Genomic DNA, 57483 nt, shown 5'->3' on the forward strand with positions numbered 1-57483 from the left:
CATGGCTCGGACCGTCCCGGTTCCACGCGCGAAGAACCGTCCGGACAAGGCTAGTTGACCCAGCGTCAGTGTCCAATCACAGGAGCGACAGGGACCTATCGACATATTTATAGTTGTACCCGGGCGGGGATGCCTTCGACGCAGCCAGACAGGAGGGCACGGCCATGGACCTCGCCCTGCTCCGCACCTTCGTCACCGTGCACCGGGCCGGATCGTTCACCCGGGCCGCAGCGCTCCTCGGTCTCTCCCAGCCCGCGGTGACCAGCCAGATCCGCACCCTGGAACGGCAGTTGGGCCGCCCACTGTTCCTGCGACGGGCCCGCGGGGTCACCCCGACCACCATCGGTGACGAACTCGCCCACCGCGCCGCTCCGCACCTGGACGCCCTCGTCGAGATCACCGGGACCGGCCTCGACGAAGAGGCGGGCCCGCGCACCCTGCATCTCGCGGGGCCTCCCGAATTCGTCGCGCTGCGCGCTCTGCCCGCGCTCACGCCTCTCGTTCCGCAGGGCATCGCCTTGCGGGCCTCTTTCGGCCATGCCGAAGAGACGCTGGACGGGCTGGCCGCCGGACACCACGATCTGGCGGTCACCACGGTCCGGCCACGCGGCGGGCTGCTCACCGCGACCGCCCTCTGCGACGAGGAGCACGTCCTGGTCGCCTCGCCCCGCTGGGCCGCCCGCATCGGCCCCGGCACACTGCTGCGCGAGGGACCCTCCGTACTCGAAGACCTGCCGGTGGTGGACGTCCACGAGTCGCTGCCTCTCGTCTCCCGTTACTGGGCCGCCGTGTTCGATACCCGCCCGGCTGCCACGGGGGCCGTCGTCACACCCGACCTGCGCGCTGTCCTGCAGGCCGTCGCCGCAGACGCCGGGCTGGCCGTACTGCCGCGATATCTGTGCGAGGAGGCCCTGGAACGGGGCGGGTTGACGGCTCTGCTCAGCCCTCCGGTGCCGCCGCTGCGCACCTACTTCCTCACCGTGCGCACCGGCACTCTGGCCCTCCCGCACCTGGCCCGTGCCCATGAATGGCTGTTACGGGCTGCCGCCGACTGGTCCTGAAGGGACCTCCTGCTGTGGGAGATGCGTTTCAGAGGGGTGTCCGCGGGCCAATCTCCTTCCATGACCGAACGTCCAGTGGTCAAGCGCACCGCCCGCGCCGTCCTCCTCGACGGCGACCATCTGATCCTGATCAAGCGGACCAAGCCCGGCGTGGACCCGTACTGGGTGACCCCCGGCGGCGGGGTCGAGGCCGAGGACTCCACCGTCGTCGAAGCCCTGCACCGCGAGGTCGACGAGGAACTCGGCGCCAAAATCGTCGATGTGGTTCCCTGCTTCGTCGACACCGTCGAGCACGTCCCCGACGACGGCGGAGTGGCGGGCGTGAAGGTCCAGCACTTCTTCGTCTGCCGCCTGGCATCGATGGACCTGGCTCTGCGGCACGGGCCGGAGATCGAGAAGCCCTGCGGCGACTACGAAATCGTCCGGGTCCCCTTCAGCCGGGTCGGCATCGCCGCCGTCCATCTCGTACCGCTCTCGCTCCGGCACTACCTCGACGGCAACATCGAAGGCGTACGGGCGCTGCAGGCACCCGACCTGGGCTGAGGCAGTCGGCGCCCGCCGCCCGCTCGCTGTCGCGGGTGAGGTCGTCAGCCCTCGGCCAGCAGCCCGTACGCCTCGCGCAGATCTCCGCCCGCGTAGCGGTGCGTGGCCAGCCCCGCCAGCCGGCCGTCCGCGTTCACCGCGACCGCCTCCGGCACCGCGGCGAAGAGCTCCACGTCGGACATCGAGTCCCCGTACGCGACGCAGTCCGCCCGCCCGACGCCGAACTCCGTACAGAGCCGGTCCGCGATCCGTACCTTCGCCGCCGCGCTGAGAATCCCCGCCGGGTCCACCGGCTGTGTGAACGGCACGTCCGGGAAGCGCGAGCCGTGTGCCGCGTGCGCGCCCCAGCCGAGCAGCCGCTCCACGAAGAACGACGGCGAGAGCGAAATGACGGCGCAGTAGTCGCCGCGCTCCCGGATCTCCCGCCAGACCTCCCGGATCCCGGCGAGCCACGGCGCGGCCTCGAAGGCAGCCGTCACGTGGTCCACGGTCAGCCCCGACCACAGGGCATGGACCCGCACCGCGTACTGCGGCGGGCCGATCCGGCCCGAGACGAACTCCCTTTCCAGCACGCCGATCTCGTCCAGCAGCCCCAGCTGCCGGGAGATCTCCACCGGCGCGGCCGAACCGCGTATGAGCGTTCCGTCGAGGTCGAAGAGATGCAGACGTGTCATGTACGCCGAGGCTAGTACAGCCGGTTACTCCCCCTGTCGGACGCCGGAACGGCCGAAGCACGACACCGTGTTTCACGTGAAACCTCTGACCCGTCCCGTACGCCGGGGCGCCCTCGTGATCCATGTCGCCGTCTCGGTGGGTTGGCTGGGCCTCACCGTGGGGCTGCTCGCGCTCGGCATCACGGCGTACACCTGCGACAGCGCGGCCATGACGCAGGCTGCGTACCGCTCCATGAAGGTCTTCGGTGACTGGCTGGTCGTCCCCATCGCCCTGCTCACCCTCATCTCCGGTGTGGTTCTCTCCCTCGGTACGCGCTGGGGCCTGGCCCGCTACCACTGGGTCTGGATCAAGTTCTGGCTGACCCTCGTCACGGTCACTGCCTCGACCTTCGCCCTCCGCCCCACCATCGACGCGGCAGCCGCCTCCGGAATCCCCCACCACAGCCTGGTCGCCGCCCCCGTCGTCGCCTCCACCGCGTACTTCTTCATGACGGCGATCTCCGTGCTGAAGCCGTGGGGCCTGACCCGGTGGGGGGAGAAGAGGCGTGGGGAGAAGAACCGTCAAACATCACGGAAAACGGTGGACGGAGCACCCGCACATCAGCGAGCCTGACCCCCATGCCCTCACCCCTCGACGCGTTGCCCATCCGCCGTCTGACCACCCACGACCTCGTCTCCTGCGCGGACCTCTCCGAGAACCGTGGTTGGCCGCGCGAGGAGCACAAGTGGGGCCTGTTGCTCACGGCGGGAACGGGCTACGGCATCGACGCGCCGGGCGGCAACGGGCTCGCGGGCGCGTGTGTGGTCACCTCCTACGGCCCCGGACTCGCCGCCATCGGCATGCTCCTGGTCGCCAAGGAGTACGTCCGGCAAGGCGTCGGGCGGCGTATGATGCAGCACACGATCGCTGAATTCCAGGACACCGCACTCACCTTGTACGCCACCGAGTCCGGACAGCCGCTGTACGAACAGCTCGGCTTCAAGACCACCGGCAAGGCCACGCGGGTCCTTGGCCGCTTCCAGCCGCACGGGCTGGCGCCGACGGTGGCCACCCGGCCGGCCACGGCGAGCGACCTGCCCGTGATCGTGCGCCTGGACAGTGAGGTGTTCGGCGAGGACCGCACCCACATGATCACGCGGCTGCCCGCCTTCGCCGACCAGCTCCGGGTCGCCGAGGACGCCCACGGCATCACCGGTTACGCGGCGGCCTGGCCCAACATGGACACCCATGTGGTCGGCCCGCTGATCGCCCGCGACACAGCGACGGCGAAGGCTCTGATCGCCTCACTCGCTGCGGGCACCGAGCGCCCGCTGCGTTCCGACATCGACGTCCGTCACGACGAACTCCTCGACTGGCTCAAGAACAGCGGCCTGGAGCCCGTGGGCTCCACCGCAGTGATGGTGCACAAGATCCGCGACCTTCCTGGCGACTGGACCCGGCGCTTCGCACCCCTGACCGTGGCCGCCGGGTAGCCGGGAGCCGGACCGGTCGGCAGGTCAGTGGTGCGCGGGTACCGCGGGCCGCTGCTCGGTCTGCCCGGCCGGCTCGACCTGCTCGGTCAGCGGTGACTGCTCGGCCGCCGTCTCCGTACCGGAAGGGTGCGTGGAACGGCTCCGTCGCTCCAGTGCGCCGGAGACGAGCGCGAGGACCAGTGCCGATCCGGCGAGTACCGCACCGACCCAGTTGGGGGCGGTGTAGCCGAGTCCGGCCGCGATGACGATCCCGCCGAGCCAGGCGGACAGCGCGTTGCCGAGGTTGAAGGCACCGATGTTCAGGGCGGAGGCCAGGGTCGGTGCGCCCGCCGCTCGGTCCAGCACCCGCTTCTGCAGCGGCGGGACGGTCGCGAACCCGAGCCCGCCGATCAGGAAGATCGTGACGGCCGACGCGATCCTGTCGTGCGCGGTGAGCGTGAACAGGGCCAGCACCAGCGCCAGTCCGCCCAGTGACACGTAGAGCATCGGCATCAGCGCCCGGTCCGCGAACCTGCCGCCGATCAGATTGCCGCCGACCATTCCGAGACCGAAGAGCACCAGCAGCCACGTGACGCCCGATTCCGAGAACCCCGCGACCGTGGTCATCATCGGGGAGATGTAAGTGATCGCCGCGAACACCCCGCCGAACCCGAGAACCGTCATCGCCATCGCGAGCAGCACCTGCACATCACGCAAGGCGGCGATCTCGTGGCGCAGCCGTACGCCCTCCGGCCTGGGCTGCTCCGGTACGAGCCTGGCAACGCCGACCAGCCCCAGGACACCGAGCCCGGCGACGAGCAGGAACGTCAGCCGCCAGCCGATGTCCTGGCCGATGAGCGTGCCCAGCGGTACACCGATGACATTGGCCAGGGTCAGCCCGGTGAACATCATCGCGATGGCGCCCGCCTTCTTGTGCGGTGCGACCAGGCCCGCGGCGACGACCGAGCCGATGCCGAAGAACGCCCCGTGCGCGAGCGAGGCGACGATCCGCCCGGCCAGCATCACGCCGAAGACCGGCGCGGTCGCGGAGACGACATTCCCGACGATGAACAGGCCCATCAGCAGCATCAGCATGTTCTTGCGGGAGATGCGGGTGCCCAGCACGGTCATCAGCGGGGCACCGACGACGACCCCGAGGGCGTACCCGGTGACGAGGAACCCGGCCGTGGGGATCGATACCTGGAAGGAGGCCGCGACCTGAGGCAGCAGCCCCATGATCACGAACTCCGTGGTTCCGATACCGAACGCCCCGATGGCCAGGGCGAGGAGCGCGAGTGGCATGGGGTCTTCACCTTCAGAGGAAGCACAGCTTGATTGATTGCAGAAGCGCTTTACTTGCGCAGACAATACTTGCAGGCGCCGATTAATTGCAAGCGCCGACTATCGCGGTTATGTCCTATCCTGGATCTCAGCCGCGCCGGGGCGCAGGACGACGGAGGAGAACACCCATGCCAGCGACCGACCCCGCACTCACCGCCCTCGCCCACGGCTGGTGCGCCCTCTCCCTGCTGCACGGCCGCATCGAGGCCCACACCGAGAAGGCCCTCCAGCGCGGCCACGGGCTCAGCGTGCGCGAGTACTCCCTCCTCGACGTGCTCAGCCGCCAGCACGACGGGCCGGGCGGCCACCTCCAGATGAAGCAGGTCGCCGACGCCGTGGTGCTCAGCCAGAGCGCCACCACCCGGCTGGTCACCCGGCTGGAGGACCGCGGGCTGCTCACCCGCTACCTCTGCGACACCGACCGGCGCGGCATCTACACGGACGTCACCGAGGCCGGACTCGCTCTCCTCGGCGAGGCCCGCCCCACCCACACCGCCGCACTGGGCGAAGCCCTCACCGAGGCCGCCCGGAACCCCGAACTCGCCCCGCTGGTCAGGGCCGTCGAAGAACTCAGGCCGACCGCCCGACCCGTGCGGACGCACCCCACGCACGAGTAGCCTCCGCACCATGAGCGACCTGGAGATCCGCCGCGCGGACGAGAACGACATCCCGGCCATCGTGGCGATGCTCGCCGACGACCCCCTCGGCGCCCGGCGCGAATCCCCGGACGACCTCACCCCGTACACCGCGGCCCACCGACGGATCGCCGCCGACCCCCACCAGCACCTCGTCGTCGCCGTACGCGATGGGCGCGTCGTCGGCACCCTTCAGCTCACCGTCATCCCCGGCCTCTCGCGCCGGGGCGCCACCCGCGCCCTCATCGAAGGCGTACGCGTCCATGCCGACGAACGCGGCAGCGGTCTCGGCACCCGGCTCATCGAGTGGGCTGTCGACACCTCCCGCAGCCAGAACTGCCGGCTGGTCCAGCTGACCTCCGACACCACCCGCACCGATGCCCACCGCTTCTACGAACGGCTCGGCTTCACCGCCACGCACCTCGGCTTCAAACTCCAGCTCTGAGCCGGACCGGCGAAGGCCGGCGGGCTGCGGCCCGGCCCGTGGCACCGGCCCACCGAACCACGGACGCACATCGGCCGGCCGCACACCCACACAGCCGCACCACCGAAGACCGCACCCACGGAACGGACGACCAGGGCCCATGCACCGGATCAGCAACGAACAGCGCCGCACCCGTCTGGGCCGCCGTCACCGCCTCGTCCCCTCCGCACGGGCCACCACCCCCGTCGAAGCCGCGGACGCCGTCGTCGCCCTGCACGCCACCGACGCCGCGACCCTCTACCTCTCCGTCTGCGCACGGCTGACCGACGCCGACTCCGCCACCGTCGAGCGGGCCCTGTACGACGACGTCGCCCTCGTCCGGCTCCTCTCGCTGCGCAACACGCTCTTCGCCATGTCGCGAGAGGTCGCCCCGCACGTCGACGCGTCCACCGCACGCGCCATCGCGGCCAAGGAGCGCAGAACGTTCCTCAAACACCTCGCGGACGACAGCGGGGACCTCGACGAACGTTGGCTCGCCGAGACCGAGGCCGCGACACTCGCCGCGCTCACCACCCGCGGCGCCGCCACCGGGAGTGAACTCTCCGCTGCCGTCCCCGCGCTGCGCACGAAGATCACGGTCTTCCCCGGCAAGAAATGGCAGGCTGAACAGGGCGTCGCGTCCCGTGTCATCCGCCTCCTCGCCGCCGACGGCCACATCCGTCGCGACCGCCCCCGCGGCTCCTGGACATCGAGCCAGTTCCGCTGGACGGCCGCCACCCCCTGGCCCGCCGTCCCGGTCCCCGAGGCCAAGGCGGAAGTGGCCCGCCGCTGGCTCCACTCGTACGGACCGGCCACCGAGGCGGACCTCGCCTGGTGGACGGGGTGGACCCTGACGGACAGCCGCAGAGCGCTCGCGGTGATCGACGCGGAGGAAGTCCAACTCGACGACGGGGTAAGCGGATTCGTCGTCCCCGGCGACACCGCTCCCGAACCGCCTGTCGAACCCTGGGCCGCCCTGCTGCCCGCCCTCGACCCCAGCGCCATGGGCTGGGCGGACCGCACGTTCCACCTCGACGCGGAGCACCGCTCGGCCCTCTTCGACCGCGCGGGCAACATCGGCCCGACCGTGTGGTGGAACGGCAAGATCATCGGCGGGTGGGCACAGCGCGCCGACGGCGAAGTGGTGTGGCGCCTGCTGACGGATCCGGGCCAGGAGGCCGTGGCGGCGATCGGAGTGGAGGCGGCGCGGCTGTCGGAGTGGGTGGGGGACACCCGGATCACGCCGCGGTTCCGGACTCCGCTGGAACGGGAACTGACGAGCTGACCTGTTGGACGCACAGCGCCCAGGACGCCGGATCGCGGGCCGGCCGACCGGGCCCGGATCCGCACATCGAGAGCGCTGATCCGGGCCCTTGCCGCAGCCTTTGCCGCAGCCCTTGTCGCACTACCGGGGAAGGCCGCGCCAGCCTCCCTCGTCGACGCCGCCCGGCACCACCGACGCGGGCTCGTACGGCTGCCGGGTGAACACGAAGGAACCCAGATCCAGATGGCTCACCTTGCCGTCCCGCCGTACGACGCGCAGCGTCTCCCCCGCGTAGTAGCCGTCGAGCCCCGTCCAGGTCCCGTCCTTCTCCGCACGGAAGCTGGAACTCCGCCCGCCGCCCGCCAGCGGGCCGAACTCCACCCCGCCGTCCGCCACCAGCCGCAGACCGGCCACCGTCGTCCCCCAGTACCAGGGCCCGGCCAGCTCCAGCAGCTCCGCGTCCATCTCCGGGAGCGGGCGCCACGGTTGCGGCAGTCCCGGTTCCGCGTCCGCGACGATCCGAACGAGATCAGCGGCCACCGACGGGGTATCGGCCCCCGATGTGGCATTCGCCAGCGCCACCCCGGCCACACCGTCCTCGACGCACACCCACAGCCCGGCGGTGAACCCGGGCAGCGAGCCCGTGTGCCCGACGAGTGTCCGGCCGTCACGGCGGACGAGCTGCACCCCCAAGCCGTAGCCGCCGTCCCACTGACCGGCCTCCGGCGCAGCCGCCGGCGCGCGCATCTCCCGTACGGATTCCGCGCTCAGCACCCGGTCGTCGCCCTGGGCCAGGAACGCGGCGAACCGGCACAGATCCGCGGCCGTCGACCACAACTGCCCCGCGGCTGCCATCAGCCCCAGGTCCTCCGACGGCTCGGGCAGCATCACATCCGCCCACGGATGCACCGCCCATCCCCCGGCATGCGGTGCCTGCGGCTGCGCAGTCGTACGGTCCATCCCCAGCGGTACGCAGATCTCCCGCCGCACCACCTCCGCCCAGGTCTCACCGCGCAGCGCCTCCACCACCGCGCCGAGCAGCGTGTATCCGGGGTTGGAGTAGTGATGGCGCCGCCCCGCCGGATGCAGCGGCGGACCCTCACCGAGCACATCCGCCAGCTCCGGCCGCAGCTCGCTCGACGAACGCTCCCACCACTCGCCCGGCGTCTCGGCCGCCAGACCGGCGGTGTGACCGAGGAGTTGAGCGATCGTCACCGCGCCCACACCGGTGCCCGGGAGGTGCTTCTCCAGCGGGTCCGCGAGATCGAGCAGCCCCTCGTCGCGCAACCGCATCACCGCCACGGCCGTGAACGGCTTGGTGATCGAGCCGATCCGGTACTGCGTGTCCGCGTCCGGCGCGTGCCCGTCCACGCAGCTGCGCGCCCCCGACCACACCAACTGTCCGTCCCGCATCACCGCCCCCACCAGCGACGGCGCACGCCCCTTGGACTGAGCCGTGGCAACCCGGTGCAGGAGAGCCCGCCGGGTACCGGGGAGGAGATCTGTAAAGGAATCCGAAGATGTCATGGTCGAGACCTACCCGATGATCCGGTCCCGGTCGACCCCGTACCCGGCAGGCAGCCCGCACACCGACAAGTCTCGACGGCGCACCACCGGACCGGACCTGATCTCGCGGGCGATGCTCGCAGAGTGGTAGGTCAGGTGACTTCCCAGGCCGCCTCGACCATCTGGAAGATCTCGTCCACCGCGGCCTGCGGATCGTCCGCCTCACGGGCCAGCGAATAGGCGTCGATCACGAACCTCGCGATGGTCCGGCAGGCCGTCGTGGTCTGTGACAGGCCGGGATCGGCAGCGATGGCCGTTGCCAGCGCCTCCGCATGACGCAGCCGCATCGACTCCTCGTACTCCCGCAGGGCACGTGACTCGTCGATCATGCGGTAGATCGGGACGGTGCCGTCCGCCGTGCAGTGCCGGACCATCTCCTGGATCTCGCGGCGCAGCACGGGAATGAGCGGTTCGTGCGGCGCGCGGGTGGTGACCGCCTGCGTGAGGCGTTGCTCGAAGTTGTCGTCCTGCTCGAACACCAGGGCCTCTTTCGAGGCGAAGTGGGAGAAGAGCGTGGTGACGGCCACGTCGGCCTCGGCGGCCACATCGCGGATGCCCACCGCGTCGTACCCGCGATCCAGGAAGAGCCGCAGGGCGGTGTCGGCGATCTTCTGCCGGGTCGCGGCCTTCTTGCGCTCACGGCGTCCGGGCGGCTCGGTCATGCCGCTGACACTATCAAATCCAAAGGAGTAACCGTTTCTAAACAATAACCGTTAGTGCTACGGTCGACCGCATGAAGAGAGTGAGCTTCGCCGAGTTCGGCGGTCCCGACGTTCTCCGCCTCGAAGGCGCCGAGGAGCCCCACGCGGGCCCCGGCCAGATACGCGTCGCCGTGCGGGCGGCGGGCGTGAACCCCGTCGACTGGAGAATCCGTGAAGGCCAGTTCCAGAAGGTCCGCCCGGTCGTCCTGCCCGCCGGAGTCGGGCAGGACGCCTCCGGGGTGGTGGACGAGGCCGGCGAGGGCGTCGAAGGAGTCGAGGTCGGCGACCACGTGTTCGGGCGAGGCTCAAGCACCTATGCCGAGTTCGCCGTGCTGTCGGCCTGGGCCCGGATGCCCGAGGGGCTGACCTTCGAAGAGGCGGCCGGATACCCCTCCGTGGTGGAGACCGCGCTGCGCATCATCCGCCAGGCAGGTGTGCGGCCCGGCCAGACGCTGCTGGTCAGCGGAGCGTCCGGGGGCGTCGGATCGGCAGTACTGCAGATCGCCCGCGACCGCGGCATCACGGTGATCGGCACGGCCGGAGCCGCGAACCAGGACTACCTGCGCAGCCTGGGTGCCCTCGCCACGACGTACGGCGAGGGCTGGTTCGAGCGGGTGCGGCAGCTCGGCCGTGTCGACGCAGCGCTCGATCTGACCGGCTCCGGCGTGATCCGCGAACTCGTCGGACTGACCGGGGACCCGCGGAAGGTGATCTCCATCGCCGATCTCGGCGCGCCGGAGCACGGTGTCCGGTACTCCGGCGTGACCGGGAACGTACCGGAAGCCCTCGCCGAGGCCGTCGGCCTCATCGCACGGGGAAAGCTCCACATCCCGGTCGAGAAGTCGTACACGCTCGCCGAGGCCGCGGCCGCGCACATCGACAGCCGGGCCGGTCACACACGCGGGCGCCGGGTGATCGTCGTCTGAGCCGTTTCCTGCCCGAGGGCACAGCCCGGCAAGCCGCCTTCCTTCCAGCGATCCTGCCCGGACCCACCCGGCGGACGGACGACACGCAAGGAGCTTCATGCACACTCCTGTCACGATCATCGGCGCCGGACTCGGCGGCCTCGTCCTGGCCCGCGTCCTGCACCTCCACGGCATCCCCGTCACGGTCCACGAGGCGGAGTCCTCCCCGACGGCGCGTTCGCAGGGCGGGATGCTCGACATCCACGACCGCAACGGCCAACTCGCCCTCAAGGCTGCCGGTCTGACGGACGAGTTCCGCGGCATCGTCCTGGAGGGCCGCCAAGCTATACGGATCCTCGGCCGAGACGGGACCGTCCTGTTCGACAAGGCCGACGACGGCACGGGCGGAAGTCCCGAGGTACAGCGCGGCGAACTGCGACAGATCCTGCTCGACTCACTCCCCGCCGGCACCGTCCGATGGGGCCACGCGGCCACCGGCGTCCGTGCCCTCACCCAAGGCCGTCACGAGGTGACCTTCGCAGGCGGCACCGCCGTCGTCACGAGCCTGCTGGTCGGCGCGGACGGTGCATGGTCACGAGTGCGACCGCTGCTCTCCGACACCACGCCCGCATACGTGGGCCGGTCCTTCGTCGAGTCAACACTGCACGACGCCGACACCCGACACCCGGCCACCGCGAAGGCGGTCGGCGACGGGACGCTTGTCGCGCTCGACCTGGACGGGAACGGGAAGTGGTTCGTGGCGCACAGGGAGAGGGGCGGGACCCTCCACACCTACATCACGCTGACCAAGCCACAGGACTGGTTCGAGACCATCGATTTCACCGATGCCGCCGCAGCCGCCGCGCGGATCGCGGAGGAGTACGACGGCTGGGCACCGGAACTCACCGCCCTGATCACCGCCGGCGATACCGCGCCGGTCCTGCGCCCCCTGCACGCCCTGCCGATCGGGCAGCGCTGGGACCGGGTGCCGGGAGTGACCCTGCTCGGCGATGCCGCCCACCTCTCGACCCCCAACGGCGAGGGCGCCAGCCTGGCCATGCAGGACGGCGCCGAACTCGGCGAGGCCCTCGCCGCACACCCCGATGACATCGAAACCGCCCTCACCGAGTACGAACGAGGGCTGTTCCCCCGCAGCGCCGCGGCCACGGCCGCGGTCGCCCACAACCCCACGCCCCAGGAGGTGATCAAGTTCTTCACCGGACGAGAAGCAGCGGGAATCTGACAGTGCCGCAGAGGTGAGCGACTTCAAGCTCTCCCGCTGAACGACTCGCCACGTATGCGGAGTTAGCCCGTGTTCACGGCCATGCGGGTACTGGAGGCCCTGGAACCACTGCTTCCTCGACCAACTCGGCGTCGCACCGGTCGCCTACGGGAGGGTCGATCGCCTTGCCCCACTGGTTCCGACGCGGCGTCGACGTGGTTCTGGACGCGGCCGGGAAGGGCTCTCTGGCCGAACTGGTGGCCATCGCCGGCGATCCGCATCGCGTGTGACCATCGCGGACTTCTACGCCGCCCGACACGGAGCGCGGTTCTCCCGCTCCGAAGCAGGGGAGTCGCCGGGCTGGGCAGGGCTGCCACTGGCATCAGATCTCGCCGGCCAAGGCCGCCTCACCGTCCCGCTGCACGCCGTGTTCCCGCTGAAGGAGACCGCCGCGGCTCACGACGTCAGCGCCACCGGCCATGCGCGCGGGCAAGATCGTCATCATCGTGCCCTGACAGCCGTGGGCATGGTCGGGCTCACCGCCTACCGCCCCTTTCCGTCAGTACCTGGAAGAGGAGCTCAGCGCCCCGGCGATCAAGCCGGGGCGGGCCCGGTAGTCGCGGCTTCCTCGGTCAGCGACAGGAGAGGCACAGTTCTCCCCTCCAGGTCCTAATGGACACCCGGTGGACATCCCGGACGAGAAAAGAAAACGGATCCGAGAACCTGCAGCAACAGCGGGTCACGTCTGCGCCATGTCCACGAACCGCGAGTAATGGCCCTGGAACGCCACCGTGATCGTCGCCGTCGGGCCATTACGGTGCTTGGCCACGATCAGGTCCGCCTCGCCCGCTCGCGGCGACTCCTTCTCGTACGCGTCCTCACGGTGCAGCAGGATCACCATGTCCGCGTCCTGCTCGATCGAACCCGATTCACGCAGGTCGGACACCATGGGCTTCTTGTCCGTACGCTGCTCGGGGCCACGGTTCAGCTGCGAGAGCGCGATGACCGGAACTTCGAGTTCCTTCGCCAGCAGCTTCAGGTTTCGCGACATGTCCGAGACCTCTTGCTGGCGGCTCTCGGGGCGCCGTGACCCACCGGACTGCATCAGCTGCAGGTAGTCGATCACGACCAGTTTCAGATCCTGCCGCTGCTTGAGCCGTCGGCACTTCGCCCTGATCTCCATCATCGACAGGTTCGGCGAATCGTCGATGAACAGCGGCGCGGCGGTGACGTCCGGCATCCGCCGCGCCAGCCTCGTCCAGTCCTCGTCCGTCATCGAGCCCGACCGCATGTGGTGCAGCGCCACTCGCGCCTCCGCCGACAGCAGACGCATCGCGATCTCGTTGCGCCCCATTTCGAGGGAGAAGATCACACTCGGCAGTCCGGACTTGATCGAACAGGCCCGCGCGAAGTCCAGTGCCAGCGTCGACTTACCCATGGCGGGGCGCGCCGCGATGACGATCATCTGGCCCGGGTGCAGTCCGTTCGTCAGCGCGTCCAGGTCCGTGAAACCGGTCGGCACCCCGGACATCTGGCCGCTGCGCGAACCGATCGCCTCGATCTCGTCGAGTGCCCCTTCCATGATGTCGCCGAGCGGCAGATAGTCCTCCGAGGTCCGCTGCTCGGTGACGGCGTAGATCTCGGCCTGGGCGGAGTTGACGATCTCGTCGACATCCCCGTCGGCCGCGTATCCCATCTGCGTGATCTTGGTACCGGCCTCGACGAGCCTGCGCAGGACCGCCCGCTCATGGACGATCTCGGCGTAGTACTCGGCGTTGGCGGCCGTCGGAACCGACTGGACGAGGGTGTGCAGATACGGCGCCCCGCCGACCTTCTTGATCTCGCCACGCTTGACCAGTTCCGCGGCGACCGTGATCGGGTCGGCCGGTTCGCCCTTCGCGTAGAGGTCAAGAATGGCCTGGTAGACGGTCTCGTGCGCGGGACGGTAGAAATCCTGGCCCTTGATGACCTCGACGACATCGGCGATGGCGTCCTTGGAGAGCAGCATGCCGCCGAGCACGGACTGCTCGGCGTCGATGTCCTGCGGGGGCACCCGCTCGAACGCGGGAGAGCCCCCCTCCCAGGAACCGCCTTCACGGTCCCGGTCGTGCTGTTCACGTCCGCCACCGCCGTCACCACGACGCTGCCGGGAGACGGGCAGACGATCACCCGGACTGGTCTCAGCCCAGGGGTCGTCCAAGGGCTCGGGAATGCTCACCGGGCCGCCTCCTCCCGTCCGCTCCGCGGACCTAGCCATGCCACTCTTTCTTACGGCACGGCACCGACAAACAAGGGGCCCGACTCCGCGAACGGCGCGTCGGGCGCCGGTCCACGTTAGGCCCGCAGACACCGTCAGCCAATCTTGTTATCCACAGGGCCTGTGGATGAAGGACCACATGCTGTGGGTAACTCGCCGAAACCTGTGCACGGCTCGGGGGACAGCGCTGTGGACAAAGTCATAGCACCACCCTCACCACCACCCTGACCTGCACTTTCATCGTCCACTGGCTGTGGGAGAGAAAAACTTTCCCGACTGGACCAAGATCACGACAAACAGCGCACGACAAGAGCCGAAGCGGGATCTTCAGTAAGGGTTGCAGACACATTGCATCTCTTACCTGTGGAAGATTAGATTGACCCCCATGACACTGGCCCCCACGGCGTCCAAGCCGAGCCGACGACGACACGACCGCGAGATCATCTCGCTCGCCGTCCCCGCCTTCGGCGCTCTTGTCGCCGAGCCGCTCTTCGTCATGGTCGACAGTGCCATCGTCGGCCACCTCGGCACCCCCCAACTGGCGGGCCTCGGCGTCGCGGCAGCCCTGCTGAGCACCGCCGTGAGCATCTTCGTCTTCCTGGCCTACGCCACTACGGCGGCCGTCGCCCGACGGGTCGGAGCCGGAGACCTCCAGGCCGCCATCCGCCAGGGCATGGACGGCATCTGGCTGGCCCTGCTGCTCGGCGCCCTTGTCATCGCCGTGGTCATGCCCACCGCGCCCTGGCTGGTGGGCCTCTTCGGAACCTCGGCCGACGCGTCCCCCTACGCGGTCACCTACCTCCGCATCTCCAGCCTCGGCATCCCCGCGATGCTGGTGGTCCTGGCAGCAACCGGGGTTCTTCGCGGCCTCCAGGACACCCGGACTCCGCTGTACGTCGCGATCGGCGGCTTCGCCGCCAACGCCGCACTCAATGCAGCACTCGTCTACGGAGCCGGTCTGGGCATCGCGGGATCCGCCTGGGGCACGGTGATCGCCCAGTTCGCCATGGTCGCGGTCTATCTGATGGTGGTCGTACGAGGGGCGAGAAAGCACGGTGCCTCGCTGCGGCCGGACACTGCCGGGATACGGGCCTGCGCCCAGGCCGGAGTGCCTCTGCTGGTCCGCACGCTCTCGCTGCGCGCCGTCCTGATGACCGCCACCGGCGTGGCGGCCCACCTCGGTGACACCGATGTGGCGGCGCACCAGATCGTCCTCTCGCTCTGGAGTCTGCTCGCCTTCGCTCTGGACGCGATCGCCATCGCCGGGCAGGCGATCATCGGCCGCTATCTGGGGGCGGGCGATACCGAGGGCGCGAGACAGGCCTGCCGCCGCATGGTGCAGTGGGGGATCGCTTCCGGAGTAGTACTGGGCGCACTGGTGGTGGCTTCCCGCCCACTCTTCGTTCCGCTCTTCACCGGCGACCAAGCAGTACGGGACGTTCTGCTCCCTGTGCTGTTGGTCGTGGCCGTGACCCAGCCGGTCTCAGGGATCGTCTTCGTCCTGGACGGCGTGCTCATGGGCGCGGGCGACGGGCGCTATCTGGCGGGAGCGATGGTAGTGACGCTGGCCGTGTTCGCCCCTGTGGCACTCCTGGTACCGGCGATGGGCGGCGGGCTGACCGCACTGTGGTGGGCGATGGCTCTGATGATGGCGGTACGGATGATCACGCTCTGGCTGCGGGCCCGCTCGGGCCGCTGGATCGTCACCGGCGCCACCCGCTGAGCACTGTCGGCTCACGGTCGAGCGACGCGACGTTCTGCCGGCCGACCAGCGAGCAGACCAACAAACGCTGGCCATCGGTGCGTGTTTCACGTGAAACGGCGAAAGGGCCGCACCCCGGAGGGTGCGGCCCTTTCCATGCTCTGCCGAGCGCAGCGATTACGCGGCGACGACCTCGATGCCGAGCTTCGCGGCAACGTCGGCGTGCAGACGCACGGACACCTGGTGGGCGCCCAGGGTCTTGATCGGCGAACCGAGCTCGACGCGACGCTTGTCGACGACGGGACCACCGGCAGCCTTGATCGCCGAGGCGATGTCGGCCGGAGTGACGGAACCGAAGAGGCGGCCGGCGTCGCCGGAGCGAACGGCCAGGCGGACCTTCACGCCTTCGAGCTTGGCCTTGACCTCATTGGCCTGCTCGATGGTCGCGATCTCGTGGATCTTGCGGGCGCGGCGAATCTGCGCCACGTCCTGCTCGCCACCCTTGGTCCAGCGGATCGCGAAACCACGCGGGACCAGGTAGTTGCGGGCGTAACCGTCCTTGACGTCAACGACGTCACCGGCGGAACCGAGGCCAGCGACCTCGTGGGTGAGGATGATCTTCATTTTTCGGTCACCCTTCCCTTATCGCGCAGTGGACGTGTAGGGCAGCAGCGCCATCTCACGGCTGTTCTTGACAGCCGTGGCGACGTCACGCTGGTGCTGCGTGCAGTTGCCGGTAACGCGGCGGGCACGGATCTTGCCACGGTCGGAAATGAACTTCCGCAGCATGTTCGTGTCCTTGTAGTCCACGTACTGGGTCTTGTCCTTGCAGAAAGCGCAGACCTTCTTCTTAGGCTTGCGCACAGGCGGCTTCGCCATGGTGTTTCTCCTGTGTGATCAAGAAGTGGGGTACGAGCTGCCTCAGAAAGGCGGCTCGTCCGAGTAGCCGCCGCCCGAGCCGGAACCGCCGGAGCTTCCGCCCCAGCTGCCCCCGCCCTGCTGCTGGCCACCGCCGGACGGTGCGCTGGAGGCCCACGGGTCGTCGGCGGGTGCACCGCCACCGCCCTGCTGGCCTCCGCTGGGGGCTCCGCCCCAGTTGCCGCCGCCCTGCTGCTGGCCACCGCCGCCGTAACCACCCTGGCCGCCCTGACCGCCTCGGCCGGTGGTCTTGGTGACCTTGGCCGTGGCCGTCTTGAGGCTGGGGCCGACTTCCTCGACGTCCAGCTCGTAGACCGTGCGCTTGACGCCCTCACGGTCCTCGTAGGACCGCTGCTTCAGCCGGCCCTGCACGACAACGCGCATGCCTCGCTGAAGCGACTCCGCGACGTTCTCCGCCGCCTGACGCCAGACCGAGCAGGTGAGGAACAGGCCATCGCCGTCCTTCCACTCATTGGTCTGCTTGTCGAAGATGCGGGGAGTGGACGCGACACGGAACTTCGCGACCGCCGCACCGGACGGGGTGAAGCGCAGCTCGGGGTCGTCGACGAGATTGCCGACGACCGTGATGACGGTCTCGCCTGCCATGGGTGAACCTCTCGGCGGGGATTGCTGGGCTGCTTGTTGCTACTCGAACCCGATGACTACTGAGCTAGTTGCTCAGTGGGTCTCGGGGCGGAGGACCTTGGTCCGGAGGACCGACTCGTTCAGGTTCATCTGGCGGTCGAGCTCCTTGACGACCGCAGGCTCGGCCTGCAGGTCGATGACCGAGTAGATGCCCTCGGGCTTCTTCTTGATCTCGTAAGCGAGACGACGACGGCCCCAGGTGTCGACCTTCTCGACCTTTCCGTTGCCCTCGCGGACGACGGAGAGGAAGTTCTCGATCAACGGGGAGACAGCGCGCTCCTCGAGTTCGGGGTCGAGGATGACCATCACTTCGTAGTGACGCATGTGGAACCCACCTCCTTTGGACTCAGCGGCCACGGTCGTTCCGTGGCAGGAGGGTCGTGATGCGTACGCAACGGTATCGGCAGCCACTGACAATCCACTTTCACCGGGGAGAGGGATTGCGACCTGGCCTGGGCAGACACCGGTGCAGACCGTACAGACTACCCGCAGACCCGCTTCCGGTTGAAATCCGGCGGTCAGGGGGCAGAATCTCTATGCGTGGGATGTGTGCGGCGCTACTGTGCGCCGCCTTATGCCAGGAGGTGCCTGATGGCTCAGGCAGCGCGACACAGTCACGGATCTTCGGTCTCTCTCTTCGCCACGGACGGCAAACCACACCCGCTGCAGGACACCCTGGTCGCTGTGACCCTGGTGCTCGGTCTGCTGGCCGTCTTCACGTCGATATTCCACAACCTGCACCTGCTCAGTTCCTGGGCCGGGCTGGTGGGAATCCTCACCGGTGGCTACGGGATGTTCATCTCGGTCACCACGCGTGAACGGTTCATCGTGATCCTCGGGCTGGGCACCGCGGCGGTGGGCTTCTTCATCGCCATGGCGCACGGTGGTCTCTTCGGTGGTGTGGTCGGCGGCTAACTGCGTCCGTACCACTTGTCCCATACGGCCAGTCGGGGCGATTCTCGGTCGCAGTAGGCTTCGGCGGGAGAGCCGACGCCCCTGTACCCATGGGGACACGCCTGCCGAGGAGCGCCCCGAATGAGCCTGACCCTGAGGACCATCAGCCGCGAGCAGCATCTGGCGTACATCCAGAGTCTGCCCGCGGCGAGCCACTGCCAGGTCCCGGCGTGGGCGGATGTGAAGACGGAGTGGCGCTCGGAGAGCCTCGGCTGGTTCGACAAGGACGGCCAGATCGTCGGAGCCGGCCTCGTGCTCTACCGGCAGCTCCCCAAGATCAAGCGCTATCTGGCGTACCTCCCCGAGGGCCCGATCCTCAATTGGTACGCACCCAATCTCAATGAGTGGCTTCAGCCGATGCTGGCCCATCTCAAGGAGCAGGGCGCGTTCTCGGTGAAGATGGGCCCGCCGGTCGTCATCCGCCGGTGGAATGCGGCTGCGATCAAGTCGGGTATCCAGAACCCGGATGTGAAGCGTCTGCGCGATGTCGAGGCGACGCACATCGAGCCGCGTGCCTTCGAAGTGGCCGACCGGCTGCGCAAGATGGGCTGGCAGCAGGGCGAGGACGGCGGCGCCGGTTTCGGCGATGTGCAACCGCGCTACGTCTATCAGGTGCCGCTGGCGAATCGCTCGCTCGATGATGTCCTCAAGGGCTTCAACCAGTTGTGGCGGCGCAACATCAAGAAGGCCGAGAAGGCCGGTGTCGAGGTCGTCCAGGGCAGTTACGAGGACCTGGCCGAGTGGCAGCGCCTGTACGAGGTCACGGCGGAGCGCGACCACTTCCGGCCCCGCCCGCTCTCGTACTTCCAGCGCATGTGGTCGGTCCTCAACACCGAGGACCCCAACCGGATGCGGCTGTACTTCGCCCGTCACGAGGGGGAGAACGTCGCTGCCGCGACGATGCTGATCGTCGGCGGCCACGTCTGGTACTCCTACGGCGCTTCCGCCAACCACAAGCGGGAGGTCCGCCCGTCGAACGCCATGCAGTGGCGCATGCTCCGCGATGCGTACGCGATGGGCGCCACTGTCTACGACCTGCGTGGCATCTCCGACACACTGGACGAGACCGACCATCTCTTCGGTCTGATCCAGTTCAAGGTGGGCACCGGCGGCGAGGCCGTCGAGTACATCGGTGAGTGGGACTTCCCGCTCAACAAGCTGCTGCACAAGGCGCTCGACATCTACATGTCGCGTCGTTAAGAGGGATGATGATGCCGTCGTCCCGTTCGGCCAGTTCACAATCACGTTCGTCCCGTTCATACCTCAGATACACCGCAGCTCCGAGAAAGGTTCCGGTCCGGCCATGGCGCTGACCCTCTACGTCGACACCGCGCGCTGGCGGGCGCACCAGAAGTCCGTGCTCGATCAGTTCCCGGGAATCGTTCCGGTCTGCAAGGGCAACGGGTACGGCTTCGGTCATTCCCGGCTCGCGGACGAGGTGACGCGCTTCGGTTCCGAGATCATCGCCGTCGGCACCACGTACGAGGCCGCTCGGATGAAGGACTCGTTCGGCGGTGACCTACTGGTCCTCACACCCTTCAGGCGCGGTGAGGAACCGGTGCCGCTGCCGGACCGGGTGATCCGTTCCGTTTCCTCGGTCGACGGTGTGCACGCGCTGGTGGGCGCCCGTGTGGTCATCGAGTGCATGAGCTCCATGAAGCGCCACGGTGTCGCCGAGGCGGATCTGGGCCGGCTGCACGCGGCGATCGACGACGTACGTCTCGAAGGTTTCGCGCTGCACCTTCCGCTGGACCGTACGGACGGTTCCGACGGGGTCGAGGAAGTCATCGCCTGGATGGACCGGTTGCGTAGCGCCCGGCTGCCGCTGCACACCATGTTCGTCAGTCATCTGAGGGCCGAGGAACTGGCGCGGTTGCAGCAGCAGTTCCCGCAGACCCGGTTCCGTGCGCGGATCGGCACCCGGCTGTGGCTGGGCGATCACGAGGCGACGCAGTACCGGGGTTCCGTCCTGGACGTCACGCAGGTCGTGAAGGGGGACCGGTTCGGCTACCGGCAGCAGAAGACCGCCTCGGACGGCTGGCTCGTGGTGGTCGCGGGCGGTACGTCGCACGGGGTGGGCCTGGAGGCGCCGAAGGCCCTGCACGGGATGATGCCGCGTGCGAAGGGCGTCGCGCGGGCGGGCCTGGCCACGGTGAACCGCAACCTGTCGCCGTTCGTGTGGGCGGGCAAGCAGCGCTGGTTCGCCGAGCCCCCGCACATGCAGGTGTCGATCCTCTTCGTGCCTTCGGACGCGCAGGAGCCGAGGGTGGGCGATGAGCTGGTGGCCCATCTGCGCCATACGACAACGCAGTTCGACCGCCTCGTGGATCACTGAACCGATCACCGAGCGGGCCGCCGGACCGGGAACGGGCCGGGCGGCAGAGCATCACGGCGGAGGCGGGTTCCGGTTGCCGGAACCCGCCTCCGCTGTGTCTATTCGTCTGCCGCGCTGCTGCCCCACTCGACATGCGCACCTTCGTGGTCGCGTGCGGCGTACCGCGCCGACCGGGCGGCGGGGCCGAGTACGAACACGTCCCGGGCACCGTCCAGCACACCCCCCGACGGATCGTCGGAGCCGTCCTTGCGCACGACGTCCCGTTCCGGCATGAGGATGTCCCGCACGATCACCGCGCAGATGTAGAGCGTTCCGAGCAGATGCAGTGCGATGGCGAACTGGTAGCCCTCGGGCGGCAGTCCCTTGGGTTTGTCGCCGCTCATCGTGTACGCGAGGTACATCCAGATGCCCAGGAAGTACATGACCTCGCAGGCCTGCCAGATGAGGAAGTCACGCCAGCGCGGCCGGGCGAGGGCGGCGAGGGGGATGAGCCACAGGACGTACTGCGGTGAGTAGACCTTGTTGGTCAGGATGAACGCGGCGACCACGAGGAAGGCGAGCTGCGCGAAACGCGGGCGGCGCGGGGCGGTGAGCGTGAGAACCGCGACGCCGCCGCACAGCAGGACGACCAGCAGCATCGCCCAGGTGTTCACGTGGCCGATGTCGAGCGGCTTGCCGGTGCGCTGGGTGATGATGAGCCAGAAGGAGCCGAAGTCGACATTCCTTTCCTGACTGAAGGTGTAGAACTTCTTCCATCCCTCGGGGGCGAGCAGCATGACGGGCAGGTTCACGACGAGCCAGGACGCTGCGGCGCCGAACACGGCCACCCGGCACTCCCGCAGCTTCCCGGCGCGCCAGCACAGCACGATGAGCGGGCCGAGGATCAGTACGGGATAGAGCTTCGCGGCGGTGGCGAGGCCGATGAGGATACCGAAGGCCAGGGCCCTTCCCCTCGACCACATGAGCAGGGCGGCTGCGGTCAGGGCGACGGCGAAGAGGTCCCAGTTGATGGTGGCGGTGAGCGCGAAGGCCGGCGCGAGGGCGACCAGCAGGGCGTCCCAGGGGCGACGCCGGTGGGTCCGTGCGACACAGACAGCCATGACTGCTGTGCAGATCATCAGCATGCCCGCGTTGACCATCCAGTACACCTGTTCGCGGTGCTGCATGGCGCCGCCGTGCGGCGTCAGCCAGGAGGCGACCTCCATGAACAGCCCGGTGAGTACCGGGTATTCGAGGTACGGCATGTCGCCGTTGATCCGGTCGAAGTACGGCACGAGGTCGTCGGCGAAGCCACGGCCGACGTAGAGGTGCGGGATGTCGGAGTAGCAGGCGTGGTTGTACTGGGAGGTGGCTCCCTGGAACCAGGCCCAGTCGTAGCAGGGCATTTTCTGCACCATGCCGAGTGCGAACATTCCGATCGCGACCAGGGCGATGACGCGTACCGGCGTGAGCCGGCTCGCGCCGGTGCGCGCCCAGCGCCCGATGGGTCCACCGATCAGCTCGCTGCCCGTCGCGGCGATCTCGTCCTGCTGCGTGGGCCGCACCACTGACTCTGCGGTCTTCTGTGCGGGCCGGTCCTCGTGCACGCTCGTCATGGCGGCCATCCTGCCGTACGCGGCTGTGCACGCGAGGAGGGCCGCCACAGCCGGGAGACTGTGGCGGCCCTCGTCGTACGGATCGACCCGGTCAGCCGACGGGGTTCACGCGGCGGTCACCCGCCCATCCCGCCGAAGAAGCCGCCGCCACCACCGTTGGCTCCGTGGCCGCCGCCGTTCTGGCCACCCGGAGGCGTCTCGCTGGGCCCCGGACTGGCTCCGCCGCCGGTTCCACCGTCGGCCGTACCCCCGTCGGTCCCTCCGGGGTCTCCGCAGGTCCAGTCCTGCCACTTGTTGCAGGACTCACTCGGGGACGGAGTCGTGGAGGGCGTGTCGGACGGGGACGGCGACGGAGCGGACGGCGTCGGGCTCGGCGACGAGGGCAGGACCGGGGTCGGCTTCGGGGAGGACACACCGCCGCCGTAGACGACCTTCCCGATCGGCTCGGGTGCCGGGAAGTCCACGGCCTTCGTGCCGCTGAGCGCCTGCGACATGTAGTCGTGCCAGATCTGCGCCGGGAACGAGGCACCGTGGATCTTGTCCTCGCCACCGGTGCCGTACATCTTCTCGAACGTGCGGTTCTTGCCCTTGGCGTCGTCGTCGAAGCGGTACATGTCGATGGCGGTGGAGAGCTGCGGGGTGTACCCGATGAACCAGGCGGACTTGTTGCCGTCGGTGGTACCGGTCTTGCCGGCGACTTCCCGGTCCGGAAGCCGTGCGGCGGTTCCGGTGCCCTTGTCGACCACGGTCTTCAGCACATCGGTGACGTTGCTGGCGATGGCCGTCGAGAACGCCATCTTCTCCACCTGCTTGTGCTGGTAGACCGTCCTCCCTTCATTCGTCACCTCGGTGACGGAGAACGGTTCGTTCTGACGGCCGTTGTTGGCGAAGGTGGCGTAGGCGCCGGCCATCCGGATCGCGCTCGGGCTGGAGGTACCGATGGAGAACGAGGGAAAGTTGGAGCTGGCCATGCTCTGCTTGTCGTCGCGCAGCCCCGCGGCGATGGCCGCCTCACGCACCTTGTCGGTGCCGACGTCCATGCCGAGCTGGACATACGCGGAGTTCACCGACTCCCTCATGGCCTCGCGCAGGTCGATCGCGTAGCTCGGAGGGGCACCGACAGAGTCCTTGCCGTCGTTCTCCTGCAGCCACTGCTCTCCCTTCTCGTTCTGCCAGACGGTGCCGTCGTAATTCTTGATCTTCAGGTCGTTCTGCCCGCTGTAGAGGCTCTTCGGCGAGACGATCGTGCGGTCCGAATCGGGTTGGTCGGATCCGAGGGAGGGGTCGCGCTTTCCGTACTCGAGCGCGGCGGCCAGGACGAAGGCCTTGAACGTCGATCCGACCTGGGCTCCGGTGTAGTCGGCGTTGTTCATGTAGTGCTTGGTGGCGTCCTCACCGCCGTAGATGGCGGCGATGGCGCCGGTCTGCGCGTCCACCGACGCTCCGCCGAACTGGACGTGGGTGTCCGTCTTCGGCCGCAGACCGGGCTTGATCTTGGCCTTGCGGACCTTCTCCACCGCCGCTTCCAGCTCCTTGACCTTCTTCTTGTCGAAGGTCGTATGGATCTGGTATCCACCCTTGGCCAGCCCCTCGGCCGTGACGCCCTGCTTGTTGTTGTTGATGAAGTACGAATTCGCGAGGTCGACGAGGTAGCCGGTCTGCCCGCCCAGCTGGGCGGTCTTCTTCCGCGGGTCCACCTTCGGGAACGTCGTGTACTTGTCACGCTCGGCCTTCGGGAGACGACCGTCCTTGACCATCTCGTCGAGGATCCATTTCCAGCGCTTGGTGGCCCGCTCCGTATTGTCCGCCGGAGTGGCTGCCGGATCGATCTCGACGGCACCCGCGGGGTCGTAGTAGCTGGCGCCCTTGAGGAGCGTGGCGAGGAACGCGCACTGGCTCGGGTTGAGCTTGTCGGAGTCCACTCCGAAGTACGTGCGTGCCGCGGCCTGGATGCCGTAGGCGCCGCGCCCGTAGTACGAGGTGTTGAGGTAGCCGCTCATGATGTCGTTCTTGTCTATCTTGGCGCCGACCTTGATGGAGATGAACAGCTCTTTGAACTTACGGCTGAACGTCTGCTCCTGATCGAGCCGGGAGTTCTTCACATACTGCTGGGTGATCGTCGAACCGCCCTGGGTCTGACCGCCCTTGGCCATGTTGAGCACGGCACGGGCGATACCCATGGGGTCGATGCCCTTGTCCTTGTAGAACGTCTTGTTCTCGGCGGAGACCACGGCGTTCTGCATCGCGACGGGGATCTTGCTGAGCGGCACGATCTGCCGGTTGATCTCATTGCCGGCGGCAACCATCTGACTGCCGTCGGACCAGTAGTAGACGTTGTTCTGCGCCTGCGACGTCTTGCTGGCGTCCGGGATGCCCACCATGGCGTACGCGATGGTGGCGGCCGCCAGGATGCTGCCGGCGAAACCGATGAAGAGACCGGTCACCAGCCGCCAGGACGGCGCCCAGTGGCGCCAGCCGGTCAGATTCGCGCGCGGGTAGTCGATGAACCGCTTCTTCCCGGGGCCACGGCCTCCACCGGAACCGCTGTCCCCATGGCCACCGCGACCGCCCGCACCGCGTCGGCCACCGCGGCCACCGCCCGCTTCGGCGGCTCGGCGGCGCCCGCCTCCGCTGCGCTGGGCAGCACGTCTGGCCTCGGCACGTCCGCCGTACGGGCGCTCCTCCTCGTCGTAGGAACCGGAAGGTGACTCAGTGGTGGTTCGCGGGGGAGCTGCGCGGCGGCCGGGAGGCTGCTGGGCGACTCGCCTGGCCGCGGCACGTCCACCACTCTGTGGCTGTGGCGGTTTGCGACGGTGCTCGCTCATCGAACGACTACTCCTCGGGCAGGCGCTAACGCCTGGAAACGGCAGTTGAGTTCCGGTCCCCCCGACACACGGACAGCCCCTCGGACGGGCACATCCGCGGCACGGACAGCCCCCTGGCCGGGCCCGTCCGCAGCGCATTCCGTGGGCCGAGACAACTGACGTCCCCTGGTGTCACTCGGCCCCCGGCGGTCTGCATGCCGCACAGACTACGCACGCTCAAAACCCTCTCAGTGCCGAGGTTCGCCTCAAATCAGGCAAGTTGCCGCCTATGAATCCGCGATGTGACGCCGCTCACGATGGCTCCCCTTGTCGCGGGCGCAAGGTCGTTCTATCGTGCTGATGTATCGACTCGATACATCAGCACGGCATAAGTGACCGGACCAGCAGAGGAGGCGAAGGTTGAGCAGGCGCTCAGGCATCCTCGAATTCGCCGTACTCGGCCTGCTCCGTGAGTCGCCGATGCACGGCTATGAGCTGCGCAAACGCCTGAACACCTCGCTGGGGATCTTCAGGGCCTTCAGTTACGGGACCCTCTACCCCTGCCTCAAGACGCTGGTCGCCAGCGGCTGGTTGATCGAGGAACCGGGCAGTGCCCCGGAGGACGCTCTCGCAGCTTCACTCGCAGGACGCCGCGCCAAGATCGTCTACAGGTTGACCGCGAACGGCAAGGAGCACTTCGAAGAGCTCCTTTCGCACACCGGCCCCGATACCTGGGAGGACGAGCATTTCGCTGCACGTTTCGCCTTCTTCGGGCAGACGGAACGCGAGGTGCGGATGCGGGTGCTCGAGGGCCGCCGGAGTCGGCTGGAGGAGCGTCTCGAAAAGATGCGCGCCTCTCTGGCCCGTACTCGCGAGCGGCTGGACGATTACACGCTTGAGCTGCAGCGGCACGGCATGGAATCCGTGGAGCGCGAAGTGCGCTGGCTGAACGAGCTCATCGAGAGCGAGCGGGCGGGACGGGATCAGCGACGATCCCCCGACGCCGGCGCCGCTCAGCAGGACATATCAGGAGATACGGGCGGCCTGCCCCGGCATCGGGGTACCACCCCGCCGGATCCGTCCGATGACACCGCTAAGTGAAGCTCTGCGTCCGCAGGGCTTCGTCGAGAACACACAGGGAGCAACCGGAATGGGTTCGGTTCGCGTAGCCATCGTCGGCGTGGGCAACTGCGCCGCCTCGCTGGTGCAGGGCGTCGAGTACTACAAGGACGCCGATCCGGCCGGCAAGGTGCCCGGTCTGATGCACGTCCAGTTCGGCGACTACCACGTAGGTGACGTCGAGTTCGTCGCCGCCTTCGATGTCGACGCGAAGAAGGTCGGTCTCGACCTCGCGGATGCCATCGGTGCCAGCGAGAACAACACCATCAAGATCGCCGACGTGCCGAACACCGGCGTGACGGTCCAGCGTGGTCACACCCACGACGGTCTGGGCAAGTACTACCGCGAGACGATCGAGGAGTCCGGCGAGACCCCGGTCGACATCGTCCAGATCCTCAAGGACAAGCAGGTGGACGTCCTCGTCTGCTACCTGCCCGTCGGTTCCGAGGTCGCTGCCAAGTTCTACGCGCAGTGCGCCATCGACGCCAAGGTCGCCTTCGTCAACGCTCTCCCGGTCTTCATCGCCGGCACCAAGGAGTGGGCGGACAAGTTCACCGAGGCGGGCGTCCCGATCGTCGGTGACGACATCAAGTCCCAGGTCGGTGCCACCATCACGCACCGCGTCATGGCGAAGCTCTTCGAAGACCGCGGTGTCCGCCTCGAGCGCACCATGCAGCTGAACGTCGGCGGCAACATGGACTTCAAGAACATGCTGGAGCGCGACCGCCTGGAGTCCAAGAAGATCTCCAAGACGCAGTCGGTCACCTCGCAGATCCGTGACCGCGACCTGGGCGCCGACAACGTCCACATCGGTCCCTCGGACTACGTCGCCTGGCTGGACGACCGCAAGTGGGCGTACGTGCGCCTTGAGGGCCGCGCCTTCGGTGACGTCCCGCTCAACCTCGAGTACAAGCTCGAGGTGTGGGACTCCCCGAACTCCGCGGGCGTCATCATCGACGCCGTGCGCGCCGCGAAGATCGCCAAGGACCGCGGCATCGGCGGCCCGATCCTCTCCGCGTCCTCGTACTTCATGAAGTCCCCGCCGGTGCAGTACTTCGACGACGAGGCCTACGAGAACGTCGAGAAGTTCATCAAGGGCGAGGTCGAGCGCTGAAGCTCACTCTGAGAACGATCGTCCTCGGTCGTTGAGGGCCCCCGGGCATACTGCCCGGGGGCCCTTTCCATGCCCGCTCACCTCTGTGTGACGCTTGCCCACATGCCTGTTGCCCGTGATCTGTGCGCGCTTCTGCGCCTGACCGGCTTCCGGCGACTGCTGGCAGTGCGGCTGCTCTCCCAGTCGGCCGACGGCGTCTATCAGATCGCACTCGCCACGTATGTCGTCTTCTCCCCTGAGGAGCAGACCTCACCGGCCGCCATCGCTTCGGCGATGGCGGTACTGCTGCTGCCGTACTCCCTGATAGGCCCGTTCGCCGGAGTTCTACTGGACCGCTGGCCACGTCGGCAGGTCTTCCTGTACGGGAATCTGCTGCGGGCCGTCATGGCCTCCGCGACCGCGTTGCTGGTACTCACCCGCGCACCCGACTGGCTCTTCTACACGTCCGCTCTCTGCGTCACAGCGGTCAACCGCTTTGTGCTGTCCGGGCTTTCGGCCGCGCTGCCACGCGTCGTCGACCCCGGGCGACTGGTCATCGCGAACGCGCTCTCCCCCACAGCTGGGACGCTCGCCGCGACGGCAGGAGGCGGATTGGCCCTGGCTGTACGGGTACTCACCGTGGACTCCGATGCCGTCGTCGTCCTGCTGGGAGCTGTCCTCTATCTGTGCGCCGCGGTTGCATCCCTGCGAATAGCCCGCGATGTGCTCGGGCCGGAGCTGGTGTCGGATCAGCCGAAGCTTGCTGCTGCGCTGGCCTCGACGGTACGGGGGATGGTCGACGGACTGCGTCATCTGGCCGAGCGGCCGACGGCGGCGCGGGCGCTGACCGCGATGACACTGCTGCGATTCTGCTACGGGGCGCTGACGGTGATGCTGCTGATGCTCTGTCGATACGCCTGGTCCTCGCGTGAGTCGGACGGCCTCGCACTCCTCGGAATCGCGGTCGGAGTCTCGGGTGCCGGGTTCTTCGCGGCGGCAGTGGTAACGCCCTGGGCAGTGGGGCGCCTTGGCCCGTACGGCTGGACAGCGGTCTGCTCGGGCTCAGCTGCCGTGCTGGTCCCAGCTCTCGGCCTGCCGTTCGCTCCCGTCCCGACCCTCGTCGCCGCGTTCATCCTGGGGCTCGCGACCCAGGGAACGAAGATCGCCACCGACACAGTGGTGCAGTCCTCAGTGGCTGACGCCTTCCGTGGCCGGATCTTCTCGGTGTACGACGTGCTGTTCAACGTCGCCTTCGTAGGGGCCGCCGCAGTCGCTGCACTGATACTGCCCTCGGACGGCAGGTCGGTCCCGCTCCTGGGCACAGTTGGCGTCATCTACGCAACAGTTGCTGTATTTATGGCCCGTTTTCGGCGCACGTGAGTGTCACATCAGAGCCACAGAAGCGCCCTCGGTTCCAGAAACGTCAGAGCGGCCCGCTACTTTACGGGCGTCGACGACGCGCACACGCGCATCAATTCAAGGGGGATCCCAACCCATGTCCACTCCGCCGCCCCAAGGCGAGAACCCGTACGCCCAGCAGCCCACCCCGCCCCACGGGCCGCCTCAGGGCGGCAACCCGTACGGCCAGCAGACGCCGCCGGGTCCGTACGGTCAACCGGGGCAGCAGGGCGTCCCGCAGCAGCCGTCGCCGTACTTCAACCAGGGCGGCGGCCCGGTCCCACCGGCTCCGGTCGCTCCACCTCGCCGTGGCGCCATGAAGTTCGTCAAGATAGGAATCGCCGTGGTCGTCGTGGGCCTCATCGCCTTCGGCTGGTTCGCCAGCAGGCATGACGCCAACACGGCCAAGGTCGGCGACTGCATGAGCATCGGCAACCCGGACAGCACGACCAACCCCGATCTCAAGGTTGTGGACTGCAGCGACGCCAAGGCCAAGTACAAGGTCGCCGAGAAGAAGGACGGGACCAGCGGCGAGTGCGACCGCAGCAAGTATTCGCAGTACACGGAGAGCGGCGACAAGGACTTCACGCTCTGCCTGTCGGACTACAAGAAGTAGCCCCCTGCAAGGCATGACGGAGGGGCGGTGTTTCACGTGAAACACCGCCCCTCCGTCATGCCCGCAGGTCATGTTTCACGTGAAACATGACCTCAGCCCTGCGCGGCCCACCACTCCTTGAGTTCCGCAACGGCCTCATCACGCTCCATCGGGCCGCGCTCCAACCGCAACTCCAACAGGAACTTGTACGCGTTACCGATCACCGGCCCGGGACCGACGCCCAGGATCTCCATGATCTGGTTGCCGTCGAGATCGGGACGAATCGAGTCGAGTTCCTCCTGCTCCTGCAGGTGGGCGATGCGCTCCTCAAGTCCGTCGTACGCACGAGAGAGCGCATTGGCCTTTCGCTTGTTGCGCGTGGTGCAGTCCGAGCGCGTCAGCTTGTGCAACCGCTCCAGCAGCGGCCCGGCGTCACGCACATAACGCCGCACAGCCGAGTCGGTCCACTCGCCGGTTCCATAGCCGTGGAAGCGCAGATGCAGCTCGACAAGCTTGGTGACGTCCTTGACCATGTCGTTCGAGTACTTCAGTGCCGTCATGCGCTTCTTGGTCAGCTTCGCGCCCACCACCTCGTGGTGATGGAAGGAGACTCCGCCGTCCTTCTCGAAGCGGCGTGTCCGCGGCTTGCCGATGTCATGCAGCAGGGCGGCCAGCCGAAGTACCAGGTCGGGGCCGTCCTGTTCCAGGTCCATGGCCTGCTCCAGCACGGTCAATGAGTGCTCGTACACGTCCTTGTGACGGTGGTGCTCGTCGCTCTCAAGACGTAGAGCCGGAAGCTCGGGAAGTACCCGCTCGGCGATGCCCGTCTCGACGAGCAGCGCAAGCCCCTTGCGTGGATTCGCGGACAGCAGCAGTTTGTTGAGCTCGTCGCGTACCCGCTCCGCCGAGACGATCTCGATGCGCTCGGACATGGCCGTCATCGCGGCGACAACCTCGGGCGCCACGTCGAAGCCCAGCTGGGCGGCGAAGCGCGCCGCCCGCATCATGCGCAGCGGATCGTCAGAAAACGACTCCTCCGGAGTGCCCGGAGTACGCAGCACCCGACCGGCAAGGTCATCCAGGCCTCCATGCGGGTCGATGAACGTCTTCTCCGGAAGGGCCACCGCCATCGCGTTGACGGTGAAGTCGCGGCGCACGAGATCTTCCTCGATGGAGTCGCCGTAGGACACCTCCGGCTTGCGTGAAGTCCTGTCGTACGCCTCCGAACGGAACGTCGTGACCTCGATCAGATAGCCGTCCTTCTGGCAACCGACCGTCCCGAAGGCAATTCCGACTTCCCACACCGCGTCGGCCCACGGCCGGACGATCTTCAGCACGTCTTCGGGGCGGGCGTCCGTGGTGAAGTCCAGATCGTTGCCGAGCCTGCCGAGCAGTGCATCCCGGACCGATCCTCCGACCAGTGCGAGGCTGTGTCCGGCATCCTGGAATCGGCGGGCAAGGTCATCGGCGACCGGGGACACCCGTAGCAGTTCGGTGACCGCTCGGTGCTGCACCTGACTCAGTGCACTGGGGTTGTCATCATTGGCTTTCGGCACAACAGAAAAGGGTACGTGCCCGAGCTGGCCGGAGCGTCCCGATTTCCCGGCTCCGCGAACACTCTTCTGATCTTGAGGAGCAGTCCGCGGCGCTCAGCCCTGGAACACATCGTTACCATGCGTGGACGCAGCAACCGAGAAGCACCGAATCAGCGACGAAGACGAGGGACGGGCAAGCGCGTGGCCGAGGCGGCACACTTCCAGGAGATGACCCCCTCTCCTGCCCGCCGGTGGCTGCGGCGCTCCGCGTCGCTGCTCGCCGGGGGAACGCTCATGGCGGGCCTGTTCTGCGGCCCGGCCGCGGCTCCGGCACAGGCTGCGGTAGCCACGACAGGTACCGGCGATGTGGCCGTCAGCCTGGATGCGCTGACGCCCAGCGCTCCTGTGAAAGGCGACACAGTCACCATCTCGGGCACGGTGACCAACAAGCGCAAAGAAACCATCACTGACGCTCATGTCGGCGTACGGGTGGGTCCACGTCTGGTCGGGCGGTCCGCGATCGATGACGCGGCAAAGCACGCGTCGGACCTGACGGGCAACGACCCGCTGGAAATCGGCGACAAGTACACAACGAAGTTCGCGAAGCTGCCCGCGGGCATCAGCGAGGACTTCTCCATCTCCGTCCCGGTGAGCAAACTGGACCTCGGTGCGGACGGGGTGTACCAGCTCGGTGTCTCCTTGACCGGCCAGACCGCCAACGCCGGGTATCAGCAGATGCTCGGTATCCAGCGGACGTTCCTCCCCTGGCAGCCCACGGCTCTCGATAAAAAGACACAGGTCACCACTGTGTGGCCGCTCATCTCAAAGGTCCATCTGAGGTCGGAGACGGGCTCCGACGCCCAGCAGACGCCGGTCTTCGAGAACGACGAACTCGCGGAAGAGCTCGCTCCTGGCGGGCGGCTCGAGCAGATGGTCTCGCTGGGCCGCTCGCTGCCCGTCACCTGGGTCATCGACCCGGACCTGCTGGCCGGTGTCGACGCGATGACACGGAACTATCAGATCAAGGTCGGGAACACCGAGGTCGCGGGCAAGAATCAGGCCGTCGCAAAGAAGTGGCTGAGCGAGCTGGAGGACGCAGTCCAGGGACAGCAGGTCGTCGCCCTGCCGTTCGCCGATCCCGATCTGGCTTCCCTGGCGCATCGCGGCAAGAACGTCCCCGGTGCACTGAGCCACCTGCAGTCAGCCACGGAGATCGCCGCCACGACGGTGCAGACCATCCTCCATGTGAAGCCGTCCACCGATTTCGCCTGGCCGGCCGATGGTGCGATCGACCCTTCGATCGTCGATGTGGCCACTTCCGCCGGCGCACACAACGTGATCGCCAGCAGCGACAGCATGGAGGAGACGGCAGGGCTGCCGTACACACCCACCGCAGCCCGCCCGATCGGCGGAGGCACCACAGCCGTGGTCTCCGATGCCCGGCTCTCCAACGCCTTCCAGGGCGATATGACCGAGGCGGGATCCTCCACGCTCGCCGTTCAGAACTTCCTCGCCCAGTCCCTCGCACTAACCCTTCAGGACACGTCCAAGCAGCGCAGCACGGTCATCGCCCCACAGCGCATGCCGTCCACCAGCCAGGCGCAGTCGATGGCGAGCGCGCTTCGCGCCCTGGACGCACAGCGATGGACGCAGCCGCTCAACCTGGTCGAAGCGTCGAAGGCCAAGGCAGACCCGGATGCCACAACCACGGTGCCCAGTGCCTCCGCCTACCCGAATTCCCTGCGCCGCCAGGAACTGCCGACGCAGGCGTTCCAGGACGTCAGAACCACACAGACCACACTCGACAACTTCAAGATCATTCTGACTCAGCCGGACCGGGTGGTGACCCCGTTCAGCAACGCCATCGACCGGTCGATGGCCACTTCCTGGCGCGGCGACGCCAAGGGAGCACGCACCTACCGGGACGAGGTGCAGGACTATCTGCTGAGCCTCACCGGCCAGGTGCAGATCGTCCAGAAGTCGGCCATGACCCTGTCCGGGCGCAGTGCGACGATCCCGGTGACCGTGCAGAACAAGCTGCTCCAGCCCACCCAGCACCTGGTACTGCAACTGCGCTCGACCAGCCCCACTCGCCTGCAGTTGGGCAACGACAAGGCTGCTATCGCCGAACAACCGCTGAAGATCGCCGGCGGACACAGCCAGACGGTGAAGTTCACGACGTCGATCAATGCCAACGGACCCGTTCAGGTGTACGCCCAGCTCTTCACTGAGGACGGCACGCCGTACGGCACTGCGAAGGCGATGCCCTTCACAGTGACGGTCTCCGAGATGACACCGACTGTGATGCTGGTCATCGCCGGTGGCGTACTGCTCCTGGTGCTCGCCGGGATCAAGATGTACACGCACCGCAAGCGCACGGCCGCTCGGGCGGCCGGCACAGGGGACGATGATCCCGAGCAGCCGAGTGACCCGGCGGCGGACACCGGAGCAGAAAGCGGGAACCCGCCGGGCACGGGTGAGAAAGTGGACCGTTGAGCGATGTCGTGGCAGGCCGGCCGGGGACGATGAGGTGGGGTAACCAATGAACGCGCCGTACGACGGTGACCGCGACCAGGGTGCTGGGGGCGGGGCTGCGTATTCCGGTGGGACACCCCCCGAGCCCCCTGTGGCGGGCCAGGCCCCGCCGCCGCCTGATCCCTATGTCCAGGACGCGTACACCTACAACCCCTACGCGGCGCACGATCTCAGCGCCCAGGACCCGGTGACGGAGGCGCTCTACGACAGGGCGTCCCACCCACCGCCGCCCCCCGGTACGTACGCCGAGCCGCAGCCGATGTATCAGCAGCCGCCCGCTGCGCAGTACGCCCCCGATCCGCGGGTGTGGGCGCAGACACCACCGCCCGAGCCTGCGGGCCCGTCCCGCTACCTGCCGTACGGTGACGACGCCACGACACAGTTCGTCGGGGTGGACGACCTGGTCACCCAGGCCGCCGACGAGCCGGAACAGCAGGACGCCTTTGCCCATCTCTTCCGGGACCAGCAGGGCACCGCAGCAGTCCCGGCCCCCGGTCAGGCACCGGAACCGGCCCCGGCCCCTCCTCCTGAGAAGTCGGGCGGCGCTTCGGGCCTGCTGAAGTCGAGTGCGGTGATGGCCGCGGGCACTCTGGTCTCCCGCCTCACCGGCTTTGTCCGCACCATGGTGATCACCGCCGCACTGGGCGCCGCAACGCTCGGCGACTCGTTCACCGTCGCGTACACCCTGCCGACGATGATCTACATCCTGACGGTCGGCGGCGGCCTGAACTCTGTGTTCGTGCCGCAGCTGGTCCGCTCCATGAAGGAGGACGACGACGGCGGCGAGGCGTACGCCAACCGCTTGCTCACCGTCGTCATGGTCGCGCTCGGTGTCATCGTCGGCATCGCGGTCTTCGCTGCCCCCTTGCTGATCCGGCTGATGTCTCTGCCGATCGCGGACGACCCGGCAGCCAACAACGTGGCCGTCACCTTCGCCCGCTACTGCCTGCCCACCATCTTCTTCATGGGCGTGCACGTGGTGATGGGGCAGATCCTCAACGCCCGCGGGAAGTTCGGCGCGATGATGTGGACCCCGGTCCTCAACAACATCGTCATGATCTTCACGTTCGGCCTGTTCATCTGGGTCTACGGCACCTCAGCCGACTCCCACATGAAGGTCACGACCATCCCGGCCGACGGGGTACGGCTGCTCGGCATCGGCACGCTGCTGGGCCTGACGGTCCAGGCCCTATCGATGATTCCGTACCTGCGCGAAGCAGGATTCCGCTTCCGACCCCGGTTCGACTGGCGCGGCCACGGCCTCGGCAAGGCCGTGAAGCTCGCCAAGTGGACGGTCCTGTTCGTCCTCGCCAACCAGGCGGGAGTCCTGGTGGTCACCCAGCTCGCCACCGCGGCGGGCAAGGCCTCCCACCGGGACGGCGCCGGCATCATGGCCTACTCCAACGCCCAGCTGATCTGGGGAATGCCACAGGCCATCATCACCGTCTCGGTCATGGCCGCACTGCTTCCGCGTATCTCCCGCGCCGCCAACGACGGCGACGTCGGTGCGGTCCGTGACGACATCTCGCAGGGGCTGCGGAACTCCGCCGTGGCAATCGTCCCGGTCTCCTTCATGTTCCTGGCTCTGGGCGTCCCCGTCTGCACCCTGCTCTTCGCTTCCAGTGGCGTGGAGGCCTCACAGTCCATGGGATACGTCCTGATGGCTTTCGCTCTGGGCCTGATTCCCTACTCGGTGCAGTACGTCGTCCTGCGTGGCTTCTACGCCTACGAGGACACGCGTACCCCCTTCTACAACACGGTCATCGTCGCCGCGGTCAACGCTGCGGCCTCCGCCCTCTGCTACGTCGTTCTTCCCGCCCAGTGGGCAGTCGTCGGCATGGCGGCCTCGTACGGCCTCGCCTATGCCGTCGGTGTCGGCATCGCCTGGCGGAGACTGCGCAAACGGCTGGGAGGCGATCTCGACGGCACTCACATCCTGCGCACGTATGCACGCCTCGCTCTGGCGTCCGTCCCGGGGGCCGTCGTCGGCGGCGCTGTGGGTTACGCCATGATCCGGGTGCTGGGGCAGGGCGCGTTCGCTTCGCTGGCAGCATTGGTCGTCGGAGGCGTTGTGCTTCTCGGTGTGTTCTTCATCGCTGCGAAGCGGATGCGGATCGCAGAGCTCAACTCAATGGTGGCCATGGTGCGTGGGCGCCTCGGCCGCTAGGCATCGGCGGGATCGCACAACCATCGTCCGTCGCCGCGTGTCGTGCATAGCGCCGGACTGTGGGCACAATTGGCATGGCTCTGCAGACTGGCCGACAGCGCGCAACGGATGGGGAGGCAGGAACGACGGTGGCGGAACGTAGCACGGCTGCCGTCGACGTGGCCGACAACAGCGGCGACAAACCGCTGTCCGCCAAGGCGGACAAGGCCACGGCCGACGGCACGGTAGAACCTCAGGAAACGGCTGACACCACGGCCGGTGAAAGCCCCCAGGACGACGACAAGAGCGAGCGGAACCACGACGAGACCGTCGTGCCCCCCGAGCTGCACAGTGGGCACAAGCTCGCCAGACGCTACCGGCTCGAGGAGTGCGTCACCCGTCTGGACGGTTTCAGCAGCTGGCGCGCGGTCGACGAAAAGCTGCGGCGCGCAGTCGGCGTGCACCTGCTTCCCGCAGAGCACCCGAGAGCCCGCTCCGTACTCGCGGCGGCCCGCTCCTCGGCTCTACTGGGCGACCCGCGCTTCGTACAGGTCCTGGACGCCGTCGAGGAGGACGACCTCGTCTACGTCGTCCACGAATGGCTGCCCGACGCGACAGAAATTACCGCGCTGCTCGCCTCCGGTCCCCTGGAGTCCCACGACGCCTACCAGCTCGTCAACCAGGTCTCCCAGGCCATGGCCGCCGCTCACCGGGAAGGCCTGGCCCATCTCAGGCTCACCCCCAGTGCCGTACTGCGTACCTCCTCGGGGCAGTACCGCATCCGCGGCCTCGCAGTGAACGCCGCGCTGAGGGGTATCACCTCCGACACCCCTCAGCGCACCGACACCGAAGCGATCGGCGCCCTGCTGTACGCGTCGCTGACTCAGCGCTGGCCCTACGAGACCGACGCCTACGGTCTCTCCGGCCTGCCCAAGGGAGTCGGGCTGATCCCTCCGGACCAGGTGCGGGCCGGCGTCAACCGCGGACTGGCAGAACTCGCCATGCGCGCTCTGGCCAACGACGGAGCAACCGCCTCCCGCCAGGAACCGCCCTGCACGACACCGGACGAGCTCGCCAAGGCAGTGGCGGCGATGCCCCGCATCCGCCCTCCGGAGCCTGCCTACACCCCTCCACCCGAGTACCAGCGCACCACCTATCAGCAGGGCACCTACGGCCGTCCTGCTCCCGATGCCAGGGTCGCTGCGACCCAGCCCGTGGTCACTCCGCCGCCCCCGCTCCAGGGCCGCACCGGCAAGGCCTTGAAGTGGGCCGTGTCCGCCCTCCTGATCGCAGCGCTGGGCCTGGGCAGCTGGCAGCTCGCCGACAGGCTCCTCCGCGACAAAGATTCGGACAGTCCCGGAACGAGCCAGACGCACAACGGCAACAGCAACGGCACCACCGAGGAGAAGGCTCCCAAGGCGCTCACCATCAAGGACGCCGCGGAGTACTACCCGGACGGAAAGCCGCAGCATCCGGCAGACGTCGGAGACACCTACGACGGCGACAGCTCGACCTACTGGCGCACCTTCTCCTACAAGGGCGGCCCGACTCTGGCCCCGTTCAAGCAGGGCGTCGGAATCGTGTATGACCTGGGCTCGGCGCAAGACGTATCGGCCGCCTCCATAGGGCTCCTTTACCCGGGAAGCGAAACCGCGATCTCCTTGTATGCCGCAGGGTCGCTCTCCTCGTCCGCTCCACTCAGTTCGATGAAGAAGATCACTTCTACGAGCACCAACGGCACCACGGCTCAGCTCAAGGCCGACAAACCAGTCAGCACGCGATACGTACTCGTCTGGATCACGGCCATGCCTAACTCCCCCGGAGATCAGTACAGCGGTGCCGGGTACAAGCAGGCTGTGACGGATGTGAAGTTCACAGGCTGATCAGGGCCGACAGGGGAGGGGCACTCACCGTTGGACGACGACGCCGAACACTGCGCCATGGATGACCAGGAACTGCTGGCTGCCCACGTCGCAGGTGATCCCGACGCCTTCGGTGAGCTCGTGCGTCGCCACCGCGACCGGCTCTGGGCCGTCGCCCTGCGCACCCTCGGAGACCGAGAGGAAGCCGCCGACGCCGTCCAGGACGCACTGGTCTCCGCCTATCGCGCCGCTCACACGTTCCGTGGCCAGTCAGCCGTCACTACCTGGCTGCACCGCATCACCGTCAATGCCTGTCTCGACCGGGCTCGCAAAGCCGCCTCCCGTAAGACCTCACCCGTTGACACCGCCGAACGTCTTGATCAACTCCTTGAACCCCATGAGTCTGCCGAGGCACCTGCTGAGCGCCAGGACCTCCACCGACAACTCATCAAGGCCATGAGCACCCTTCCCCCTGAGCAGCGAGCCGCCCTGGTTCTCGTCGACATGCAGGGCTATCCCGTGGCTGAGGCAGCCCGCATCCTCAATGTTCCGAACGGGACTGTGAAGAGTCGCTGTGCGCGGGGCCGAGCGAGGCTCCTGCCGCTACTCGCTCATCTACGCCCGGCCCTGCCCGACTCGGAAGACAGCACCGGGCCCGACAGAAGACGGAACCGGATGTCAGGGGCATCCGTCCCACCTGCGCCGAGACCGAAGGACGCAGAGCCACATGATCCTGCTGCAGCGAAGGGCGGAGGTGGACGCACATGACATCGAGGACCGACGCGGCACAACACCCTGATGCCTCAGAGATCTCCGACCTCAGCATCCTCGCTCCGTCCCGTGCCGCATCCGTACGCAAGCACCTAGGCGGGTGCTCTTCGTGCGCCGAAATCAAGGACTCTCTCGACGAAATCCAGAAGCTGCTCGGCCGCCTGCCGGACCCGGTGGAGATGCCGTCCGACATCGCGGACCGCATCGATGCTGCTCTGGCTGCGGAAGCACTGCGCGATGTCGATGGAGGAGAGAAAACGACGCATGTTTCACGTGAAACATCGCGCGCTTCCCTGGCTGCGGAGTCAGCCCGCACAAGCCGCCCGTCAGGGCACCCCCGTGCCGGCACAGGGCCCGGCCGCACCCGCACAGTGCGGCGCCGACGGCACGTCGCCGCACTCAGCGCAGCCTTCGGCGCCGCTGTCATCGGCGTCAGTGTGTTCTTCCTGCAGTCGTCACTTGCCCCGTCCCATGGCGACACCAGGGCCGCTGAGAACACATCGAAACGTGGAGAGGCGCCCGTCTTCGCTGAGTCTGCGCTCCGCGGGCAGGTGCACTCTCTCCTGGCCACAGATACACCGCCGGCGTCAGTGGCTTCTCCGCACGAGAAGGAAGCGCCCTCCGTTCATCTGGACTCCAGCCCGAAGGCCCTCAAGAAAGGCCTTGCAGTGGTGGTGCCTCCCTGTGTGGAGAGTGGCATCGGCCGTGATGAAAGCCCGCTCGCCGCGCAGAAGGGGACCTACAAAGGCGTAGATGCCTTCCTCGTCGTGCTACCGCACCCTACTGACAGCAGCCGGATTCAGGCATACGTCGTCGATGCGGCCTGCGTCGACGCTGTGCCACCCGTCCGCGGCAAGGTTCTGTTGACGCACGTCTACCCCCGCGGCTGACCCTGTCGGGAATGCACGCCCCGTAGGATCCGTTGGGTGGGTTGAGAGTCCATTGGACCTGGCCCAGTAGGCAGTAAGCAGTCCGCAGAGACGAGGAAGAAACCCGTGAGCGACGTCCGTAACGTGATCATTATCGGCTCCGGGCCCGCCGGTTACACCGCCGCGCTGTACACCGCACGCGCGTCACTGCAGCCGCTGGTCTTCGAAGGCGCCGTCACCGCCGGTGGTGCGCTCATGAACACCACCGAGGTGGAGAACTTCCCCGGATTCCAGGACGGCATCCTGGGACCGGACCTGATGGACAGCATGCGCGCCCAAGCCGAACGCTTCGGCGCCGAGCTGGTTCCTGACGACATCGTGGCCGTCGACCTGACCGGCGACATCAAGACCGTCACCGACACTGCGGGCACAGTGCACCGTGCCAAGGCTGTCATCGTCACGACCGGCTCGCAGCACCGCAAGCTCGGTCTGCCCAACGAGGACGCGCTCTCCGGACGGGGTGTCTCCTGGTGTGCCACCTGCGACGGCTTCTTCTTCAAGGACCAGGACATCGCCGTCATCGGCGGCGGAGACACCGCCATGGAGGAGGCCACCTTCCTTTCCAGGTTCGCCAAGTCCGTCACGATCGTCCACCGCCGTGACACTCTGCGGGCCTCCAAGGCAATGCAGGAGCGCGCCATCGCGGATCCGAAGATCAAGTTCGCCTGGGACAGCGAGGTCGCCGTCATCCATGGTGAGCAGAAGCTCTCCAGCCTGACTCTGCGCAACACCAAGACCGGTGAGACCTCTGAGCTGGCGGTTACCGGGCTGTTCATCGCAGTCGGCCACGACCCCCGCACGGAGCTGTTCAAGGGCCAGCTGGACCTGGACGGCGAGGGCTATCTGAAGGTCGATGCACCTTCCACGCGGACGAACCTGACCGGTGTCTTCGGCGCGGGTGACGTGGTGGACCACACCTACCGGCAGGCCATCACTGCCGCCGGCACTGGATGCTCCGCCGCTCTGGACGCCGAGCGCTTCCTGGCCGCCCTGGCCGCCGGTGAGAAGGCCGCAGAGCCCGAGAAGATCGCCAGCGCCTGATCCCCTACGAACCTCACCCCCATACACCCCGCCAAGAAAGAGGAGCCCGCCGTGGCCGGCACCCTGAAGAACGTGACTGACGCCTCCTTCGAACAGGACGTGCTCAAGAACGACAAGCCCGTACTCGTCGACTTCTGGGCCGCCTGGTGCGGTCCGTGCCGCCAGATCGCCCCCTCCCTTGAGGCGATCGCGGCCGAGTACGGCGACCAGATCGAGATCGTGAAACTCAACATCGACGAGAACCCGGGTACGGCCGCCAAGTACGGCGTGATGTCGATCCCGACTCTCAATGTCTACCAGGGCGGCGAGGTGGCCAAGACCATCGTCGGTGCCAAGCCGAAGGCCGCGATTGTCCGCGACCTTGAGGGTTTCATCGGTGGCGAGGCCACGAAGGCCTGACTCCACTGACGTTTCACGTGAAACAGGGCTGCCCTCCGGGGTGGCCCTGTTTCACGTTGCGGCGAGATCTGTGAGAGCGCGGGCCTCACAGCGGACGCAACACCGGGTCCTTCTTCACCACGCCCAGCAGACGGTCGAGGGCAAGCTCCACGTCTTCCCTCCAGGACAGAGTGGTGCGCAGTTCAAGCCTCAGCCGAGGGTAGTTCGGATGCGGCCGTACGGTCTTGAAGCCGACTGCCAGAAGATGGTCCGCCGGAAGCACGCAGGCCGGCTCTTTCCATCGGGCATCGCCGAAGGCCTCGATCGCCTTGAAGCCCCTCCGTAACAGGTCCTTGGCGACCGTCTGTACCAGCACCCGTCCCAACCCCTGCCCCTGGTATCCAGGCATGATCCACGCTGTCATCAGCTGAACGGCGTCGGATGAGACAGGACTGGTCGGGAAGGCCGTGGAACGCGGTACATATGCCGGAGGCGCGTAGAGAACGAAGCCCACCGGCACACCGTCGACGTAGATGGCCCTGCCGCACGATCCCCACTCCAGGAGTACGGCGGAGATCCAGGCTTCCTTTGCCAGCTCGGGCGTACCCGCCTTTATCGCGGCTTCCCCAGTGACTGGATCAAGCTCCCAGAAGACGCAAGAACGGCAGCGCTTGGGGAGGTCCGGAAGGTTATCCAGTGTGAGCGGTACAAGCCGACGCCCCATGAACGGTGCTCCTCACTTCCTCCGCCTGGCGCTGCAAGCGCGGCACTCAGCACATCCCGGTCCAGGGCGCTGACGAACTCGCTGACCACTCCGAACTCAGAACAAGAGACCTCCCCTGGTTGCCGTTCATACAGCCCCAGCCGCCGCTCCAAGGTGGACCAAAATGGATGCGCCGTAACAGAACGCATCGTATCCATCCGGCCGATCTAACGGACACCGCGAGAAAGCAAAGAGGCGGGGCATGTTCCGGCTCACCGGACATGCCCCGCCTCGCTACCCGACTACGGACTCAGCCCTCGTCGTCTTCCGCTGCTTCCTCCGTGAGCCGCTTCTCCAGCACACGTCCCTCACCTGGGGCAAGCGAACCAAGAATCCGGTCCAAATCATCCATGGAAGCGAACTCGACGACGATCTTCCCCTTCTTCTGACCCAAGTCGACCTTCACTCGCGTCTCGAAACGATCCGAGAGTCGTGACGCAAGATCAGACAGGGCGGGTGAAAGACGGGCACCTGCCCGCGGCCCCTTGGACTTGGGAGTGCTCTGTGGCCGCGACTGCATCAAGGTGACGATCTCTTCGACCGCACGCACCGAAAGCCCCTCCGCCACGATGCGATGGGCCAGCCGGTCCTGCTCCTCGGAGTCATCCACCGAGAGCAGAGCTCGGGCGTGCCCCGCAGACAGCACACCCGCAGCAACCCTGCGCTGCACCGGGGGCGAAAGCCTCAGCAGTCGCAGCGTGTTGGAAACTTGAGGACGCGATCGGCCGATTCGATCGGCCAGTTGATCGTGGGTGCAGCTGAAATCCTGAAGCAACTGGTCATAGGCAGCCGCCTCTTCCAGCGGGTTCAACTGAGAGCGGTGCAGGTTCTCCAGCAGTGCATCCAGAAGCAACTTCTCATCGTCCGTCGCCCGGACAATCGCCGGGATGCGCTCCAGCCCTGCCTCACGACAAGCCCTCCAGCGCCGCTCACCCATGATGAGCTCGAACCGCTCAGTCCCCACCTGCCGTACAACGACGGGCTGGAGAAGGCCCACTTCCTTGATAGAGGAGACGAGCTCAGCCAGAGCATCGTCATCGAACACCTCTCGTGGCTGACGCGGATTGGGTGTGATCGCATCCAGCAGCAGCTCCGCGAAGTAGGCGCTCGCGGGCTCTGGTGCCTCTGCCTTAGGTGCCGACTCCTGAGCAGGCACCACCGTTTCACGTGAAACGGTGCTTGGCGGAAGCGCGGCCAACTTCGCGGCAGCCACTCCCCTCTCCGCCGTCAGTACCGAGGCCGCCCCTGGGGAAGCAGACCCCTCCCCGCCGACCAGGCCTGCCTTCTCCTGCGGTGCAGCAGGGATCAGCGCACCGAGCCCACGCCCCAGGCCTCTACGTCGCTCACTCACTGGATCCCCTCCGGCATGCTTTGCTGGCTATTTTGACTGCCCGTATGCGCGTGCCGGGCGTCGTAGTGCATATCGACGCCGCGCAGCGCGATCTCACGAGCCGCTTCGAGATACGACAGCGAACCGCTCGATCCCGGATCATAGGTGAGGACCGTCTGCCCGTAGCTCGGGGCCTCAGAGATGCGCACAGACCGGGGGATGCTCGTCTTGAGCACCTCACGGACGAAGTGACTTCGCACCTCATCTGCCACCTGCGACGCTAGCCGGGTCCTGCCGTCGTACATGGTGAGCAGAATCGTCGACACATGCAGTTCGGGGTTGAGATGTCCCCGCACCAGATCGACATTCCGCAGTAGCTGGCCCAGGCCCTCAAGGGCGTAGTACTCACACTGAATCGGGATCAGCACTTCGGCACCGGCGACCATCGCATTGACTGTCAGCAGCCCCAAAGACGGCGGGCAGTCGATGAGGATGTAGTCCAGCGGCTGTTCGTAGGCCTGGAGAGCCCGCTGCAGTCGGCTTTCCCGAGCCACCAGAGAGACCAACTCGATCTCAGCACCAGCGAGATCAATGGTTGCCGGAGCGCAGAAGAGGCCTTCAACATCTGGGACCGGTTGTACGACCTCGGAGAGCGGCCGACTCTCTACCAGAACATCGTAGATCGACGGAACTTCAGAGTGATGGTCGATCCCCAACGCCGTAGAGGCGTTTCCCTGAGGGTCAAGGTCAACCACCAGCACACGCGCACCGTGCAGCGCGAGTGAAGCGGCAAGGTTGACCGTTGTGGTGGTCTTACCGACGCCGCCCTTCTGATTGGCGACCACGATGACACGTGTCCGCTCCGGCCGTGGCAGACCCTCACCGGCACGGCCGAGAGCTTCTACTGCCAGCTGGGCAGCGCGACCAATAGGGGTGTCGTCCATCGGGGGCGGTGTTTCACGTGAAACATCCTCTCCCGCCGACTCGGTACGGGGACCGGGGACCGGATCGGTCATCGGTCCCGCGATGTTGGCGTCGGACCGCAAGGATTCACCCTCCTCGACTTCAGGCTCGCAATGCACAGAGCCTGCCATGCTTTCGGGGGTGTGAACCAACGAGGCATGTTCTTCTGTGGATGAATCCACCTTTGTGGACAACTTCGTGACCCCAAAGGGCCTACGATCACGCGGCGTGGATGCCGCACGACTGCGATTGATGATCCCATGCAGCAGAGAGCGACGTTTCACGTGAAACACGATGCCTGGGTCGCCGCATCAGGTCGTCACGACACTCCGAAATGTGCATATTTGACAGCTTTCGGGGAGCTTGTAAGGCAACCGCGTCGCTAGCGACGTCGACGGGTTCGGCTCACCCGGGCAGCCTTCGCTCGTTTCGCCGCGAAACGCACACCTCCAGGGCTCTCACCCACCTCGACGCGCACCACCGTGGACAACGGGTCGACGATTCCCTCTCCGACCTGGAGCACCGATGTCTCTACGACACCAAGCTTGCTCAGAGCCGCCCTCGCCCCCTGAATCTCCTCTTCGGCCGTGTCTCCCTTGAGGGCGAGCATCTCTCCGTAAGGGCGCAGCAACGGCACCCCCCACCCGGCCAGGCGGTCCAGGGGGGCCACTGCGCGGGCCGTTACCACGTGCACGGGCGGCAACTTACCGAGGACCTCTTCGGCCCGCCCCCGAACAACCGTCACGTGGTCCAGGCCCAGCAGCTCCACAACCTCTTGAAGGAAGTTCGTCCGCCGCAACAGCGGCTCAAGCAGCGTGATCTTCAAATCCCTGCGCACCAGGGCAAGTGGAATCCCCGGAAGTCCAGCTCCCGAACCCACATCACAGACCGTAACGCCCTGCGGAACCACTTCGGAGAGCACCGCGCAGTTCAACAGATGCCGCTCCCAGAGCCTGGGTACCTCACGCGGTCCGATCAGCCCCCGCTTGACCCCCGCGTCCGCAAGCAACTCTGCGTACCGGACAACTTCCGGGAAGAATTCACCGAAAACCTCATGCGCCACTTCCGGCGCCTCGGGCAGCTCCGCTGACTCCGTCACGGGGACCGTCCTTCCGTACCGCATTACCGCATGGATGGCTGACATATCAGGCTGACAAAGATCGGCCCCGCCTGCGAACAGACGGGGCCGAGAGAACAACGTACCGGTCAGGCCGGGAGCACGACGACGAAGCGCTGCGGCTCCTCGCCCTCGGACTCGCTGCGCAGCCCGGCGGCGGCAATCGCGTCGTGTACAACCTTGCGCTCGAACGGCGTCATCGGGTCGAGCCTCACCGGCTCACCGGAGCTCTTCACCTCGTCGGCGGCCTTGGCCCCCAGCGCAGCGAGTTCCTCACGCTTCTTGGCCCGGAACCCGGCAATGTCCAGCATCAGACGGCTGCGATCTCCGGTCTCCCGGTGGACTGCGAGCCGGGTGAGTTCCTGAAGCGCTTCCAGTACCTCACCGTCCCGTCCCACGAGCTTCTGAAGATCACGGCTGCTCGCATCACTGATGATCGAGACAGCCGCGCGGTCGGCCTCGACATCCATGTCGATGTCGCCGTCGAGGTCCGCGATGTCCAGCAGGCCTTCGAGATAGTCCGCCGCGATCTCGCCCTCCTGCTCAAGGCGGCTCAGCGTGTCGCCTTCAGCGGCGGCGGAGGTGGTGGTGCCTTCCGTCACGGGATGGACTCCTTCTTACTTCTTGGACGGGTGCTTGGGGCGCTGCTGGCCCTTACGCTGCCCGGACTTGGCTTGACGTGCGGTACCGGAAGCAGACTTACCGTCCGGCTTGGGCTCGGCGTCCTGCGACTCGTCCTTGGCCAGCGAGGTCTTCTCGGCGTCATCGGCCTTGTCGGTCGCCCCTGGCGTCTTGGCCCCGCCGGTCTGAGCAGCGCCCGCGTGGCCGGCGCCCGTCTGACGCTTTGCCTTGGTCTGCCGCTTGGGCTGCTGACGCTTGGGAGCAGCGTCCTCCAGGCTGACGCCTTCCGCCTCGGCGGCCACCGCGGCGTCGCTCTTCTCCACGGTGCCATCGGCCTGTGCCACAAGGCCGGCCTTGCTCAGCGTGGTGATGAACTTCCGCTCGGCATCGTTGCGGTCCTTCGTCTCCTTGGACGCGATGCCCTTGATGATGTTGCGCTGGTGACGCGTCCGCGTCGCACCGTGTGTGATGAGGTGCTTCTGCATCCGCTCCAGCAGACCCGACTGAGCCTGGCTGCCGGGGGTGGGGTTGCGGTGGATCACGAACATCTGCTGGCCCATGGTCCATACGTTGGTGGTCAGCCAGTAGACGAGGACACCGACCGGGAAGTTGACACCCATTACGGCGAACATGAGCGGGAACACGTACATGAGCATCTTCTGCTGCTGCATGAACGGCGTCTTGACGGACATGTCGACGTTCTTCGTCATCAGCTGGCGCTGCGTGTAGAACTGCGACGCCGACATCATGATGATCATGACCGCGGTGACGATCCGGACATCGGTCAGTGAGGCGCCGAGCGCCGCCACCTTGTCCGAGCTGTCCATGAACTTCGCAGCCAGCGGGGCGCCGAAGATGTGCGCCTTCTGCGCGCTCGCCAGGAGCGGCTCGTCGATGTACCCCTTCGTCTGGCCATTGGCGATGGCCGAGAGCACGTGGTACAGCGCAAAGAAGAACGGGGACTGCGCGATGATCGGAAGGCACGAGGAGAGCGGGTTGGTACCCGTCTCCTTGTACAGCTTCATCATCTCTTCGGACTGACGCTGCTTGTCGTTCTTGTAGCGCTCCTGGATCGCCTTCATCTTCGGCTGGAGCGCCTGCATGCCACGGGTCGACTTGATCTGCTTCACGAAGAGCGGGATCAGGCAGATCCGGATCAACACCACCAGGGACACGATGGACAGGCCCCAGGCCCACCCGGTGTCAGGACCAAAGATCCACCCGTACAGCGTGTGGAACTGGACGATGACCCAGGAAACTGGGGTAGTGATAAAGCTGAACAGACTGGCAATCGTGTCCACTAATCAGGCTCCTTGAGCATTGGGCGAGGTCTCTGCGGCCGGGCCCGTCTCCTGACCGGAGTGCCCGCCCTTGCTTGTCCGCCACGCATTGCGCAGCAGTTCGTGCCAACGCGGACGTTTGCGCGGCGGAACGTGGTCCACGCCACCTGGCGACCACGGATTGCATCGCAGGATGCGCCAGGCCGTCAGCGCCGTTCCCTTCACCGCACCGTGCCGGTCGATAGCCGTATATCCATAGTGGGAACACGACGGGTAGTACCTGCAGACAGGCCCCAGGAGCGGGCTGATCGTCCACTGGTACAGCTTGATGAGAGCCAGCAGCGGGTACTTCATCGCGCGCCCCCTCCCAGTAGCCGCCCCAGGGCGGCATCCAGGTCTCGGGCCAGCTGTGCATGGTCGGCGGTGCCCGCGCCGGGCAGCGCCCGTACGACAACCAGGCTACCGGGGGGCAGCTGTGAGAGCCGATCCCGCACCAGATGGCGAAGCTTCCGCTTCACGGCGGTGCGGACGACGGCTCCGCCCACGGCCTTGCTTACGACGAAACCCGCACGTGTCGGGGGAGTGCTCTCCCCAGGCACATGCGGGTCCGTTGTAGCGCTGCGTAGATGGACGACGAGCAGCGGGCGACCTGCCCGGCGCCCTCGTCGTACTGCGGCTGCGAAGTCCTCGCGCCGCCTCAGCCGATTCTCGGTAGGCAGCACGTCATGACCTGTACGAGATCAGGCGGACAGGCGGGAGCGACCCTTGCCACGGCGGGTCGCCAGGATTGCGCGACCGGCACGCGTACGCATACGGAGACGGAAGCCGTGGGTCTTCGCACGACGACGGTTGTTCGGCTGGAAGGTGCGCTTGCTCACTCGGGGGCTCCAGAAATGAATCGGGTGATGGCGGGACATCGCCTGGCTGTCACCGTGCGCCCACGAGTAGCTCGCGAATACGCCCGTGTGCACCGCTTCACGACCACAAGATCATGATCATTGCCCATCGGAGGCAGGCGGCAGCAGCCATCGACAACTCGACCTGGTCACGGTACGCGCGGCTACGCCATCCGGTCAAACCAGCCCTTTCACCGGACCTAGCTGTGCACAGGCTGTGGACAACAACTTGAACCCTGCGGGTCGCCCTGACTACCGTGGCGGGACTCCGAAGTCTTTTTCCTGCCTGTCTTCACCCCCCGTCCCGAGAACCACACATTCGTGGGACCTGCGAGAGAGCGTGCCCTGTGGCTGATGTACCTGCCGATCTTGCCGCAGTGTGGCCACGAGTACTCGAACGTCTCCTCGGCGAGGGCCAGCAAAATATCGAGCCGAAGGACAAGCAGTGGATCGAGCGCTGCCAGCCGCTGGCCCTGGTGGCCGACACCGCCCTGCTCGCCGTTCCCAATGAATGGGGCAAGCGCGTCCTCGAGGGCAGGCTCGCACCGCTCATCAGCGAAACGCTGAGCCACGAGTGCGGTCGCCCGATCCGCATCGCCATCACTGTCGACGACACCGTGGGTGATTCCTCCCCTCCGGCTCCGCCGATGCAACAGGCACCCCAGTCTCAGCAGCAGCCGCGCTACCAGCATCCGCAGCACGACGAACCGCGGCACGGCGATACGTACGACGGATACGGTCGGCGCCCCTCCGACGACGGAATGCCTACGGCACGCCCGGCCTACCCCGACTACCAGCAGCAGCGCCCCGATCCGGGCGGCTGGCCGCGGCCCCAGGAGGACCTTTCCTGGCAGCAGCCGCGGCTCGGCGGTTTCCAGGAGCGCGACCCCTACACCGGCCCCCGCTCGCAGCAGCCGCAGCACGACTACCGGCAGCCGGAGCGTCAGGAGTACGAGCAGCAGCGCCCCGAGCGGCACGACCTCCGGGATCCCCAGTCCTCGCAACGCCATCTGCCCACCCCCAGCGGGGCCCCCGGACCGCTGGCCGCGCAGCCGGCTCCGGCACCGGGGCCGGGCGAGCCGCAGGCCAGGCTGAACCCGAAATACCTCTTCGACACCTTCGTCATCGGCGCGTCCAACCGCTTCGCGCACGCCGCCGCCGTCGCGGTCGCCGAGGCGCCGGCCAAGGCGTACAACCCCCTGTTCATCTACGGGGAGTCCGGGCTCGGCAAGACCCACCTGCTGCACGCCATCGGGCACTACGCCCGCAGCCTCTACCCGGGTACCCGGGTGCGCTATGTGAGCTCCGAGGAGTTCACCAACGAGTTCATCAACTCGATCCGCGACGGCAAGGGCGACACGTTCCGCAAGCGCTACCGCGATGTCGACATCCTCCTCGTCGACGACATCCAGTTCCTGGCGAGCAAGGAGTCGACGCAGGAGGAGTTCTTCCACACCTTCAACACACTCCACAACGCCAACAAGCAGATCGTCCTGTCCTCGGACCGGCCGCCCAAGCAGCTGGTGACTCTGGAGGACCGGCTGCGCAACCGCTTCGAGTGGGGTCTCACCACCGACGTACAGCCGCCGGAGCTGGAGACGCGGATCGCGATCCTCCGCAAGAAGGCGGTCCAGGAGCAGTTGAACGCGCCGCCGGAGGTCCTCGAGTTCATCGCCTCCCGCATCTCGCGCAACATCCGGGAGCTGGAGGGTGCGCTGATCCGGGTGACCGCGTTCGCCTCGCTCAATCGGCAGCCGGTGGATCTCGGGCTCACCGAGATCGTGTTGAAGGATCTGATCCCCGGTGGCGAGGACTCGGCACCGGAGATCACCGCGAGCGCCATCATGGCGGCGACGGCCGACTACTTCGGCCTGACCATCGAGGATCTCTGTGGATCCTCACGCAGCCGCGTGCTGGTGACGGCCCGGCAGATCGCGATGTACCTCTGCCGTGAACTCACCGATCTCTCACTGCCCAAGATCGGCGCGCAGTTCGGTGGCCGTGACCACACGACCGTGATGCACGCCGACCGGAAGATCCGCGCGCTGATGGCCGAGCGGCGCTCCATCTACAACCAGGTGACCGAGCTCACCAACCGCATCAAGAACGGCTGACACAGCACTTCCAGAGCCTGTGAAGGGCGCCCCGGGATCGGATCCCGGGGCGCCCTTCGGCGTTCCTCGGCGGGTCCGGCCGGTCCGTCGCAGCGGGTCGGGTCCGGCTCGCTGCCAGCTGTCCGGTGAGTTGTCCGGCTTCCCGGTGTTCGAATACGGGCGGCACGCGTATCTTCTCCACAGCATCGGGGAAGATCTTCCGTCCACACCCTGGGGACTGTTGAGTTGTCCCAAAAGTGTCCACAGGGACGGTTGCTGAGACTCCATCACCCCAGGTCAGACGGCTGTGGATTTGTGATCAACTTTCATCCACAGGCTGTGGACAGAAATCTTGACCGCTGGTCGCCGATCACGTTGTCCACCGGCGGCCCACAGGGAGCGCCACGTTGTCCCCAGCTTCTCCACACCCTTGTCCACTGTTCGGCAACGAAACACCCGGGCTCACCGGGTCGAGTGAAAGCCGTCACACCAAGGAGGTCGGTTGGGCTGTGGGGAAGATGGGTAAAGCTGGGGACAGACCTGGGGAGAAAGTGGCCTCCCCTGTGTATCGGGTGTGCAGAACTTTTCGCCGTCCACAGAGCCGAGCAGTTTTCCACCGGCTCCACCCACAGGCGTGGTGGACAAAAAAGTGGGTCTGAGCTGCGAAAACGGGGTTATCCACGGTTTCCACAGCCCCTACTACTACTGCCTCCTATAGTTACCGGGGAATTGGCTTCGAAGTGGGCGCTGTGCACAACTCGCCGCCGGAGCCCCCGGCACCGCTCGGCACGACTTGACCCCGACTCGCACCGACTGTCGGTGGCGTAGGTCAGACTGGTCCCCGGCGACAAGCCGACGACGAAGGCCAGCAGGGCGAGCGAGCAACAGCAGGAGGCGGTTCCGGTGAAGATCCGGGTGGAGCGCGATGTACTCGCGGAGGCGGTGGCCTGGGCGGCCCGCAGCCTTCCGGCCCGTCCGCCGGTGCCCGTCCTTGCGGGCCTGCTGCTGAAGGCCGAGGAAGGCGCTCTGAGCCTCTCCGGCTTCGACTACGAGGTCTCGGCGCGGGTCTCGGTGGACGCGGAGATCGAGGAGGACGGCACCGTTCTCGTCTCGGGCCGGTTGCTCGCCGACATCTGCCGGGCTCTCCCCAACCGCCCCGTGGAGATCTCCACGGATGGTGTGCGGGCGACCGTGGTCTGCGGTTCCTCACGGTTCACACTCCACACGCTGCCTGTGGAGGAATACCCGACGCTGCCCCAGATGCCGACCGCCACCGGCACGGTTCCGGGTGAGGTGTTCGCCTCGGCAGCCGCCCAGGTGGCCATCGCGGCCGGCCGCGACGACACACTGCCCGTCCTCACCGGCGTGCGCATCGAGATCGAGGGCGACCGGGTCACCCTGGCGTCCACCGACCGCTACCGCTTCGCGGTCCGCGAGTTCCTGTGGAAGCCGGAGGACCCGGAGGCATCGGCGGTCGCGCTGGTGCCCGCCAAGACGCTCCTGGACACCGCCAAGTCGCTGACCAGCGGTGACACCGTGACCCTGGCGCTGTCCGGATCCGGGGCGGGCGAGGGCCTGATCGGCTTCGAGGGAGCGGGACGGCGTACGACCACGCGGCTGCTCGAGGGCGACCTGCCGAAGTACCGGACGCTCTTCCCCACCGAGTTCAATTCGATCGCTGTCATCGAGACCCCCGCTTTCGTCGAGGCCGTCAAGCGTGTGTCCCTGGTCGCCGAGCGGAACACCCCGGTTCGACTGAGCTTCGAGCAGGGCGTGCTGATCCTGGAGGCCGGGTCCAGCGACGACGCACAGGCTGTGGAGCGGGTCGACGCCAAGCTCGACGGTGACGACATCTCGATCGCCTTCAACCCGACCTTCCTGCTGGACGGTCTCAGCGCGATCGACTCCCCGGTCGCCCAGCTCTCCTTCACCACGTCCACCAAGCCCGCGCTGCTCAGCGGACGGCCTGCTGTCGATGCCGAGGCGGACGACGCGTACAAGTACCTGATCATGCCGGTGCGCCTGTCGGGCTGAGGCCCTTGCCAGGCCCCGCTGACGCCGTACGTCTGAGCGGCTGACCCCGCAGGTGTGTGCCTGCGTCCCGGCGTACGCTCGGACGCGGGTACGAAACGCCACCACGTCACTAAGGATCTTCTGATGGAGCTCGGTCTCGTCGGCCTCGGCAAGATGGGCGGGAACATGCGCGAGCGCATCCGCCGCGCTGGTCACACCGTCATCGGTTACGACCGCAACCCGGACGTAGCCGATGTCCACAGTCTGGAAGAGCTTGTGGGCAAGCTCAAGGGCCCCCGCGTCGTATGGGTCATGGTGCCGGCCGGTGCCGCGACCCAGTCCACCATCGACGAGCTGGCCGAGCTGCTCTCCCCCGGCGACATCGTCGTGGACGGTGGCAACTCGCGCTGGACCGACGACGAGAAGCACGCGGTCGAGCTGGGGATCAAGGGCATCGGCTTCGTCGACTGCGGTGTCTCCGGCGGGGTCTGGGGCCTGGAGAACGGCTACGCGCTGATGTACGGCGGCGACACCGAGCACGTCGCGAAGGTGCAGCCGGTCTTTGACGCGCTCAAGCCCGAAGGCGAGTTCGGCTCGGTCCACGCGGGCAAGGTCGGCGCCGGTCACTTCGCCAAAATGGTCCACAACGGCATCGAGTACGCCATGATGCAGGCCTACGCCGAGGGCTGGGAGCTCCTGGAGAAGGTCGACTCGGTCACCGACGTGCGCGAGGTCTTCCGCTCCTGGCAGGAGGGCACGGTCATCCGTTCCTGGCTGCTGGACCTGGCGGTCAACGCGTTGGACGACGACGAGCACCTGGACCAGCTCCGCGGGTTCGCCGCCGACTCGGGCGAGGGCCGCTGGACGGTCGAGGCCGCGATCGACAACGCGGTGCCGCTGCCCGCGATCACCGCATCCCTCTTCGCGCGCTTCGCTTCGCGGCAGGACGACTCCCCGCAGATGAAGATGATCGCGGCGCTGCGCAACCAGTTCGGCGGCCACGCGGTCGAGAACAAGAAGTAAGCCAGCAGCAGGGAAGGTCGGCGCACGGTCATGCACGTCACGCACCTGTCGCTGGCCGACTTCCGCTCGTACGCCCGGGTCGAGGTTCCTCTCGACCCGGGCGTCACCGCGTTCGTGGGCGCCAACGGCCAGGGCAAGACGAACCTCGTCGAGGCGGTCGGGTATCTCGCGACGCTCGGCAGTCACCGGGTCTCCTCGGACGCGCCACTGGTGCGGATGGGCGCCGACCGGGCTGTCATCCGCGCCGCTGTCACACAGGGCGAGCGCTCACAGCTCATCGAGCTCGAACTCAATCCCGGCCGGGCCAACAGGGCTCGGATCAACAGGTCGTCGCAGGTCCGACCGCGCGATGTGCTGGGGATCGTGCGCACCGTACTCTTCGCCCCCGAGGACCTGGCCCTGGTCAAGGGCGACCCGGGTGAGCGGCGGCGGTTTCTGGACGAGCTGATCACGGCGCGCTCGCCGCGGATGGCCGGGGTGCGGTCCGACTACGAGCGGGTTCTGAAGCAGCGCAACACCTTGCTGAAGTCCGCGGCGATGGCGCGCAGGCACGGTGGCCGCTCCATGGACATGTCCACACTCGATGTGTGGGACCAGCACCTGGGCCGGGTGGGAGCCGAGCTGCTGGCACAGCGGTTGGATCTGATCGCGACGTTGCAGCCGCTCACGGACAAGGCGTACGAACAGGTCGCGCCGGGCGGGGGTCCGATTGCGCTGGAGTACCGGAGCTCGCTGGGCGAGGGAATCGAGGCGGCTCAGTCGCGGGACGAGCTGTACGAGCAGTTGATCGCGGCCTTGGTGGGGGTCCGTAAGCAGGAGATCGAGCGGGGGGTGACCCTCGTTGGGCCGCACCGTGACGATCTTGTCCTGAAGCTGGGGCGGCTGCCCGCGAAGGGCTATGCCAGCCACGGGGAGTCGTGGTCCTACGCCCTGGCGCTGCGGCTGGCTTCGTACGACTTGCTGCGGGCCGAGGGCAATGAACCTGTGCTGGTGCTCGACGACGTGTTCGCCGAGTTGGACGCGCGCCGCCGGGAACGGCTGGCCGAGCTGGTGGCTCCGGGTGAGCAGGTGCTTGTGACGGCGGCTGTGGACGACGATGTTCCGGGTGTGCTGGCCGGCGTGCGGTACGCCGTTTCGGAAGGGGCGGTGGAACGCGTATGAGCGGGCCCTCGGCCGATGACACGGGTGGCGCGGAAGGTGCTTCGCAGGGGCCTGAGGCTCCGAAGGTTCCTGAGTCCTCCGGTATTGATCTGGCGCGGGTCGCGTTGCGGGCGGCCAAGGAACAGGCGAAGGCGCGAGGCGCTGCGGCCCAGCAGAAGAAGCAGGCCAAGCGGGGTGGCCTGCGGTCGGGGGCGCGGGCGGACGGACGGGATCCCCTGCCGCTGGGTGCGGCGATCAATCGGCTGATTACCGAGCGCGGCTGGGAGACACCGGCTGCGGTGGGCGGGGTGATGGGCCGCTGGCCACAGATCGTGGGCGACGATCTGGCCAAACACTGTGTGCCTCAGCGTTATGACGAGGATGCGCGGGTGCTGACCGTGCAGTGCGATTCAACGGCCTGGGCGACACAGCTGCGGTTGTTGGCCCCGCAGTTGGTGGCTCGGCTGAATACGGATCTGGGCCACGGCACGGTGAAGCTGCTGAAGGTCTTGGGGCCCGGTGGGCCGCCCCGCCGGTTCGGGCCACTGCGGGCGCCGGGCAGCAAGGGGCCGGGCGACACGTACGGCTGATGCCCGGACCGAAGTCGCTGCCGGATGCGGCCTTCGAGGACGCTCCGCCGCGCCTCGCACATGCCCCTGCCCGCCCTCCTTGCTCCTGTCTACTCCCGGGCTCGCGCTCGGCTGTTTTTCCTGCTTCCTCCGCGTGTGTGCGTTGTTTCACGTGAAACAACGCACACAGTGCTGACGTCTTACCGGGTGAGGCGGGAGGCAGGTCGCTCACCTGTCCCTCACCGTAGCGGGAGGTTGACAGGCCGAAGCGCTTAAAGCCCGTGTGAGCCTCCTGGAGCCCCTTCCCGAATATGGGGAGTCGGACGGCGCCGGTTCAGGGCGGCACATGTGGACTCAGGTACCGGCAAACCCCCATTCACGTCTGCGCTACCGGTAGACTGAGTGACAATCCCGCTCCGCGGAACAAGTCGAACGACGCAGCCGCTCCTGCCTGCCCTGGAGAGGCCTGTGCTGTGCCAGAAAGGGCGCTTCGTGGCCGATTCCGGCAACCCCAATGAGATCCCCCCGTCCACTGTCGGCGAGCACGGCGAGGTAACCGCCTCGTACGACGCCAACGCGATCACCGTCCTCGAGGGTCTGGACGCGGTTCGCAAGCGGCCCGGCATGTACATCGGCTCGACCGGTGAGCGCGGACTCCACCACCTGGTGCAAGAGGTCGTCGACAACTCGGTCGACGAGGCCATGGCCGGGCACGCGGACAGGATCGACGTCACGATCCTTCCGGACGGCGGCGTTCGCGTGGTCGACAACGGGCGCGGCATCCCCGTCGGCATCGTGCCCTCGGAGAACAAGCCGGCCGTCGAGGTCGTCCTGACCGTGCTGCACGCCGGCGGTAAGTTCGGCGGCGGCGGTTACGCCGTCTCCGGCGGTCTCCACGGCGTGGGTGTGTCCGTCGTGAATGCCCTGTCGCAGAAGCTCTCGGTCGACGTCAGGACCGACGGGTACCGGTGGACCCAGGACTACAAGCTCGGTGTGCCGACGGCGCCCCTGGCCCGCAACGAGGCCACGGAGGACACCGGCACCACGGTCACCTTCTGGGCCGACGGTGATGTCTTCGAGACGACCGAGTACTCCTTCGAGACGCTGTCGCGGCGGTTCCAGGAGATGGCCTTCCTGAACAAGGGCCTCACCCTGACGCTGACGGACGAGCGGGAGTCGGCGAAGGCCACCGCGGGTGCGGACACGGTCGACGAGGCGGCGGGCGAGGAGCAGGTCCGTACGGTCACGTACCACTACGAGGGCGGCATCGTCGACTTCGTGAAGTACCTCAACTCGCGCAAGGGTGAGCTGATCCACCCGACCGTGATCGATGTCGAGGCCGAGGACAAGGAGCGTCTGCTCTCGGCCGAGATCGCGATGCAGTGGAACTCGCAGTACAGCGAAGGTGTGTACTCCTTCGCGAACACGATCCACACGCATGAGGGCGGTACGCACGAGGAAGGCTTCAGGGCCGCGCTGACGGGCCTGGTCAACCGGTACGCGCGGGACAAGAAGCTGCTGCGCGAGAAGGACGACAACCTCTCGGGCGAGGACATCCGTGAGGGTCTGACGGCGATCATCTCGGTGAAGCTGGGCGAGCCGCAGTTCGAGGGGCAGACGAAGACCAAGCTGGGGAACACGGAGGCGAAGACCTTCGTGCAGAAGGTCGTCTACGAGCACCTCACGGACTGGTTCGACCGGAACCCGAACGAGGCCGTGGACATCATCCGCAAGGCCATCCAGGCGCAGACGGCACGGGTCGCGGCGCGTAAGGCGCGTGACCTGACCCGGCGCAAGGGGCTGCTGGAGAGCGCGTCCCTGCCGGGCAAGCTGAGCGACTGCCAGTCGAACGACCCGACGAAGTGCGAGATCTTCATCGTCGAGGGTGACTCCGCCGGTGGTTCGGCGAAGTCCGGGCGTAACCCGATGTACCAGGCGATCCTGCCGATCCGGGGCAAGATCCTGAACGTCGAGAAGGCGCGGATCGACAAGATTCTGCAGAACACCGAGGTACAGGCGCTGATCTCGGCGTTCGGTACCGGGGTCCACGAGGACTTCGATATCGAGAAGCTGCGCTACCACAAGATCATTCTCATGGCGGACGCCGACGTCGACGGCCAGCACATCAACACGCTGCTCCTGACGTTCCTGTTCCGGTTCATGAGGCCGCTGGTCGAGGCCGGGCACGTGTATCTCTCGCGTCCGCCGCTGTTCAAGATCAAGTGGGGCCGGGACGACTTCGAGTACGCGTACTCGGACCGGGAGCGCGACGCCCTGGTCGAACTGGGCAAGCAGAACGGCAAGCGGATCAAGGACGACTCGATCCAGCGGTTCAAGGGTCTCGGTGAGATGAACGCCGAGGAACTGCGGATCACCACGATGGACGTGGACCACCGCGTGCTCGGACAGGTCACTCTGGACGACGCGGCGCAGGCCGACGACCTGTTCTCGGTGCTGATGGGTGAGGACGTCGAGGCGCGGCGCTCCTTCATCCAGCGCAACGCCAAGGACGTCCGCTTCCTCGACATCTGAGTCGGCCGTACAAGCCGTAGCTCGAAAGGACTTTGACCAGCAATGGCCGACGAGAATTCCCCTGTGATGCCCGAAGCGGTGCCCGTTGTCGAGGGCGTGGGTATGCGTGTCGAGCCCGTCGGGCTCGAAACGGAGATGCAGCGCTCCTACCTCGACTACGCGATGTCCGTCATCGTGTCGCGTGCGCTGCCGGATGTGCGGGACGGTCTGAAGCCCGTGCACCGCCGAGTGCTGTACGCGATGTACGACGGTGGTTACCGGCCCGAGAAGGGCTTCTACAAGTGCGCCCGTGTCGTCGGTGACGTCATGGGCACGTACCACCCCCACGGTGACTCCTCGATCTACGACGCGCTCGTGCGGCTGGCGCAGCACTGGTCGATGCGTATGCCGCTGGTGGACTCGAACGGAAACTTCGGCTCTCCCGGCAACGACCCGGCTGCCGCCATGCGGTACACCGAGTGCAAGATGATGCCGCTGTCCATGGAGATGGTCAGGGACATCGACGAGGAGACCGTCGACTTCCAGGACAACTACGACGGCCGTAACCAGGAACCGACGGTTCTGCCGGCGCGGTTCCCGAACCTGCTGGTCAACGGCTCGGCCGGTATCGCGGTCGGTATGGCCACCAACATCCCGCCGCACAACCTGCGTGAGGTGGCGGCCGGCGCCCAGTGGTACCTGGAGAACCCGGAGGCCTCGCACGA

Annotated in this window: 54 protein-coding genes and 1 pseudogene (1 of these 55 cut by a window edge); 34 read left to right on the plus strand and 21 right to left on the minus strand. The window is 67.1% G+C overall.

Features of this window, described 5'->3' with window-relative positions; genetic code table 11:
* Nucleotides 1–164: 164 nt before the first annotated feature.
* Together NBY69_RS19555 and NBY69_RS19560 are read left to right on the plus strand one after the other, a co-directional pair.
* Complete coding sequence (locus NBY69_RS19555) at nt 165–1061, plus strand: LysR family transcriptional regulator (protein ID WP_250302315.1); 897 nt, start codon at nt 165–167, stop codon at nt 1059–1061.
* 60 nt (nt 1062–1121) lie between these two features.
* Nucleotides 1122–1604, plus strand: coding sequence for an NUDIX domain-containing protein (locus NBY69_RS19560; protein ID WP_250302316.1), 483 nt, complete (start codon nt 1122–1124; stop codon nt 1602–1604).
* Between the two features lie 44 nt (nt 1605–1648).
* Here the strand turns inward: NBY69_RS19560 and NBY69_RS19565 are convergent, their stop codons facing one another.
* Complete coding sequence (locus NBY69_RS19565; RefSeq protein ID WP_250302317.1) at nt 1649–2278, minus strand: HAD family phosphatase; 630 nt, start codon at nt 2276–2278, stop codon at nt 1649–1651.
* A gap of 76 nt (nt 2279–2354) precedes the next feature.
* Here NBY69_RS19565 and NBY69_RS19570 point away from each other — a divergent pair, with 76 nt between their 5' ends.
* On the plus strand, nt 2355–2891 hold the full coding sequence (locus NBY69_RS19570) for a DUF2269 domain-containing protein (protein WP_250302318.1): 537 nt from the start codon (nt 2355–2357) through the stop codon (nt 2889–2891).
* 5 nt (nt 2892–2896) lie between these two features.
* Nucleotides 2897–3751, plus strand: a complete 855-nt coding sequence (locus NBY69_RS19575; RefSeq protein WP_250302319.1) for a GNAT family N-acetyltransferase — start codon at nt 2897–2899, stop codon at nt 3749–3751.
* A gap of 24 nt (nt 3752–3775) precedes the next feature.
* Here the strand turns inward: NBY69_RS19575 and NBY69_RS19580 are convergent, their stop codons facing one another.
* Nucleotides 3776–5032, minus strand: a complete 1257-nt coding sequence (locus tag NBY69_RS19580) for an MFS transporter (protein WP_250302320.1) — start codon at nt 5030–5032, stop codon at nt 3776–3778.
* Between the two features lie 167 nt (nt 5033–5199).
* Between NBY69_RS19580 and NBY69_RS19585 the strand changes: the two genes are divergently transcribed.
* From NBY69_RS19585 to NBY69_RS19595, 3 genes are all read left to right on the plus strand, one after another.
* Nucleotides 5200–5688, plus strand: coding sequence for a MarR family winged helix-turn-helix transcriptional regulator (locus NBY69_RS19585; RefSeq protein WP_250302321.1), 489 nt, complete (start codon nt 5200–5202; stop codon nt 5686–5688).
* Nucleotides 5689–5698: 10 nt separating this feature from the next.
* Complete coding sequence (locus NBY69_RS19590) at nt 5699–6151, plus strand: GNAT family N-acetyltransferase (RefSeq protein WP_250302322.1); 453 nt, start codon at nt 5699–5701, stop codon at nt 6149–6151.
* A gap of 139 nt (nt 6152–6290) precedes the next feature.
* On the plus strand, nt 6291–7454 hold the full coding sequence (locus tag NBY69_RS19595; RefSeq protein WP_250302323.1) for a winged helix DNA-binding domain-containing protein: 1164 nt from the start codon (nt 6291–6293) through the stop codon (nt 7452–7454).
* 120 nt (nt 7455–7574) lie between these two features.
* Here NBY69_RS19595 and NBY69_RS19600 read toward each other — a convergent pair whose 3' ends face one another.
* Nucleotides 7575–8960 (minus strand): serine hydrolase, encoded by a 1386-nt coding sequence (locus tag NBY69_RS19600; RefSeq protein ID WP_250302324.1) that lies wholly within the window; start codon nt 8958–8960, stop codon nt 7575–7577.
* Here NBY69_RS19600 and NBY69_RS37390 point away from each other — a divergent pair.
* The gene (locus NBY69_RS37390; protein ID WP_284348578.1) at nt 8959–9090 is read left to right on the plus strand and encodes a hypothetical protein; all 132 of its coding nucleotides are present in this window, start codon (nt 8959–8961) and stop codon (nt 9088–9090) included. The two genes, NBY69_RS19600 and NBY69_RS37390, sit on opposite strands and share 2 nt — an antisense overlap.
* 1 nt (nt 9091) lies before the next feature.
* Here NBY69_RS37390 and NBY69_RS19605 read toward each other — a convergent pair whose 3' ends face one another.
* Nucleotides 9092–9661: a TetR/AcrR family transcriptional regulator gene (locus tag NBY69_RS19605; protein ID WP_250302325.1), complete on the minus strand. Its 570-nt coding sequence runs from the start codon at nt 9659–9661 to the stop codon at nt 9092–9094.
* A 71-nt stretch (nt 9662–9732) separates the two neighbouring features.
* Here NBY69_RS19605 and NBY69_RS19610 point away from each other — a divergent pair, with 71 nt between their 5' ends.
* The 3 genes and pseudogenes from NBY69_RS19610 to NBY69_RS37660 form a co-directional block, all read left to right on the plus strand.
* Nucleotides 9733–10626 carry an NADP-dependent oxidoreductase gene (locus NBY69_RS19610; RefSeq protein WP_250302326.1) on the plus strand — a complete coding sequence of 298 codons (894 nt, stop codon included), beginning with the start codon at nt 9733–9735 and terminating at the stop codon, nt 10624–10626.
* Nucleotides 10627–10723: 97 nt separating this feature from the next.
* Nucleotides 10724–11848, plus strand: a complete 1125-nt coding sequence (locus tag NBY69_RS19615; RefSeq protein WP_250302327.1) for an NAD(P)/FAD-dependent oxidoreductase — start codon at nt 10724–10726, stop codon at nt 11846–11848.
* Between the two features lie 103 nt (nt 11849–11951).
* A pseudogene (locus NBY69_RS37660) lies at nt 11952–12342 on the plus strand (zinc-binding dehydrogenase); the annotation flags it as partial.
* Nucleotides 12343–12566: 224 nt separating this feature from the next.
* Here NBY69_RS37660 and dnaB read toward each other — a convergent pair.
* A complete protein-coding gene (dnaB, locus tag NBY69_RS19620; RefSeq protein WP_250302328.1) occupies nt 12567–14045 on the minus strand; it encodes a replicative DNA helicase in 1479 nt (492 codons plus the stop codon).
* A gap of 424 nt (nt 14046–14469) precedes the next feature.
* On the opposite strand from dnaB, the gene NBY69_RS19625 reads away from it, so the two are divergent.
* Nucleotides 14470–15807, plus strand: coding sequence for an MATE family efflux transporter (locus tag NBY69_RS19625; protein ID WP_250302329.1), 1338 nt, complete (start codon nt 14470–14472; stop codon nt 15805–15807).
* A gap of 156 nt (nt 15808–15963) precedes the next feature.
* Here the strand turns inward: NBY69_RS19625 and rplI are convergent, their stop codons facing one another.
* The 4 genes from rplI to rpsF form a co-directional block, all read right to left on the minus strand.
* Nucleotides 15964–16410 (minus strand): 50S ribosomal protein L9, encoded by a 447-nt coding sequence (gene rplI / locus NBY69_RS19630; protein ID WP_250302330.1) that lies wholly within the window; start codon nt 16408–16410, stop codon nt 15964–15966.
* 18 nt (nt 16411–16428) lie between these two features.
* Entirely contained in the window at nt 16429–16665 is a 237-nt protein-coding gene (gene rpsR / locus NBY69_RS19635) for a 30S ribosomal protein S18 (protein ID WP_003967857.1), read from the minus strand.
* 42 nt (nt 16666–16707) lie between these two features.
* Nucleotides 16708–17310, minus strand: a complete 603-nt coding sequence (locus tag NBY69_RS19640; RefSeq protein ID WP_250302331.1) for a single-stranded DNA-binding protein — start codon at nt 17308–17310, stop codon at nt 16708–16710.
* Nucleotides 17311–17382: 72 nt separating this feature from the next.
* Entirely contained in the window at nt 17383–17673 is a 291-nt protein-coding gene (gene rpsF, locus NBY69_RS19645) for a 30S ribosomal protein S6 (RefSeq protein ID WP_215093090.1), read from the minus strand.
* A 267-nt stretch (nt 17674–17940) separates the two neighbouring features.
* Between rpsF and NBY69_RS19650 the strand changes: the two genes are divergently transcribed.
* The 3 genes from NBY69_RS19650 to NBY69_RS19660 all read left to right on the plus strand — a co-directional run bounded on the left by NBY69_RS19650 (nt 17941) and on the right by NBY69_RS19660 (nt 20638).
* The gene (locus NBY69_RS19650; RefSeq protein WP_250302332.1) at nt 17941–18264 is read left to right on the plus strand and encodes a hypothetical protein; all 324 of its coding nucleotides are present in this window, start codon (nt 17941–17943) and stop codon (nt 18262–18264) included.
* Nucleotides 18265–18384: 120 nt separating this feature from the next.
* Nucleotides 18385–19503 (plus strand): peptidoglycan bridge formation glycyltransferase FemA/FemB family protein, encoded by a 1119-nt coding sequence (locus NBY69_RS19655; protein WP_250302333.1) that lies wholly within the window; start codon nt 18385–18387, stop codon nt 19501–19503.
* A 103-nt stretch (nt 19504–19606) separates the two neighbouring features.
* Nucleotides 19607–20638 (plus strand): alanine racemase, encoded by a 1032-nt coding sequence (locus NBY69_RS19660; RefSeq protein WP_250302334.1) that lies wholly within the window; start codon nt 19607–19609, stop codon nt 20636–20638.
* 98 nt (nt 20639–20736) lie between these two features.
* Here NBY69_RS19660 and NBY69_RS19665 read toward each other — a convergent pair whose 3' ends face one another.
* Together NBY69_RS19665 and NBY69_RS19670 are read right to left on the minus strand one after the other, a co-directional pair.
* The gene (locus NBY69_RS19665; RefSeq protein ID WP_250302335.1) at nt 20737–22233 is read right to left on the minus strand and encodes a glycosyltransferase family 87 protein; all 1497 of its coding nucleotides are present in this window, start codon (nt 22231–22233) and stop codon (nt 20737–20739) included.
* 116 nt (nt 22234–22349) lie between these two features.
* Nucleotides 22350–24677 (minus strand): transglycosylase domain-containing protein, encoded by a 2328-nt coding sequence (locus NBY69_RS19670; RefSeq protein ID WP_250302336.1) that lies wholly within the window; start codon nt 24675–24677, stop codon nt 22350–22352.
* Between the two features lie 108 nt (nt 24678–24785).
* On the opposite strand from NBY69_RS19670, the gene NBY69_RS19675 reads away from it, so the two are divergent.
* The 5 genes from NBY69_RS19675 (at nt 24786) to NBY69_RS19695 (ending at nt 29263) form a co-directional block, all read left to right on the plus strand.
* Nucleotides 24786–24941 carry a hypothetical protein gene (locus NBY69_RS19675; RefSeq protein ID WP_250302337.1) on the plus strand — a complete coding sequence of 52 codons (156 nt, stop codon included), beginning with the start codon at nt 24786–24788 and terminating at the stop codon, nt 24939–24941.
* Nucleotides 24942–25457: 516 nt separating this feature from the next.
* A complete protein-coding gene (locus NBY69_RS19680; protein WP_250302338.1) occupies nt 25458–26138 on the plus strand; it encodes a PadR family transcriptional regulator in 681 nt (226 codons plus the stop codon).
* A 49-nt stretch (nt 26139–26187) separates the two neighbouring features.
* Nucleotides 26188–27270: an inositol-3-phosphate synthase gene (locus tag NBY69_RS19685; protein ID WP_250302339.1), complete on the plus strand. Its 1083-nt coding sequence runs from the start codon at nt 26188–26190 to the stop codon at nt 27268–27270.
* Between the two features lie 102 nt (nt 27271–27372).
* Nucleotides 27373–28629 carry an MFS transporter gene (locus tag NBY69_RS19690; RefSeq protein WP_250302340.1) on the plus strand — a complete coding sequence of 419 codons (1257 nt, stop codon included), beginning with the start codon at nt 27373–27375 and terminating at the stop codon, nt 28627–28629.
* A 115-nt stretch (nt 28630–28744) separates the two neighbouring features.
* Entirely contained in the window at nt 28745–29263 is a 519-nt protein-coding gene (locus tag NBY69_RS19695; protein ID WP_250302341.1) for a hypothetical protein, read from the plus strand.
* 92 nt (nt 29264–29355) lie between these two features.
* Here NBY69_RS19695 and NBY69_RS19700 read toward each other — a convergent pair whose 3' ends face one another.
* The gene (locus NBY69_RS19700; RefSeq protein ID WP_250302342.1) at nt 29356–30798 is read right to left on the minus strand and encodes a CCA tRNA nucleotidyltransferase; all 1443 of its coding nucleotides are present in this window, start codon (nt 30796–30798) and stop codon (nt 29356–29358) included.
* A 180-nt stretch (nt 30799–30978) separates the two neighbouring features.
* Here NBY69_RS19700 and NBY69_RS19705 point away from each other — a divergent pair, with 180 nt between their 5' ends.
* The 7 genes from NBY69_RS19705 to trxA all read left to right on the plus strand — a co-directional run bounded on the left by NBY69_RS19705 (nt 30979) and on the right by trxA (nt 40460).
* Nucleotides 30979–33273 (plus strand): DUF6049 family protein, encoded by a 2295-nt coding sequence (locus tag NBY69_RS19705; protein WP_250302343.1) that lies wholly within the window; start codon nt 30979–30981, stop codon nt 33271–33273.
* A 46-nt stretch (nt 33274–33319) separates the two neighbouring features.
* Entirely contained in the window at nt 33320–35479 is a 2160-nt protein-coding gene (gene murJ, locus NBY69_RS19710) for a murein biosynthesis integral membrane protein MurJ (protein ID WP_250302344.1), read from the plus strand.
* 128 nt (nt 35480–35607) lie between these two features.
* Nucleotides 35608–37341, plus strand: coding sequence for a protein kinase family protein (locus NBY69_RS19715; protein WP_250302345.1), 1734 nt, complete (start codon nt 35608–35610; stop codon nt 37339–37341).
* Nucleotides 37342–37398: 57 nt separating this feature from the next.
* Nucleotides 37399–38088, plus strand: coding sequence for an RNA polymerase sigma factor SigM (gene sigM / locus NBY69_RS19720; RefSeq protein ID WP_250302429.1), 690 nt, complete (start codon nt 37399–37401; stop codon nt 38086–38088).
* Entirely contained in the window at nt 38085–38981 is an 897-nt protein-coding gene (locus NBY69_RS19725; protein WP_250302346.1) for a hypothetical protein, read from the plus strand. The genes sigM and NBY69_RS19725 overlap by 4 nt, the downstream gene beginning before the upstream one ends.
* Nucleotides 38982–39086: 105 nt before the next feature.
* A complete protein-coding gene (trxB, locus tag NBY69_RS19730) occupies nt 39087–40061 on the plus strand; it encodes a thioredoxin-disulfide reductase (RefSeq protein WP_250302347.1) in 975 nt (324 codons plus the stop codon).
* 51 nt (nt 40062–40112) lie between these two features.
* A complete protein-coding gene (gene trxA, locus NBY69_RS19735; RefSeq protein WP_250302348.1) occupies nt 40113–40460 on the plus strand; it encodes a thioredoxin in 348 nt (115 codons plus the stop codon).
* 85 nt (nt 40461–40545) lie between these two features.
* On the opposite strand, the gene NBY69_RS19740 is transcribed toward trxA, so the two are convergent.
* The 9 genes from NBY69_RS19740 to rpmH form a co-directional block, all read right to left on the minus strand.
* The gene (locus NBY69_RS19740; RefSeq protein ID WP_250302349.1) at nt 40546–41163 is read right to left on the minus strand and encodes a GNAT family N-acetyltransferase; all 618 of its coding nucleotides are present in this window, start codon (nt 41161–41163) and stop codon (nt 40546–40548) included.
* A 289-nt stretch (nt 41164–41452) separates the two neighbouring features.
* Nucleotides 41453–42553, minus strand: a complete 1101-nt coding sequence (locus NBY69_RS19745) for a ParB/RepB/Spo0J family partition protein (RefSeq protein ID WP_250302350.1) — start codon at nt 42551–42553, stop codon at nt 41453–41455.
* A complete protein-coding gene (locus tag NBY69_RS19750; protein WP_250302430.1) occupies nt 42550–43626 on the minus strand; it encodes a ParA family protein in 1077 nt (358 codons plus the stop codon). Before NBY69_RS19750 ends, NBY69_RS19745 begins: the two co-directional genes overlap by 4 nt.
* 251 nt (nt 43627–43877) lie before the next feature.
* Nucleotides 43878–44594 (minus strand): 16S rRNA (guanine(527)-N(7))-methyltransferase RsmG, encoded by a 717-nt coding sequence (gene rsmG, locus NBY69_RS19755; RefSeq protein WP_250302351.1) that lies wholly within the window; start codon nt 44592–44594, stop codon nt 43878–43880.
* 107 nt (nt 44595–44701) lie between these two features.
* Nucleotides 44702–45214: a R3H domain-containing nucleic acid-binding protein gene (locus NBY69_RS19760; protein WP_250302352.1), complete on the minus strand. Its 513-nt coding sequence runs from the start codon at nt 45212–45214 to the stop codon at nt 44702–44704.
* Nucleotides 45215–45229: 15 nt separating this feature from the next.
* Complete coding sequence (yidC, locus tag NBY69_RS19765) at nt 45230–46534, minus strand: membrane protein insertase YidC (RefSeq protein ID WP_250302353.1); 1305 nt, start codon at nt 46532–46534, stop codon at nt 45230–45232.
* Between the two features lie 3 nt (nt 46535–46537).
* Nucleotides 46538–46867, minus strand: a complete 330-nt coding sequence (yidD, locus tag NBY69_RS19770) for a membrane protein insertion efficiency factor YidD (RefSeq protein ID WP_250302354.1) — start codon at nt 46865–46867, stop codon at nt 46538–46540.
* Entirely contained in the window at nt 46864–47235 is a 372-nt protein-coding gene (gene rnpA / locus NBY69_RS19775; RefSeq protein WP_250302355.1) for a ribonuclease P protein component, read from the minus strand. The genes yidD and rnpA overlap by 4 nt, the downstream gene beginning before the upstream one ends.
* An 18-nt stretch (nt 47236–47253) precedes the next feature.
* On the minus strand, nt 47254–47391 hold the full coding sequence (gene rpmH, locus NBY69_RS19780; RefSeq protein WP_030990579.1) for a 50S ribosomal protein L34: 138 nt from the start codon (nt 47389–47391) through the stop codon (nt 47254–47256).
* Nucleotides 47392–47756: 365 nt separating this feature from the next.
* Here rpmH and dnaA point away from each other — a divergent pair, with 365 nt between their 5' ends.
* The 7 genes from dnaA to gyrA form a co-directional block, all read left to right on the plus strand.
* A complete protein-coding gene (gene dnaA, locus NBY69_RS19785; protein ID WP_284348615.1) occupies nt 47757–49523 on the plus strand; it encodes a chromosomal replication initiator protein DnaA in 1767 nt (588 codons plus the stop codon).
* 882 nt (nt 49524–50405) lie between these two features.
* Nucleotides 50406–51536, plus strand: a complete 1131-nt coding sequence (gene dnaN / locus NBY69_RS19790; protein WP_250302356.1) for a DNA polymerase III subunit beta — start codon at nt 50406–50408, stop codon at nt 51534–51536.
* Nucleotides 51537–51659: 123 nt separating this feature from the next.
* Nucleotides 51660–52538 (plus strand): phosphogluconate dehydrogenase (NAD(+)-dependent, decarboxylating), encoded by an 879-nt coding sequence (gene gnd, locus NBY69_RS19795; protein ID WP_250302357.1) that lies wholly within the window; start codon nt 51660–51662, stop codon nt 52536–52538.
* A 30-nt stretch (nt 52539–52568) separates the two neighbouring features.
* Nucleotides 52569–53699, plus strand: a complete 1131-nt coding sequence (gene recF / locus NBY69_RS19800) for a DNA replication/repair protein RecF (RefSeq protein WP_250302358.1) — start codon at nt 52569–52571, stop codon at nt 53697–53699.
* Nucleotides 53696–54268 (plus strand): DUF721 domain-containing protein, encoded by a 573-nt coding sequence (locus NBY69_RS19805; protein ID WP_250302359.1) that lies wholly within the window; start codon nt 53696–53698, stop codon nt 54266–54268. The genes recF and NBY69_RS19805 overlap by 4 nt, the downstream gene beginning before the upstream one ends.
* A 447-nt stretch (nt 54269–54715) precedes the next feature.
* Complete coding sequence (gene gyrB, locus NBY69_RS19810; RefSeq protein WP_284348619.1) at nt 54716–56779, plus strand: DNA topoisomerase (ATP-hydrolyzing) subunit B; 2064 nt, start codon at nt 54716–54718, stop codon at nt 56777–56779.
* A 42-nt stretch (nt 56780–56821) separates the two neighbouring features.
* A protein-coding gene (gene gyrA, locus NBY69_RS19815; protein WP_250302360.1) for a DNA gyrase subunit A crosses the window boundary here: on the plus strand, nt 56822–57483 show its 5' portion. It continues 1963 nt past the right edge of the window; the window shows 662 of its 2625 coding nt (coding positions 1–662); the start codon lies at nt 56822–56824; its stop codon lies off the right edge, out of view.

It is taken from the genome of Streptomyces sp. A 4/2, from assembly GCF_940670765.1.
Classification (GTDB): domain Bacteria; phylum Actinomycetota; class Actinomycetes; order Streptomycetales; family Streptomycetaceae; genus Streptomyces.

Coding starts and splice junctions, on each gene's coding strand:
- NBY69_RS19555 (WP_250302315.1), top strand. CDS start 165: ATGGACCTCGCCCTGCTCCGCACCTTCGTCACCGTGCACCGGGCCGGA.
- NBY69_RS19560 (WP_250302316.1), top strand. CDS start 1,122: ATGACCGAACGTCCAGTGGTCAAGCGCACCGCCCGCGCCGTCCTCCTC.
- NBY69_RS19565 (WP_250302317.1), bottom strand. CDS start 2,278: ATGACACGTCTGCATCTCTTCGACCTCGACGGAACGCTCATACGCGGT.
- NBY69_RS19575 (WP_250302319.1), top strand. CDS start 2,897: ATGCCCTCACCCCTCGACGCGTTGCCCATCCGCCGTCTGACCACCCAC.
- NBY69_RS19580 (WP_250302320.1), bottom strand. CDS start 5,032: ATGCCACTCGCGCTCCTCGCCCTGGCCATCGGGGCGTTCGGTATCGGA.
- NBY69_RS19585 (WP_250302321.1), top strand. CDS start 5,200: ATGCCAGCGACCGACCCCGCACTCACCGCCCTCGCCCACGGCTGGTGC.
- NBY69_RS19590 (WP_250302322.1), top strand. CDS start 5,699: ATGAGCGACCTGGAGATCCGCCGCGCGGACGAGAACGACATCCCGGCC.
- NBY69_RS19595 (WP_250302323.1), top strand. CDS start 6,291: ATGCACCGGATCAGCAACGAACAGCGCCGCACCCGTCTGGGCCGCCGT.
- NBY69_RS37390 (WP_284348578.1), top strand. CDS start 8,959: ATGGTCGAGACCTACCCGATGATCCGGTCCCGGTCGACCCCGTACCCG.
- NBY69_RS19600 (WP_250302324.1), bottom strand. CDS start 8,960: ATGACATCTTCGGATTCCTTTACAGATCTCCTCCCCGGTACCCGGCGG.
- NBY69_RS19605 (WP_250302325.1), bottom strand. CDS start 9,661: ATGACCGAGCCGCCCGGACGCCGTGAGCGCAAGAAGGCCGCGACCCGG.
- NBY69_RS19610 (WP_250302326.1), top strand. CDS start 9,733: ATGAAGAGAGTGAGCTTCGCCGAGTTCGGCGGTCCCGACGTTCTCCGC.
- NBY69_RS19615 (WP_250302327.1), top strand. CDS start 10,724: ATGCACACTCCTGTCACGATCATCGGCGCCGGACTCGGCGGCCTCGTC.
- NBY69_RS19625 (WP_250302329.1), top strand. CDS start 14,470: ATGACACTGGCCCCCACGGCGTCCAAGCCGAGCCGACGACGACACGAC.
- rplI (WP_250302330.1), bottom strand. CDS start 16,410: ATGAAGATCATCCTCACCCACGAGGTCGCTGGCCTCGGTTCCGCCGGT.
- rpsR (WP_003967857.1), bottom strand. CDS start 16,665: ATGGCGAAGCCGCCTGTGCGCAAGCCTAAGAAGAAGGTCTGCGCTTTC.
- NBY69_RS19640 (WP_250302331.1), bottom strand. CDS start 17,310: ATGGCAGGCGAGACCGTCATCACGGTCGTCGGCAATCTCGTCGACGAC.
- rpsF (WP_215093090.1), bottom strand. CDS start 17,673: ATGCGTCACTACGAAGTGATGGTCATCCTCGACCCCGAACTCGAGGAG.
- NBY69_RS19650 (WP_250302332.1), top strand. CDS start 17,941: ATGGCTCAGGCAGCGCGACACAGTCACGGATCTTCGGTCTCTCTCTTC.
- NBY69_RS19655 (WP_250302333.1), top strand. CDS start 18,385: ATGAGCCTGACCCTGAGGACCATCAGCCGCGAGCAGCATCTGGCGTAC.
- NBY69_RS19660 (WP_250302334.1), top strand. CDS start 19,607: ATGGCGCTGACCCTCTACGTCGACACCGCGCGCTGGCGGGCGCACCAG.
- NBY69_RS19665 (WP_250302335.1), bottom strand. CDS start 22,233: ATGACGAGCGTGCACGAGGACCGGCCCGCACAGAAGACCGCAGAGTCA.
- NBY69_RS19675 (WP_250302337.1), top strand. CDS start 24,786: ATGGCCACCGCGACCGCCCGCACCGCGTCGGCCACCGCGGCCACCGCC.
- NBY69_RS19685 (WP_250302339.1), top strand. CDS start 26,188: ATGGGTTCGGTTCGCGTAGCCATCGTCGGCGTGGGCAACTGCGCCGCC.
- NBY69_RS19690 (WP_250302340.1), top strand. CDS start 27,373: ATGCCTGTTGCCCGTGATCTGTGCGCGCTTCTGCGCCTGACCGGCTTC.
- NBY69_RS19695 (WP_250302341.1), top strand. CDS start 28,745: ATGTCCACTCCGCCGCCCCAAGGCGAGAACCCGTACGCCCAGCAGCCC.
- murJ (WP_250302344.1), top strand. CDS start 33,320: ATGAACGCGCCGTACGACGGTGACCGCGACCAGGGTGCTGGGGGCGGG.
- sigM (WP_250302429.1), top strand. CDS start 37,399: ATGGATGACCAGGAACTGCTGGCTGCCCACGTCGCAGGTGATCCCGAC.
- NBY69_RS19725 (WP_250302346.1), top strand. CDS start 38,085: ATGACATCGAGGACCGACGCGGCACAACACCCTGATGCCTCAGAGATC.
- NBY69_RS19740 (WP_250302349.1), bottom strand. CDS start 41,163: ATGGGGCGTCGGCTTGTACCGCTCACACTGGATAACCTTCCGGACCTC.
- NBY69_RS19750 (WP_250302430.1), bottom strand. CDS start 43,626: ATGGCAGGCTCTGTGCATTGCGAGCCTGAAGTCGAGGAGGGTGAATCC.
- yidD (WP_250302354.1), bottom strand. CDS start 46,867: ATGAAGTACCCGCTGCTGGCTCTCATCAAGCTGTACCAGTGGACGATC.
- gnd (WP_250302357.1), top strand. CDS start 51,660: ATGGAGCTCGGTCTCGTCGGCCTCGGCAAGATGGGCGGGAACATGCGC.
- recF (WP_250302358.1), top strand. CDS start 52,569: ATGCACGTCACGCACCTGTCGCTGGCCGACTTCCGCTCGTACGCCCGG.
- NBY69_RS19805 (WP_250302359.1), top strand. CDS start 53,696: ATGAGCGGGCCCTCGGCCGATGACACGGGTGGCGCGGAAGGTGCTTCG.